Source organism: Amycolatopsis sp. NPDC004625 (assembly GCF_040609695.1).
Classification (GTDB): domain Bacteria; phylum Actinomycetota; class Actinomycetes; order Mycobacteriales; family Pseudonocardiaceae; genus Amycolatopsis.
The window spans coordinates 57,672-112,935 of sequence record NZ_JBEXKX010000032.1 but is presented as its reverse complement, the minus strand read 5'-3'; the positions used below and the strand labels follow the sequence as shown (position 1 = coordinate 112,935).

Sequence of the window (55,264 nt, the reverse complement as noted above, 5' to 3'; positions counted from 1 at the left end):
GCTCTTCGACGTCATCCCGGCGCGCAACATCCTCTTCGCGTCGGAGATGATCGGCGCGGTCCGCAGCGTCGACCCGCAAACCGGGCACCCCTTCGACGACACCCGCCGGTACGCCGAGGCCGCGAACCTGTCCGAAGAGGACTGGGCCGCCATTCGGGAGCACAACGCCCGCGCCGTCTACCCCCGCCTGGACGCGCTCCTGAAGGGACAGGGCCGGTGACCGCGCCGAAGACACCAGGCTGGCTGGACTGGTGCGCCGCACCGTCCACACCGGACTTCCGGGTGCCGCCCGGCACGGTCGACGCGCACTGTCACGTGTTCGGCCCGCAGGCGGAGTTCCCGTTCGCGCCCGGACGCAAGTACACCCCGTGCGACGCGAGCAAGGAGCAGCTCTTCGCCCTGCGCGATCACCTCGGCGTCTCCCGGAGCGTGATCGTGCAGGCCACCTGCCACGGCGCGGACAACTCCGCGATGGTCGACGCGGTCCGGGCGGCGGGTGGCCGGGCGCGCGGGGTCGCGACCGTCCGGCCCGACATCGGCGACGCCGAACTGCGGGAGCTGCACGCAGCCGGGGTCCGGGGCGTGCGGTTCACCTTCGTCAAGCGGCTGGCCGACGCCTCACCGCACGAAGACCTGAGCGCCATCGCGAAGAAGATCGCGCCGCTCGGCTGGCACGTCGTGCTGTACTTCGAGGCCGCCGACCTGCCTGGGCTGGAAGGCTTCTTCGGCACGCTGCCCGTGCCGCTGGTGATCGACCACATGGGACGGCCGGACGTCACGAAGCCGGTGGACGGCCCGGAATTCCGCCGGTTCCTGGAGTTCGCCGGCCGCCACGACGTCTGGGTGAAGGTGAGCTGCCCCGAGCGGCTGACCGTCACCGGGCCCCCGGCCTACGCCGACGTCGTCCCGTTCGCCCGCCGCGTCGTCGCCGACTTCCCGGACCGGGTGCTGTGGGGGACCGACTGGCCGCACCCGAACCTGAAGCACCACATGCCCGACGACGGCCTGCTCGTCGACCACGTCCGGCACGTCGCGGACACCTCCGAAGCGCGGCGGAAGCTGCTCGTCGACAACCCGATGCGCCTCTACTGGCCCGGCGAAACCACCTGAACCCCGAACTCCCGGAGACACCGAAGGGCATGCAATGCAGCACGCCAATGCGCTCAACCGGCTGAACCGCCTGCCGATCGCCCGGTTCCACAAGGTCACCCTGTTCGCCGTCTCGTTCGCCTACTTCTTCGAGTTCGCCGACATCAACAGCTTCGCCACCACCGCACCCCAGCTGATCAAACTCTGGGGCGTGACGGTGAACCAGGTCGCGTACGTGACGTCGCTGTCGTTCGTCGGCATGTTCTTCGGCTCGATCATCGCGAGCACCATCGCCGACCGCTGGGGCCGGAAGAACGCGCTCGTCCTGACGACCGTCTGGTTCGGCGTCTTTTCGTTCGCGGCGGTGTTCTCGTGGGACATCGTGTCCCTCGGCGTGTTCCGGGTCCTGACCTCGGCGGGCCTGTCGGCGATGACCGTGGTCGCGGTGATCTACGTCAACGAGCTGTACCCGGCGGCGAACCGCGGCAAGTACCAGGCGTACGCGATCGTGATCGGCATCTGCGGCACGCCGGTGACGAACCTGATCGCCAGCGTCGTGGTCCCGCTCGGCGACTGGGCGTGGCGGCTGGTCTACCTGTGGGGCGCGCTCGGTGTCCTGCTCGTGCTGTTCACCCGGCGGCTCAAGGAATCGCCCCGCTGGTACGAAAGCCGCGGCGAGCACGGACGGGCGGACGCGGTCCTGCGTGAGATCGAGGCGCAGGTCGCGGAGGAGAAGGGCCCGCTGCCGGAGCCGGCGCCGCCGATCGCGGAGGCCCCGGTGGCCAAGGCCCCGCTGTGGTTGTTGCTGCGCAAGAAGTACCTGCTGCCGACGCTGCTGCTCACCGTCCTGTGGGTGACGCAGACGATCGGGTTCTTCGGCTGTTCGAGCTGGGCGCCGACGCTGCTGGCCAAAGAAGGGTTCAGCGTCGAGAAGTCGGTGTTCTACGTGGCTCTCACGACGGTCGGCGCGCCGCTCGGCTCGTACCTGGCCGCCCTGGTCACCGACCGCTTCGAGCGCAAGTGGTGCCTGGTCGCGTTCGGCACCGTGATCGCGTTGTGCGGGCTGCTCTACGGGCTGACGTTCAACCCGGTGCTGATCGTGGTGTTCGGGTTCCTGGTCAACATGTTCGAGCGCGGCTACACGGCCCTCGGGTACGCGTACTCGCCGGAGTTGTTCGACACACGCGGCCGGTCATTGGGCACGGGCGTGTCGTACGGCCTCGGGCGGCTCTCGAACGCGGCCGGTCCGCTGATCGTGGCCGGGCTGTACACCGGCAGTGGCTACCGGAGCGTGTTCTTCTTCATCGCCGGCACGTGGCTGGCCGGCGCGGTGGTGCTGGCGCTCTTCGGCCCGCGGACCCGGCAGGCACGGCTCGCGCACACGGCAACGGCGCCGGCCGGCGTCTAGAAGGCGTCCCCTCTTCCGTGAGGGGTTCACCTGCGCAGTTCCGGGGCGTCCGTGTCCACCCGCGGGGCGGCCGGGGTGACCTGGGCCGGGCGTCGCACCAGCGCGACCATCGCCGCGCCGAGGAGCCTGGCGACGGCGAACACGCCGAAGCCCAGTGTGGACAGTCCACTCGCGACCAGGACACCGCCCAGCCAGGGACCGAACACCGCGCCGAAGCGGCCGACCCCGGACACCCAGCCGAGCGCGGTGGCGCGGCTCGCGGCGGGGTAGTGGGCGCCCACCGCCGCGTAGATCAGGGTCTGGGCGCTGAACAGCCACGCGCCGGTGAGGAACACGACGACGTAGGTGAGCGGGAGCGGCATCCGGACGGCCAGCAGGCCGACGCCGGCCGCGGTGAGCGTGAACCAGACGACGGCGACCGGCCGGGCGCCGAAGCGGTCGGCCAGGCGGCCCGCGACGAGCATGCCCGCGATGCCGCTGAGGTTGATCACCAGCAGGAAGCTGATCGCGGAGCCGAGGTTGTAGCCGCTGCCGCTGCCGCGCATCATCGTCGGCAGCCAGGTGTTGACGCCGTAGACCAGCAGCAGCCCGGCGAAGGAGGCGATCCAGAACAGGACGGTCGTCAGCCGGACCGAGGGCGTGAACAGGCCGCGCAGGCCGCCGGTGTCCTTGGCGGGTTCCGGGGCGAACGGCGCCGTCGGCACGCCGAACCGGTGCGCGATCGCCTGCGCGCGGCCGGTCCGGCCCTTGGCCAGCAGGAACGTGAGCGATTCCGGCAGGAGGAAGGCGACGGCCGGCAGGACCGGCACGAGCAGGAGCGCGCCCAGCCAGTACACCGACCGCCAGCCCAGCGACTGCACGAGCGTCATCCCGAGGGCGCCGGCCAATGCGCCGCCGGCCTGGTGCGCCGTCATGACGGTGGTGACGGCGAGGTTCCGGCGCCACGCGGGGGCGTACTCCATGACCATCGCGATGGCCGAGGGCAGCAGCCCGCCGAGGCCGAGGCCGGCGGCGAACCGGGCCGCGCCGAACCACCCCGGCGTCGGGGCGGCGGCGCAGGCGGCGGCCGCCAGCGAGAAGAGGGTGACGTCGGTGAGGATGAGCTTCCGGCGGCCGATGCGGTCGGTGAGGAGGCCGGCGGAGAGGGCGCCGAGCAGCATCCCGAACGTCGTCAGGCTGCCGATCTCGCCGCCGGTGACGGGCGTGAGGCCGAAGCTCCGGTCCGCCAGGACGCCCGGCAGGGTCGCGCCGTAGACGAACAGGTCGAGGCCGTCGAGCAGGACCAGGACCCAGCACAGCGCGGTGACCCGGACGGCGAGGCGGTTCTCCGGTGCGGACATCTTCGGTCCCTTCGTCCCGGCCGGCGACGAGGTCCGAAGCTACATCGTGTGAGATATTGAACACAAGAGTCACCTCAAGATTGTCAACAATCTTGAGCAAGATTTCGGAGCTGATCACGGGCCGCGATGGCGACGTCGGCCCGCACGCCGAGTTCGGCGAGCATTTCGGCGGCGGCCGTCATTTCGGCGGTGCGGCGGACGGCGTGCCGGTGGGAGCCGTCGACCAGCCGGTCGACGGTGGCGGCGTCCGCGGCGGTGAGCTCGCCGACGACGATCTTGTGCAGCCAGTCTTCGCAGCCGGCGGCCCGCGCGGCGCTCAGGGCCTCGACCACGGCGGCGGACATGCCCTTGAAGAAGACGCTGCGCAGCAGCTTGCGCTCGGCGGCGAGGCCGGCTTCGCCCGCCAGCACCTCGACAGCCGCGCCCAGGGGGTTCAGGAGCTCGGCGACCGTGTCGGCGGCGGTTCCGGTGGCCAGCATCGGGACCCGCAGCCCGCGGCCGGGGACCGGGGCCATGATCGCGACGTCGGCGAAGGGAACGCCGCGCCCGGCGGCGAGGGCGGCCAGCTGCCGCTTGGTGCCGGGGGAGGCGGTGTTCAGGTCGGCCCAGGTCGCGCCGGGTCCGACCCCGGCGAGACCGGCCTGCAGTGCCTCGATGGCGGCGCTCGAGCTGTTGACGCTGAGCACGAGGTCGGCGCCTCGGGCGGCTTCGGCCTCGGAGCCGGTGGCCACCACGCCGCCGGTGGCCGCGACGGCCGGGTCGTACCCGCGGACGGTGACCCCGGCGGCCACCAGATCGCGGGCGAACGCGCCGCCCGCTTCGCCGAGTCCGAGTACCGCGACGGTTCCAGGCATAGCAGAATCCTCCCAGGCAGCTACGATCGAGTACACGATGTGCTCGACAAAATTGTCAACAAAAACGGAGCCGAGGCTATGACCGAGAGTGCTGCGGACCGGCAGCCGGGGGAGCGTTCCGTGGTGGCGGCCGTCCGCGACGCCATCGTCCGCGGCGAGTTCGTGCCCAACCAGCGGCTGGTCGAAGCCGATCTGTCCGCGCAATTTGGGGCGAGCCGGGCGACCGTGCGGGCGGCGCTGATCGAGCTGACGAACGAAGGGCTCGTCGAGCGGGTGCAGAACCGCGGCGCCCGGGTGCGCGCGGTGTCGCTGGAGGAGGCCGTCGAGATCTCCGAAGTCCGCATGATGCTGGAGTCGCTGTGCGCGGCGAAGGCCGCGGAGCGCATTTCGGACGCCGAGGTGGGCGAGCTCCGCGAGCTGGGCGAGCGCATGCAGATGGCGGTGGCGGGCGGCGACGTGGTCGGGTATTCGGGCCTGAACCAGCGCCTGCACCGCCGGATCCGCGAGATCAGCGCCCAGCACACGGCGGCGCAGGTGCTGGAGCGGCTGCGCGGGCAGAGCGTGCGGCACCAGTTCCGCCTGGCGATGCGCCCCGGCCGCCCCCAGGTTTCGCTGCCGGAGCATCTGGCGATCATCGACGCGATCTGCGCGAACCGTCCGGAGGAGGCGGCCGAGGCCGCGCGGATCCACCTGGCCAGCGTGATCGAGGCCCTGAAAGCAGCTGACGCCGAAGTCTCTCCCCTTCACCCCTGACCCCCTCCAGCCGCCTCGCGTACCGGGACGATCGGTTGGACGCCAAAATTGTTGACAATTTTGGCTACCGGATCGTACCGTGGCCTCATGAAGCCCGTCATCGTCACCGATCCGCCGCGGGCCGACCTCGGGCAGGTCGCCCGGCTGGCGGACTACGGCGTCGCCACGGTTCACGAGGCGCTCGGCCGCTCCGGGCTGCTCGAGGCCGGGCTCCGGCCGATCCAGGATGGCGTGCGGGTCGGCGGGACCGCCGTCACCGTGCTCTGCTGGCCCGGGGACAACCTGATGATCCACGCGGCCGTCGAGCAGTGCCGCGAAGGCGACCTCCTCGTCGTCACCACCACGTCGCCGAACCGGGACGGCCTCTTCGGCGAGCTCTTCGCCACCGCGCTGCGCCGCCGCGGGGTGCGGGGGCTCGTCACCACCACCGGGGTCCGGGACGTCGCCGATCTGCGGGCGCTCGGCTTTCCCGTCTGGTCGGCCGCCGTCAGTGCGCAGGGCACCGTCAAGGCGACCGCGGGGGCCGTGAACGTGCCCGTCGTCGTCGGCGGGCAGCTCGTCCGGCCCGGTGACGCCGTGCTGGCCGACGACGACGGCGTCCTCCTCGTCCGCCGGGAGGACGTCCAAAATGGACTCGAACAGGCGAAAGCCCGGCTGGAGAAGGAAGCCGAGGCGCGCGAAGCGTTCGCGAACGGCCAGCTCGGCCTCGACCGCTACGGCCTGCGCGAGAAGCTCGAAACCCTCGGCGTCCGCTACCTGACCGCCGAGGAGTACGAAAAGGAGCAGGCATGACCGGCGTGCGCTGCATGCTCATGCGCGGCGGCACCTCGAAGGGCGCCTACTTCCTCGCCGGGGACCTTCCCGCCGAGCCCGCCGCCCGCGACGACCTGCTGCTGCGGATCATGGGCACCCCCGACCCGCGCCAGCTCGACGGCCTCGGCGGCGCGCAGCCGGTCACCAGCAAGGTCGCGATCGTCTCGGGAGCCACCGATCCCGGCCACGACGTCGACTACCTCTTCCTGCAGGTCGGCGTGGAGGAGCCCACCGTCTCCGACCGTCAGACGTGCGGCAACCTGCTCGCCGGCGTCGGGCAGTTCGCCGTCGAACGGGGGCTCGTGCCCGCCGGGCCGCAACGCACCACCGTCCGCGTGCGGCTGCTCAACACCGGTTCGATCGCCGTCGCGTCCTTCGCCACGCCCGGCGGCGAAGTCGACTACCGCGGCGGCACCGCCATCTCCGGCGTTCCCGGCACCGCGGCCCCGGTCGAGCTCGACTTCACCGAGACCGAAGGATCCGTCTGCGGCAGCCTCCTGCCCACCGGCCACGTCCGGGACGACGTCGGTGGCGTCGAAGTGTCCTGTGTGGACAACGGGATGCCGGTCGTCGTTGCACGCGCCGAAGACCTCGGCGTCACCGGGTACGAGCCGGTCGAGGAGCTCGCCGGCCCCCGGCTCGCCGAACGCATCGACGCCCTGCGTATCGAAGCCGGGAAGCTGATGGGCCTCGGCGACGTCCGCGGCAGCTCGATCCCGAAGACCACGCTCGTCGCCGCGCCGCGCGACGGCGGCGCCATCTGCACCCGGACGTTCATCCCGGTCAAGCCGCACCCGTCGATCGGCGTGCTCGGGGGCGTCAGCGTCGTCACGGCCTTGCTGCTCGACGGCGCCGTCGGCCACGAGCTGCTCGAAACGAGCGGCGGACCCGTGCAGCTCGAGCACCCGAGCGGCAAGCTCGCCGTGGCGATCGAATTCGACGGGGCCCGCGTCCGCCGGTCGACCGTGCTCCGCACCGCGCGGAAGCTGTTCGACGGCACCGTTTTCCCCCGATCCTGAGGAGGCAGCCGTGCCCGGCCCCGCGCCCCGCCACGAGATCGCGCACCTCGGTCACGTCGAGCTGTTCACCCCCGAGCCGGAACGGAGCCTCGACTTCTTCGTCCGCGTCCTCGGGCTGACCGAGAACGGCACCGATGGCGACTCGGTGTACCTGCGCACCTGGGACGACTACGAGCACCACAGCCTCAAGCTCACCGCGGCGAGGACGTCCGGCGTCGGCCGGACGGCGCTGCGGGCGGCGAGCGCGGACGCCCTCGACCGGCGGGTGGCCGCGCTGGCGGAGCGCGGGCTCGGCGTCGGCTGGGTCGACGGCGACACCGGTGTCGGGGCCACGTACCTGTTCCGCGACCCGGACGGCCACGAATTCGAGCTCTATTGGGAAACCGAGCGCTACCGGCCGCCGGCGCACCTGCGGCCGGCCCTGAAGAACCAGGCCCAGGCGTACCCGGGCCGCGGGGTCGGCGTCCGCCGCCTCGACCACGTCAACTACCTGGCCCGGGAGGCGGAAGCCAACGGCCGGTTCGTCTGCGACGTGCTCGGCGGCCGGGTGACCGAGCAGATCCGGCTCGACAGCGGCGTCGTTTCCGGGCAGTGGACGTACTTCGCGCAGAAGTCCTACGACCTGGTCTATACCAATGACTGGACGGGCTCGAACGGGCGGCTGCACCACATCGCGTTCGCCACCGACACCCGCGAAGACATCCTGCGCGCCGCCGACATCGCGCTCGACAACGGCGTCCACATCGAGACCGGGCCGCACAAGCACGCGATCCAGCAGACGTTCTTCCTCTACGTCTACGAACCCGGCGGCAACCGGATCGAACTGTGCAACCCCACGGGACGCCTGATCTTCGCGCCGGACTGGGAGCCGGTCACCTGGACCGAGGCCGAACGGGCCAGGGGACAGGCGTGGGGCCTGAAGACGATCGAGTCGTTCCACACCCACGGCACCCCGCCGATCGCCTGAGCACGGTGGTGGCCGGCGCCCCCAGGCGCTACCGTGAGCTTCTCGGTCTGCGCACAGCGTGACGGCCTGGGGGTGGGGATGAGCAGGACGTGGTCCGCGTTCGCGGTACCCGGGTTCCGGGTGGTCTGGCTGGCGGGCCTGCTGTCCGTGGCCGGGGACCAGCTCGCCCGCGTCGCCTTGTCGATACTCGTCTTCCAGCGCACCGGTTCCGCGGCGCTGAGCGCGGCGACGTACGCGCTGTCGATGCTGCCCGCGCTCGTGTCCGGCGCGCTGCTGTCGTGGCTGGCCGACCGGTTTCCCCGCCGCCGCGTGCTGGTGACGTGTGACGTCGTCCGGGCGGCGCTGGTGGCCGTCATGGCCGTGCCCGTGGTGCCGTTGCCGCTGATGGCCGGGCTGCTCGTGCTGGTGCAGCTGGCCGAGGCGCCGTTCTCGGCGGCTCAGGGTGCCGTCCTGCCGGAGCTGCTGGGCTCCCGCTACGAAGCCGGGCAGGCGGTGCAGCAGGTCACCACGCAACTGTGCCTGGTGCTGGGGTTCGTCGCGGCCGCGTTCGTGGTCACGGCGGTCGGCGCGCACGCCGCGCTGGCCGTCGACGCCGCCACCTTCGCCGTGTCCGCCGTGCTGATCCGCGCCGGTCTCGGCCGCCACCCGCCGCCGGACGGCGACGGCGAGAGCGGGACCACGTGGTGGCGGCGGTCCTGGCGCCGGATCGCCGCGGGCGCGGTGACCGTGGGCCGGGACCGCACCCTGGGCACGTTGGTGTGGCTGGGCTGGCTGGCGCTGTTCACGGTCGTCCCCGAAGGGCTCGCCGTGCCGTTCGCGCAGCAGGTCGGCGCGGGCGGTGGCTGGATCGGGGTGCTGCTCGCCGCGGAACCCGCGGGCGCGGTCGCCGGCGCGCTGCTGCTGCGGCGGGTCGCCCGGCCGGTGCGCGTGCGCGCGCTGGGCGTGCTCGCGGTCGGGACGTCGGCGCCGCTCGTGGCCTTCTGGGGCCGGCCCACCCTGGGCGCGGCGCTGGCCCTGCTCTTCGTGTCCGGCCTGTGTTCGGCGTACCAGGTCACCGCCGGGGCGACGTTCGTCCAGCTGTCCCCGCCGCGGGTGCGCGGGCGGACCCTGGGGTTCGCCCGGACCGGCATGATCGCCGGGCAGGGCCTCGGGATCGTGGCCGGCGGGGTGCTGGCGCAGCTGGCCGGGCCGTCGACGGCGATCGCCTGGGCGGGGACCGCGGGAGCGCTGGTCGCGCTCGCCGCGGCCGCGGCCTGGGCGCGTCGCCGTCCGGACACCGTGTCCGCCGCGCTCCCGGCCGAAACCTGAGTGTCACCAGCCTTTGTCGCTCATGGCGTTGCTCCTTCCGGTGCGGGGACGGGGTTCGGTCGCGGGGTTCACCAGCCCTTGTCGCTCATCGGCTCGCCCTTTCCGTGCGGTTCGTCCGGTGCCGGATACCCGGAATCGTCCCAGCCGCCCGGTCGGGTCGCCTCCGCGGGAAGCGGCTGACATCCGGCCGTGACGCGACTACCCTGGGCAATCAGGTGACCACCGGCGCGGGGGAGGCGCTGCGGATGAGGGGAAACTCGGTCACCGGCGGAGATCGATCGCCGTCGGGCTGGAAACTGTGGTCGTTGCCGGGACGGGTGCTGGTCCTCGTCCTGGGCGTGGATCTCCTGGCGGTGGGCGTGACGGCGCTCGCCGCGCGGGCGGCGCCGACGTCCACGCAGTGGGTGACGGCCGCCTGGCTGGCCGCGGCGGCGCTGCCGCACCTGCACGCATCTCACCTGATCGAGCGAAGGCGCCGAGACCGGTCGGGGACGCCGTACGTCGACCTCTGCAGCGTCTGGATCTTCGCCGGCGTGCTCGCCCTGCCGCTGGTGCTGGAACTGGCGCTGGTGGCGGTGATCTACGCGCACCGCTGGCTGCTGGTCAACCGGTACGACCCGGTCCGCCCGCCGCACCGGACCGTGTTCACCGCCGCCACGCTCGCGCTGGCCGCCGCGGCCGCGAGCGCCGTGCTGCAGTTGACCGGCGTCCACGAGCACCTGGCCGGCGGCGCCCGGCCCGGCTGGGCCGAACTGGCCGCCGTCGTCGCCGCGGCCGCGGTGCAGTGGGGGATCAACACCGCGCTCGTCGGCACGGTCATCGCGTGGACGGTCACCGTCGAGCACCCCCGCCGGCTGCTCGGCAGCGCCTCGGACAACCTGCTGGAGCTCAGCCAGCTGGCGCTCGGCGTGTTCGTGGCCGCCGCGCTGCTGTGGTGGCCGCCGGCGGCGCTGCTGATGATCATCCCGACGTTCGCGCTGCACCAGTGCGTCCAGCTCGACCAGCTCAAGCTCGCCGCCCGCACCGACCAGCGCACCGGGCTGCTCAACGCGATCGCCTGGCACGAGCAGGCCGAGCTCGCGCTCGGCCGCACCCGCGGCCGGACCGGGGTGCTGATGATCGACCTCGACTGGTTCAAGCGCATCAACGACACCCACGGCCACCCGGTCGGCGACGACGTCCTCGCCGAAGTGGCCACGGTGCTGACCAGGACCGTCCGGCGCGGTGACACGGTCGGCCGGTACGGCGGCGAGGAGTTCGCGGTCCTGCTGCCCGACGTCGACGAAGCCGAGATCCGCGCGATCGCCGAACGGATCCGCGTCCGGATCAGGGGGTTGCGCATCACGACACCCGCGGGGGAGCCGGTGACGCTGTCGGCGACGATCGGCGCGGCGCTGCACCCGGTCGTGCCCGAAGCCGGTCTCGACGAGGTGATCCGGGCCGCCGACGACGCGCTGTACGCGGGCAAGAAGGCCGGCCGCGACCGGGTGGCGGTCGCCGGCTTCTGACCCGCGGCGGTGCGGGCGCTCAGCTCGTCTCGCGCACTTCCAGGTGGTGCGGCGCGACGATCGACCGCGGCGCCGCCGGCTCGGGCCGGGCCAGGCGGTCGAGGGCGAGTTCGGCGATCCGGTCCTTGTCCGGCGACACCGTCGTCAGGGCCGGCACGCTGTAGCGGCCGTCTTCGATGTCGTCGAACCCCACCAGGGCCAGCGCCTCCGGCACCGCGACGCCGCGGTCGGCGGCGGCCCGCAAGGCCCCCAGCGCGAGCTCGTCGGTGAAGCAGAAGACGGCGTCGGGCGGGTGGTCCGCGTCCAGCAGCCGCAGCATCGCCCGGTGGCCGTCGGCCCGGTGCAGCCGTCCGACCGGCACCTCGAGCGCCGGATCGGCGGGCAGCCCGGCTTCGGCCAGCGCCTGCCGGTAGCCCGCGAGCCGCTGGCGGGCGGTCGCGTTCAGCGAGCGCGGCTGGATGCCCAGCGCCGCGACGCGCCGGCGGCCCGACGCCAGCAGGTGCGCGGTGGCCTCGCGCGCGGCCACGACGTTGTCGATGGCGACGTGGTCGACGCCGGCGGTGCCGTCGTGCTCGCCGAGCAGCACCAGCGGGACCGGGTCGGTGCGCGCGGCCAGCTCCGCCGGCGCCACCGCCCACGGGCTGAACAGGACCCCGTCGACGAGCTGGCTGCGCTTGCCGTGCAGCAGTTCCTTCTCGCGCTCGGCGTCGCCGTCGGTCTGGTCGATGAGCACCGTCAGGCCGCGGGCCCCGGCGACGCGCACGGTCCGCGCGGCGAGCTCGGCGAAGTACGGCGAGTCGATCTCCGGGATCACCAGCGCGACCAGCCCGGTCCGGCCCTGGCGCAGCGTCCGGGCGGCCAGGTTGGGCCGGTAGCCGAGCACGTCGATGCTCGCCTGGACCCGTTCGCGGGTCGCCGGGGCGACGTAGCGGAACCCGTTGACCACGTTGGACACCGTGCGGACCGACACGCCGGCGTGCTCGGCGACGTCACGCAGTTTCGGGTTCACCGCCGCATCGTACCTCTTGCAACGTGGCATGCCACGTTGCAAACTGACCTCGCCACGCCGTCGTGCCCCGTTGGAGGCCGGAATGACCGAGACCGTCCCCGCCCCGCTGCCCGCGGCCGAAGTCGGGGCGCTGACCGCACGCTTGTACACCGACGGCATCATCGGCCTGCCCCGCGCGTTCACCCGCGACTGGGTGGGGCGGCTCGGCGAGGACATCGGCACGGCGTTCGCCGAGGCCCGCACGCGGCCGGGCGGCGCCGTCGGCCGCGGCCCGAACCGCTTCTACGTCGAGATCCACCCGGAGCAACTGCGCGGGTTCGCCGACCTCGTCACCCACCCGTGGATCACCGCCGTCGCCGAGTCGGTGCTGGGCCCGGACTACCGGATCGTCGAGGTCGGCTTCGACGTCCCGCTCGCGGGTGCGGTCGACCAGCCGTGGCACCGGGACTTCCCGATGCCCGCCGAAACCGCGCGCGAGCGCCGGCTGACGTCGCTGGCCGTCAACGTGACCGCGGTCGACACCGAGCCGGACATGGGGCCGTTCGAAATCGCGCCGGGCACGCACTGGGACGACGGCGCCGCGTTCGAGCACGGCATGTTCCCGCCGCGGGAGGCATACCCGCGCTACCGCGGGCTCGCCACCCGCAAGTTCCCGAAGCGGGGGGACATCTCGATCCGGTCGGCGCTGACGGTCCACCGCGGCACCGCCAACCACTCGGCCAAGGCGCGCCCGGTCCTGGTGCTGGGCCTCGACGCGCCCGGCGCGGGCAACGACGCCCACCACGACACGGCGGTGACCCACGGGTTTTGGGCGTCCCTGCCGGAATCGGTGCGCGCGCACCTGGCCTGCCCGGTCGTCGACGTCCTGCGGCCGATCACCCAGAAGCACACGATCGAGGGCCTGGTGATGGGTGAATCGGGCGACGACGCCTGATCCCGATGTTTGCCCCGCGCGGACGAGGGCATCACGAGGCCATGGCTGAAGCGGGAATCACCGAGATGTCAGGCCGGGCCGGGGTCGTCGCGGCCCTGCGCCGTGTACTGCTCGCCTTCGGGGTCGGGGGTGCGCTGGCGTGCCTCGCCTGGATGGCGTTGTGGCTGGCCATGCACGTCTAGCCGCCCGCCCCGGGGTTCGGGCTCCGGCCACGTGGGTGCACGCCGTGGCCGGAGCCTGGTTCATTGGCAGGCTTCGCAGTCCGGGTCGTCGATGCGGCAGGCCGCACCGTCGGTGAGCGGGAAGTCGAAGTCCTCCAGCACGGGTACCGCGGTGGACTCTTCCGGAGTGGTGGTGGCGGACATGGCCCTCCCTTGTGGACGAACGGCTTACTCCTGTGTGTAGCGCCGAAGATCGCCGGGCATTCCGTGACGCGCGCCACACCGGTCGGGCGCGACGGCGATGGCCCATCGTGCGGCTTAGCAGCTCGGCCAGGTGATCTTCGGAACCGCCGTCGGCGGGGCCGCCGCGGCTGCGTTACCGTCGCGGTCGGTGCGTCGGGGGAAGGCGGCAGATGACGATCGACCACGCGGGCGGCCCGGTGCGCAAGCGGGGCCGGCGCGCCCACCGGCCCGATCCGGGTGACGGCCCGGTCGCGGGGTTCGCCCACGCGCTGCTCCTGCTCAAGGAAGCGGCGGGCGATCCGTCCTACGACCGGATGCGCAGCGAATTCGGGGCGGTGGCATCGAAGTCGGCGCTGGCGGCCGCCGCCCGCGGGCTGCAGCTGCCCAGCTGGGAAACGACCTGGGAGTTCGTGCGGCCGCTGGCCGTCACCGTGCTCGGCGGCGACGAAGACCGGATCCGGCGCGAATGGCGGGACCGGTGGAGCGCGGCCGGGCGGGACGGCCGTGCGCCGGGCGGCGCACCGAAGCACGGGTGGCTGCTGGTCGCCGCCGTGGTGGCCGTGGTGGTGGCGGGCGCCGTGTTCGCCGTGAGCCGGCCGCGGTCCGGCGGCGGGGAACCGTCGCTGCCGATCGAGGGCGACGCCTCCAGCCTGGTCGCCGACGTCACCTACCCGGACGGCAGCCGCGTCCGGGTGAACGAGCGGTTCGTCAAAACGTGGCGGCTGCGCAACGCCGGCACGGTCGCGTGGCACGGCCGGTTCCTGCAGCGCCAGCCCCCGCTCGACGGCCTGGACGTCTGCCACACCGATCCGCGCGTGCCGCTGCCCGACGCCGGACCCGGCGCGGACGTGACGGTCAGCGTGCCGGTGCAGGCCCGCGGCACGCCGGGGCCGTGCCAGGTGTTCTGGAAGATGGTCGACTCCGGCGGCCGGCTCTACCTGCCGCAGGCGAGCGGCATCTACTTCCAGGTGGAAGCGACCGGCTGAGCCCGGCGACCGGGCCCAGCCGGACCGGCGTCAGAGGAAGTAGTCGACGTTGGCGACGAGGCTGGTGCCCATGCCCTTCACCCGGACCTCGAGGTTCGAGGCGGTGTTGGCGGGCCACTTGACGGTGCCGACCCCGGACTGCCCGCAGCCGATGCCCTGCCACGCGTCGGGGTGGGCCGCCTTGCCCATCCGGGCCTCCACGCAGGCGGCCTGGTTGGTGCCGGACTGGGTGTTCCACTCGACCCGCAGCTTCCCGCGCCAGCCGCTCGCCGGGCTGGTGTACGAGCAGTGCCTGGACACCGGGCCCCACTTGGCCACCGCGCCGGTGGCGGTGCCGGAGCACAGGGCGGACGTGCTGAGCGGGCCGGCGCCGGCGGGCGCGGCGGTCAGGGTGGCCAGCGCGACGGCCGTCCCGACGACGGCGGCCGCGCGGCCGCGGGCCGGTTTGCTGCTCTGGGTGCGCATGGGAATGTCCGTTTCCTTTCTCGACGACCGGCGGTTCGGTGCCGGTGTCACCGAGCGTCGCAAGGCGGCCGGAAGCGGGACAAGAAGGCGAATGTCCGGGGAATGTCCTCGCACATCAGGACAATGTCCGGCGGCGGAGCGGGGTCATCGGGCACGCCGGCCGAGCGCGACCGCGACCACGACGCCGGCCGCGGTGAACAACGCCGTGGCCACCGGGCTCAGGTACTTCGAGAGGCTCGGCGCCGTGCTCGGGCCGGCCAGCCACAGCGTCAGCGCCGCGGCGTAGCCCGCGGCGAGGGCGGCGGCCCACCAGCGGTGCGCCCGGCGGCGCAGCGAACCGAACAGCACGACGGCGATGGGCACACCGGAGAGCAGGGCGAACTGGCCGGCGACCAGGACCGGGACGGACCAGGCCGCGACGAGCACGGCCTTCGGGGCGCGGGGCGGGGCGGTGACCGTCATCGTGGCTCCTCAGCGTGCTTCGGCGGTGGTCTTGAGGTCGGCCAGCCAGGCGTCGAGCCCGGGGGCCAGGTAGCGGATCGCGGTGGCGGGGTCGGCCTCGATCTGCGCGCCCGTCCAGCTCTCTTCGGTGCGGACGAGCACCCCGCCGCGCACCGGTGTGAACGTCCAGACGTGCACGCCGCGGTCGATGCGCAGTCCGTCGCCGATCGCCGGCCCGGTCCAGCGCACGCACCGGCCGGGCTGCAGCTGCCCGACCGTCGAGGTGATCACCAGCGTGGTCGCGGGCGTGGCCGGGGTGGCCGGGGCCGGCGTCGTCCACCGGAACCGCGAGCCCGGCCGCAGTGGTCCGGGGTCGAGCCGTTCCGCGCCGGTGACGGCGGACTGCCACGCGGGCCAGCCGGCCACGTCGGTGTGCAGCCGCCAGGCGGTGCGCGCCGGTGCCTCGACCAGCGTCTCGGTCCGGTGGTGGAGCCGGGCTGCCGGGTCGATGCCGGCGCCCTTGGCAGGTCAGGGACGTCGTCGCGTCGGCGGGGGTGGCGGTGCTCAGGAGGCCCGCGGTCAGGGGCAGCAGGAGCAGGGCGGAACGCAGCCGGTGGGTGGTCAAGGTGGTCTCCCTGGTTGTTAGCGCCTGTCGAGATAGTTAGAAGCTATAACCCACCTGTCGTGAGTGTCAATAGGAAAAGTGATAGCCTCTAACGGTGACGGAGAACGTGAGTTCGCGGGAGCGCTACCGGGCCCAGGTGCGCGCGGACATCAAGCGCCACGCGTGGGCGCAGATCGCCGCGGCCGGCGTGCCCGCGCTGTCGCTCAACGCGATCGCCAAACAGGTGGGCATGAGCGGCCCCGCCCTGTACCGGTACTTCGCGAGCCGCGACGAGCTGATCACCGCCCTGATCCGCGACGCCTACCGCAGCCTCGCCGACACCGTGCGGGCCGCGCGTGACGCCGGGGCCGGGGTGGGCGGGCTGGCGCACGCCATCCGAGACTGGGCCCGCGCCGATCCGCAGCGGTACTTCCTCATCTACGGCACGCCGGTGCCCGGCTACCACGCGCCAGAGGACACCACGGCGATCTCGTTCGAGGTCATGGCGGTGCTGATCGAGGCCTGCGCGGAGACCGGCGACGGGCCGCCGACCCCGTTCGGCGCCCACCTGGAGACCCACCGCGACTGGGCGGGCGGGCATCCCGCGCCGCCCGCCGTCCTGCACCGCGCGCTGTCCTTCTGGACCCGCCTGCACGGCGTGCTCTCGCTCGAGCTGGCCGGCCACTTCGCCGGCATGGGGTTCGACCCGGACCTGCTGATCACCGAAGAGCTGGCCGGCCTGCGCTGATCACCCGGTCTGGGCGCGGATCCAGTCCGCCACCACGTCGACCCGGGCGATCGTCTCGGCCCCCGGCTGGGGGCACGGCGGCCCGGTGTTGACGATGGCCACCAGGGTCGCCCTGCGGTCGTCGTCCGACACGAAGAACGGGCCGCCGGAGTCCTCCGGGCACGGCCCGTTCTCCACGGTGCGGGTGCCGACCGGCTGGGCCTCCAGGGTGGCCTGGCCGATGCCGGACACCCGGAACCGCCCGCGTTTGAGGTGGTCCGACGGGCCGAGCACGGTCGCCGAATGGGACCCCCAGCCGGCGAACTGCAGCTGCTGGCCGACCGCGGGCCGCCGCTCGGCCAGCGTCGCCGGGGCGATGTCCGCGATCGGGTGGCCGAGCTTGGCCACGGCCAGGTCGTTCACCGGCGACTGCCGGACGTCGACGACCTCGGTCGTGTACCCGCCGGGATCGGTGTCCTTCAGCCGGCCGACGGTCACCCTCATCGTGTACGGCGGTTTGCCGCCGATCCGGGTGTCCGCCAGGTCGTGGAAGCAGTGCCCGGCGGTGACGATCCACTGCGGCGCGACCAGCGAGCCGCTGCAGGCACCGCTGCGCACGCCCCCGCCCGGGACGGGGATGTCGTCGGACGTCAGCTTCGCGTTGAAGGGCAGCACCGGGTTCGGCGCCGGCGGCGGCGGTGTGGTGGTCACCGGCGCGGCCGTGCCGCCCACGCCGTACCCGCCGGTCGCCGCGGCCAGGACGGGCCCCGTGGCCGGGACGCCGGTCACGGTGTGGGCGAACGCGAGCCCGGCCCCGGCCAGCAGCCCGGTCGTCATGGCCCGCGCGCGGAAGAGCCGCCGTCGATCCGAAGGTGTCCTCACACCTGGATGCACGGATGGGAGCGCGGAACGGTTGAGTGCCCGGCGGCCGGGATCCGCCCGCCGGGCACTCGACCGGCCGTTACGGGCGCTGCCCCACCTCGTCCACGAACGTCTTCACCGTCACGGCCGTTTCGGGCGTGCCCAGGAACTGGTAAGTGGTGGCGTCGAAGACGAGCACGACTGGCGACGCCTTCGGGCTCGAGCCGGCGGGCACCGGCCACGTGATCCCGACGCCGGGGCGGCCGGCGCCGTCGGTGACGTGGTCGAGCGCCGTCAGGCCCGGCACCCTCGCCGCCGCCTCGAACAACGCCGCGTAGGACGCCGGCGGGAGGACCTGCTCGTAGGCCAGGCTGTAGACGTCCTTGCCCATGGAGTTGACGTCGCCCTTCCGGTCGCCGGCCTCGGCTTCGAGGTAGGCGAGCATCGCGTCGGCGGTCGTCGGCAGGTCCGTCCGGTAGACCGGCCGGGGGGTGCAGTCCTGGAGCATTCCTTCCTTGCGCGGATCGTTCGTGCCGTACATCGGCGCCTTGCCGTTGCGGCAGCCCCCTTCCTTGAAGCCGGCGATCAGGCTGTCGCGGGTGCCGTCGACCGAAAACCAGACCTCGCGGATGTGGTGTTCCGGCTCTTCCGTCCGCACGTACAGGAACTGGTCGGGGCGCGGCGGCTTGGCCGGCTCCTTCAGCGCCGTGCTCGCCGCCTCGGTCAGCACCTTGACCGGGTCGGCGTGCGCCACGCCGGGTCCGATGCCGACCTGCTCGGCGGGGGCGAGGGTGACGACGGCGGTGATCGCGGCGGCCAGGCCGATCGACGCGCCGGCGGCCCAGAACCAGCGGCCCGGGCGGCGGCGCCGTCCGCCGCGGGCCGCGGCCAGCAGCCGGTCCCGGGCCGGGGCGAGGTGCTCCGGCGACGCGAAGCCGACGGTCTCCGCGCGCTCGCGGATCAGGTCCAGGTCATCCATGAGCGGAGGTCTCCTTCACGAGGTCGAGGCGGCCGAGCTCGGCGCGGACGCGGCCGCGGGCCCGGTTGAGGCGGGATTTGACGGTGCCGACGGGAATGGCCAGCGCCTCGGCGACTTCCTGGTAGCCGAGCCCCTCCGCGGCGACGAGCAGCAGCACGTCCCGCTCCCGGGGCCGCAGCGCGGCCAGCGCCCGGTCGAGCCGCTGCCCGAGGGCCTGCGCGCTGACCTGGTCGGCGACCCGGTCGGCGTGCCCTTCTTCGGCCGGCGGCGGTCCGACGGCCAGGCGGAGCTTCAGCTCGCGCACCTCGGTCCGCCGCTGCCTCGCGACGAGGTTGGTGGCGATGCCGTAGAGCCACGGCCGGGCGTCGGACCGGGCCGGGTCGAACTTCGCCCGCTTGTCGAACGCGATCAGGAAGGTGTCCGCGAGGACGTCGTCCGCGGTCGTGGGGCCGAGCCGCCGCGCCAGGTAGCGGTGGATGTGCCGCGAGTGCCGGTCGAAGATGACCGCGAACAGGCTCGGCTGCTGCCGCGACCGCGCGATCACGCTCGCGTCGTCGTCGGCATCGGTGTCTTCCGGGGTCATCGCCCGCCTTTCGGTCCGGCCAGTGTCATCGGCTCTTCACGGGCCGGGCACTGCGGGTTCCGGGATCACGGGGATTTCGGGCTATGAGTGACGCAGGTCACGCGCCCGCTGCTCAGGGGCAGGGATCGGTGTCGGCGAGCATGCGGCGGTTCGCCTCGCCGAGCCCGTCGGCCAGCGCGGCCAGCTGGGCCGGGGTGAGGACGTCGATCAGCAGCTCGCGGACCAGGGCGACGTGCCCGGGCGCGGCTCGTTCCAGCCGGGCCGCGCCCTCGTCGGTGAGCACGGCGTAGACGGCCCGGACGTCGCTCTCGCAGGCGCGGCGGCGGACCAGGCCGGCCTGTTCCAGCTGCCCGATCTGGTAGGTGAGCCCGCTCTTGGAGTTCGACACCGCGCAGGCGAGTTCGGCCATCCGCAGCTCGTGGCCGGGGGCGCCGCCGAGCCGGGCCAGGATCTCGTACTGCAGGTGCGACAGCCCGGCGTCCCGCTTGAGCTGCTGGTCCATCCGCTGGTGGAGCAGGGTGTAGGTGGTGCGGAACGCGGTCCAGGCGCGCTGTTCGCCGTCGCTCAGCCACCGTGGACGACCCATGCCACCACGGTACCGGGTGTTCAAATTCGAACGGGTCCTAACGCCGGGCCGCGGCCGCCGCCAGCTGCTCGGTGAGCTCGGCGAGCAGCTCGCTCGCCGCCTTGTCCAGCGCGGCCAGGTCGGCCAGGGTCGTTTCCGCGGTCGTCACGGGCACAGTTCCTCCTCCACGGCGTCGTGGCGGGCGATGACGGCGGCGGCGAAGGCGGCGTGCACGCGGAGGTACTCCTCGAGGCCCACCGCGGTGTCCGCCCAGGTGTGCCAGCGGAGGTGGGCCTCGGCGACGTCGATCTTCGCGGCCGCGGCCACCGCGGTGGCGTCGGTGCCGGCGAGGACCGCCTGGTGCATGAGCGACGGCGAAACGGTGTGGGCGAGCTCGGCCAGCGCGGTCAGGCGGGCGAGCTCGGCGAGGGCGTCGTGGGAGACCGGACGGCGCCGCGGCCGGGGGACCGGGCGGGCGTTCTCGAGGCCGTCGGTCAGGACGCTGGTCATCAAACGACTCCTGAGGCGGAAACAGCTGAAGCAACCCGAACGGCGGATGTTTACCCCGGTCAAGCCGGGGTAAACATCCGCCGCTCGTGATCTCCGTCTCATCAGGTCGGGTGGCTCAGCTGAAGCGGACCGCCCCGCAGTGCCACGGGATCCGCTGCGGCCGCACGCTTTCCAGCGTCGGGACGACCGGGGCGATCGTGCCGTCGCGGCGGAAGGTCAGCTTGTCGATCGTCGTTTCGCGGTGGGTGCCGTCGCCGCCCGGGATGCCGAAGCGGTGGTACGCGAGGTACCAGTCGTCGGTTCCCGGGACCTGCAGCATCGAGCTGTGCCCGGTGCCGAGGACGCCCAGGTGGGTGTCCTTGCTCAGGATCACGCCGTGGTTGGTGAACGGCCCGGTCGGGCTCGGCGCGGTGGCGTAGCCGACGCGGTAGTCGGGGCTGCGGGTGTCGTCGATCGACCAGCTGAGGTAGTAGGTGCCCTTCCGCTCCACCATGAACAGGCCTTCGCGGAAGTCGTCGAGCCCGGTCAGGCGGGTGATCTTCGCCGGGTCGTAGGACACCATGTCGTCGTTCAGCGGGACGACGTAGGCGTTGCCGTTGCCCCAGTACAGGTACGGCTGCCCGGTGTGGTCGAGGAACACCGCGGGGTCGATCGCCTGGCCGCCGTCCGGGTTCTTCGCGATCAGCGGCTTGCCCGAGTCGACGAACGGCCCGGTCGGGGAGTCGCTCACCGCCACGCCGATCTTGGCCTCGGCGCAGTAGTAGAAGTAGTACTTCCCGTTGTGCTTAGCGATCGTCGGCGCCCAGGCGTTCTTGTCCGCCCAGCTGACGTCCTTGCCGAGGTCGAGGATGACGCCCTCGTCCTTCCAGTCGACCAGGTTCTTCGACGACCACGCCGAGAACTTCGTGCCGCTCCAGCCGTCGAAGCCGTCCGTGGTCGGGTACAGGTAGTAGGTGTCGCCGAACGCGACGATGTTCGGGTCGGCGTTGTAGCCCGGCAGCACCGGGCTGCGGGTCTCGTGCGCCTCGACCGTCCACACGCGACGGTCGCCGCCCGCGCCGGTCACCGTGAACTGCTTCGGCGAGCTCAGGTTCACCGGCTTTCCGTTGTCCGGCTTGATGGTCGAGCCCGGCGCCAGGCCGAACGCCGGCGTCAGCCGCCGCAGGTCGGTACCCGGCTTGACCGGCAGCACGACGGTGCCGGCTCCGGCGTCGATGACGGCCGGTGTCTTGAGCGACGCCAGGTCCACCGACCGGATCGCGGTGCTGTTCGACGGCAGCGACGCGACCTCGAGCCCGGACAGCGCGCGGTTGTAGAGCCGGACGTCCTTCATCTTGCCGGTCAGGGTCCTGTCGCTCGCGTAGACGGACCGGCCGAGGTAGTTCGCCGCCGTGACCCCGCCGCCGAGGTCCGACGGCTTGATCGTGGCGCCGGTGTTGCGGGCGACCTCGACGCCGTCCAGGTAGAGCACCTCGACGCCGTCGCCGACGGTCAGGGTCACGTTCTTCCAGACCCCGCGCGGCAGCCCGCCGGCCCCGGCGGCCTGTTCGGTGGTCCAGTTGCCGGTCGCGATCGCGCCGCGGAACCCGCCGCTCGCGGTGCCGCCGGTGGTGAACAGGTAGCCGTTGCCGGTGCCGTCCTTCGCCGTGTTGCCCAGGCCCCACAGGAAGTACGGCGTCTGCTGGTTCGGATCGACGAGCACGTCGGCCGACACGGTGGCCGCGGCGGCGCCGGTCAGCAGGTTGTTCGGCAGCTGGACGTGCCCGTTCTTGCCGCCGAAGGCGAGCGAGCCATCGCTCCAGCTGACGTCACCGGCGAGGGCGCCGTCGTAGCCGTGCCCGGTGGTGTCGGCCGCGACCGTGCCCGACTTCGCGTCGAGCGGCCAGTGCGCGACCAGGCCCTTGGCGTCGGCCTTCGCCGGCGCCGGGGGAGCGCTCAGCCGGTTCATCTCGGCCTGCGTGACCGGCAGGACGGTGCCGTGCCGCGGCGACGCGGGCAGGTGCGCGCCGGTGGACATGGTCCACTGGCCGGAGTTCAGGTCGGTGGTCTCGAACGGGACGTAGCCGCGGCCGCCGAACTCGTCGATGAACAGGTACCACTTGTTCTCGGTGTTGGACTTGAACCCGGTCGGCCCCTCGCCCGCGGAGAGGCCGGGGCTGGTCGCGGTGGCCTTGCCGATGCAGTCGGCGACGAAGCCGTAGTGCGGGTCGAGCAGGTCGGTGGCCTTCTGCTCGGTGATGAACTTGCTGCACGGCGTCGACGAGGTGTTGTTGCGCTCGTCCTTGGTGAAGCGGTAGTAGGTGTCCTGGTTCTTGATGACCGTCGAGTCGATCACCGAGTAGCCGGGGTCGATCCAGACCTGTGGCGCGCTGAAGGTGACGAAGTCGCGCGTGGTCGCGTACATCATCCGGTTATAGGTGTCACCGGTGTGGTTCGGGTCGTTCTCCGCGTAGAGCTTCGAGGCCCAGTAGACGACGTAGGTGCCGCGTTTGGCGTCCCAGAAGGCTTCCGGCGCCCAGGTGTTGCCGGCGGTCGGCGGCGAAACCTGCACGCTGCGCTGGCGCGACCAGTGCGCGAGATCGGTGGATTCCCAGACCATGATCGACCGGCTCCCGCTCCGCTGCGCGGCATCCCACCCGCGCCCGGCGTAGATCCGCAGGTCGGTGGCCAGCAGGTAGAACTTGTCGCCGTCGGGCGAGCGCAGGATGAACGGGTCGCGCACGCCCAGCTCGCCGAGGCTCGACTTGAGGACGGGCTGGCCGTTGTTGAGCTCGCTCCAGTTCAGCGGGTCGTTGCCCTTGCTGAGGGCCGAGTAGATCTGCTCGCCGTTGGAGGTGCCTTCCCCGGTGAAGTAGAAGAAGCTGTAGCCGGCCAGGGGTTCCTGCACCGGCTTGGGGACGACGGTGGCGGTGAACTTCCGCGTGGTGCTTTCCCGGCCTTGGCTGACTTTCGCGGTCAGGACGACCTTCGCGGGCGCGGCGCCGGTCCGCGGCCGGGTCACCTCACCGGTGGGCGTGATGACGGCGGGCGCGGACGAGGTCCAGGTGACGCTGGTGCCGTCCGGGCCGGCGGCCGGCAGGGTGAGGTTGCCGCGGACGTCGTCGACACCGGGCACGGAGAGGGCGCTAGCGGCGGCGCGGAGAGCGTCGCCGGAGCCCGCGGGCGGAGCGGCACCGGCACCGGTGCTGCCGAGGGGCAAGAGTGCGGCCACGACGGCCAGCACAACGCCGAAACGGCGCGGAGAGAACAACTTCATCGTTGTCGGTTCCTTCGGGGCGCGTCGGGGACCAGCGCATGTTAACGTTAACATGATCCGGGGTACGCTGACTCTAGGTCGGCGTGGGCCGGTGGTCAAGAGCCGGAAGACCGGTCGTGGGTGCGCTCGATTGATTCAGACTCGACCCGGGCTACCCGGCCTCGGCGAGCCGCCGGGTGATCTCCTCGCCCGGATAAGGCGTCTTCCGGCTTTCCCCGTGCAACGCCACGTAGAACTCGTTCACCACCGCGGCCACCGGCGTGTACCGGCTCAGCAGTTCCGCCTCAACCGGCCCCAGACCCGGCACCACCCGCCCCGCCGCGCACTCCCGGACGAACGCGTGCCGGGGGCGGTGATCCGGTCCCGCGACGAGCTTCCGGACGATCGTGTTGACCAGGTGCGTCAGCACGTACGCGCGGTCGTGGGTGGCGTGGCCGGCGAGGAACTCCGCCTCCGCCGGCGACAGCTCGAACGACGGGAACGCCGCCAGGCCGAAGTCGGTGAGGTACAGCCGTTCGCCGTCGGTGAGGGTGTTCGCGAAATGTGCGTCGAAGTGCTGGATGCCCCGGGCCGCCAGGAACTCCGTGATGGCGCGCAGGTCCCGGTGGGCCAGGGCGAGGTCGCCGGGGTGCTCGTCGAGGCGCTGCGCGAGGGTGCCCGGCAGGTGCTCCAGGAACAGCACCAGGTCCGCCGTCGCGGTGTCGAGTGCTTCGAGCCGGCGGCGGATGCCCGGGTCGTCGTGCCAGAACGCGATGTCCGGTGCGCGGTCCGGGCGGGGGCGGGGCAGGCCCGGCAGCACGCGCCAGTGGTGCAGCAGCGGGAAGTTCCCGCACTGTCCTGTTCGGACCCAGCCGTTCGCGGCGCGGTGGGCCGCCAGCTCGCGCCACGCCCCGCCGCCCGCCGAACCCACGCCGTAGTGGGACCACGGGGGCAGGCCGTACAGGTCGGCCGTCGAGCCTTCGTGCCGGCGCTCGAGGTCGGTCAGGGCGACGCGCTTGACGAAGACGGGCTCGCCGGCCACCTTTAGCTCCCAGTTCGACCCGCCGATCCCGGTGCCGAGCGGGCGGCCGGCGGTCAGGACGTCGTCCGGCGCCGCCGCGAGGGCGGCGGCGAGCCGGTCGTGGCGGGCCAGCCTGGTCATCCCCCGACCGTACTCACGGGCGGACCACCGTGAGGGCGAACCGCCGTTGCCCGCTCGCCGCGTGGTCGAGGGCGGCGGCGATGTCGGCGAGCGCGAACTCCGTGACGGCGAACTGGCCGAGGTCGAGCAGGCCCGCGCGGGCCAGGGCGACCAGGCTCGCGGGCGCCGTCCGCGGGTGCATCCACTGGCCGCGCAGCGTGATGCTGTTGCGCATCAGCCAGCGGTACGGCACGGCGAGGTCGTCGCCGACGCCGCCCATCAGCACGATCCGGCCCCGCTCGCGGACCGTCATCGCCGCCGCGAGCACCGGCGCCGCACCCGCCGACGGTGGCAGCAGGTCGAGGACGACGTCGATCGGGCCGGGTGCGCCCCGGCGCAGGCTGTCGTCGCCGGTCAGGTGCACCGTCCGGACGCGGCTGCCGAACCGGCGTTCCAGGTCCGCCAAGGCCGCCGCGTCGCGGCCGGGAGCCACCACGCACGCCGCGCCCATGGCCAGCGCGACCGCGACCGCCGCGCTGCCGAAGTGGCCCGTCGCGCCGCTCACCAGCACCGTCTCCCCGGCGCGGAGGTCCGCCGCCAGCAGGCCGCCGTAGGGGACCATGCACACCGTGAGTGCGGCCCAGCGGGCGGCTTCGGCCGGGTCGAGCGGCCCGAGCGGGACCGCGTTCTCCGTCGGGACGAGCACCTGCTCGGCGTACGCGCCGTGGCCGTAGTGCCGCTGCAGGAACCGGCCGCCTTCGCCGCGGCCGCTGAGGCCCTGGAGGGTGATGTCCGGGGTCAGCGCGTCGTCGCGGGAGCGGATCGCCGGATCGCAGAGCACCCAGTCGCCGGGGGTCAGGCGGGTCGCGTCCGGTCCGGTCGCGCGCACCCGGCCGATCGCGCCCGCGCCCGGCACGACCGGGAGCGTCAGCTGGTAGTTGCGCTCGCCGCGGAACACCTCCGCCGCATACGGCAGCACCGGTGCCGCCACGACGTCGACGAGCACCTCACCCGTGCCCAGCACCGGCGCGGGGACGGTCCGCAGCGCCAGCGGTTTGCCGAATTCGTCGAGGACAGCGGCCTTCATTGCGTTCATGACCCCGATCGTCGGACGAACCCGGCGCCGCAACCAGCCCTGGTATCATCCTGGGATTGCAGAGTGCCACGCGGAGGTCGTCATGCCGGACGCGGCCCGGGCCGGGCTGGGGGAGTTCCTGCGGTCCCGGCGCGAACGGCTGAGCCCGGCCGCGCTCGGGCTGCCGGCGCGGCGCCGGCGGCGGACGCCCGGGCTGCGCCGCGAAGAGGTCGCCGAACTGGCCGGCATCGGTGTCGACTGGTACATCCGGCTCGAACAGGGCCGCACGGTCAGCCCGTCGTCCGAGACGGTCGAGGCGTTGGCCACCGCCCTGCGTCTCGACGCGGCCGAGCGGGCCCACCTGCGCGAGCTGGCGCTGAACCCGGCCCGGACGCCGTTCGCCCTCGAGCGGGTCCCCGAGGCCACCCGGCGGCTCGTCGAAAGCCTGACCGAGCCCGCGTACGTCACGGGCCGCCGCTGGGACGTGCTGGCGTGGAACCGCGCGGCGGACGACCTGTTCGGCGACCTCGGCACCGGCCCGGAAGCCGACCGGAACATCCTGGTCTGGCTGCTGCTCGGCGAGCGGGCCCGGCGGGTGTTCGGCCCCGGCTGGGCCGCGCAGGCCCGGCACGTGGTGGCGCAGTTCCGCGCCGCGCACGACCTGTGGGCCGGCGACCCCGCGTTCACCGGGCTGGCGGCGCGGCTGCAGGCCGGCTGCCCGGAGTTCGCGGCCTGGTGGGGCCGGCACGACGTCGGCCACAGTGGACCGGGCCGGAAGACGCTGTACCTGCCCGAACCGCGGGAGTTCGGTTACGCGACCTTCCAGGCCGCCGAGGATCCGGCCCTGCGCCTGACGATCTACGCGCCCACCAGGGGCAAGTAGACCTCGTCGACGAGCTCGACGAGCACGGCGTCGTCCACTGTGGTCAGTCCTCGGGTGAGGAACTCGTTGCGCAGCAGGACGAGCGCCACGGTGGCGACACGGGGATGGCGGGCGCCGGGCCGCGCTTCGCCGCGCGCGACGGCTCGTTCGACGATCGCGAGCCAGGGTTTCGTCCCGCCTTCGGCGGCCTGCTGGTGCAGTTGTTCCCGAAGCTCCGGCTCGTCGCCGACGCCGGTCAGGAGCCCGCGCAGGACCCGGGCGGCGGGCGAGGTCTGGCCGCAGTTGATCGCGCGCAGCAGGGCCAGCGCGTCTTCGCGGAGGTTGCCGGTGTCGGGCGGCTCGAGGGTGTCCGCGGCCAGGTGGCGGTACGCGGCGACGCCGAGCGCGGCGCGGTTCGGCCACCGGCGGTAGATCGCGTTCTTGTTGGTGCCGGCGCGCTGGGCGACCCGTTCCATGGTCAGGCCGGGGTAGCCCGCTTCGGCGAGCTCGTCCGCGGCCGCGCGCAGGATCGCTTCCGCCAGTTCGGTGCCCCGGCGCCGGGTCTTCGCCATGGTGGCCAGTCTACGGTACGGTACGGACCGTACCTTAATGACTGGAGGACACATGCGAGCCAAGGGCATCGGCTACGACACCGGGCTGGCGCGCGGCGGCCGGTTCAACCGCCCGTTCGACCCGGACCTGGTCCGCCGCGAGCTGACGATCATCCGCGACGACCTGCACTGCACGGCCGTCCGGCTGATCGGCACCGACCTGGACCGCATCGAGTTCGCCGCCGTCGAGGCCGCGGCCCTCGGGCTGGAGGTGTGGTTCTCGCCGTTCCCGTGGGACCGCACACCGGAGGAGATCCTGGACCTCCTCGCCGACGGCGCGGCCCGGGCCGAACGCGTCCGCCGCACGGGCGCCGAGGTCGTCTTCGTCACCGGCGCCGAGCTGAGCCTGTTCAACCACGGTTTCCTGCCCGGTGACGACCTGCCCGCGCGGGTCGCGCACCTGCTGGCGTCCCCGGAGCTCCGCGACGGCCTTCCGCTGCGGGTCAACGAGTTCCTGGCCCGCGCGGTCGAGGCGGTGCGCGCCCGTTTCGGCGGCCGCGTCACGTACGCGGCGGTTCCGCCGGAACGCGTCGACTGGACGCCCTTCGACATCGTCTCGGTGGACGCCCACCGCTCGAAGGAGGTCGAACACGTCTACCGCGAGGGCGTGCGAAGCCTGGTCGCGGCGGGCAAACCGGTCGCGATCACGGAGTTCGGCGTTACGCCGTACCGCGGCGCGGCGGACCTGGGTGCCCGCTGCGGCGAAATCCTCGAGTACGAAGGCGACGTCCCGGTCCGGCTGAACGGCGACTACGTCCGAGACGAGGAAGAACAGGCGCGCTACCTGCGCGAACTCGTCGAAATCTTCACGGCGGAGGGCGTCGACGCGGCGTTCGCCTGCACGTTCGTGTGCTACGGGCTGGTGCACCGGGCCGATCCCCGGGCCGATCTGGACATGGCGAGCTGGGGTGTGGTGAAGGTGCTGGAGGACGGGACGGGGGAGACCTACCCGGGTGTTCCGTGGGAACCCAAGGCGGCCTTCGGCGCGCTGGCCGGCTGCTACGCCTGAGCCAGGAATTCCGCCATCGCCGCCGTCAGTTCGGGGCTCCTCATCGCCGTGTAGTGGGTGCCCGGCACCCGGGCGAACCGGCCGTTCGGGAGCGCCTCGGCGAGGGCGTCGGCGGTCGCGTGACCGTCGTCTTCGGCGCCGACGACGACCAGCGTGGGCGTGGTGATCCGGTGCAGGTCCGGCGTCGGCACGTGGGTGCCGAGGACGTGCCGCAGGGCCACCGGATCCCCGCCGCCCTGCCGGAGCCAGTACGCGGGCGAGCCGGGCTCGACGGGTTCGCCGTCGATCAGGGCGGTCAACGCGCGGTGGTAGGTGCCGGTGCGGGAGGTCGCGCGCTGCACGGCGTCGAGGCCCTGGCCCGCCACGATCGCGCGGCCGGGGCGGGCGCCGCGGGCCAGCAGGCGCAGCACCACCCGGCCGCCGTAGGAATACCCGCCGAGGTCGTACTCGTCGACGCCGAGGTGGGCCAGCAGCGCGAGGCCGTCGTCGGCCAGGACGTCGGGCGGGTAGGCCGCCGGGTCGGGCGGGGCGGCGCTCGCGCCGTGGCCGCGCAGGTCCGGGAGGATCACCCGGTGCCCGCGCTCCGCGAAGGCCGCCGCCGGGCCGAGCCAGTCGCGGCCGGAGCCGGTGAACCCGTGGAACAGCACCAGCGTCCGCCCGCTGCCCAGCTCGCGGTAGGCGAGCTCCCGGCCGTCGCCGGCGGGGAATTTCTCCATGCTGCCGAGCCTACAGCGGTCCGATGATTTCTTGGCGAACCACCGCGGCAACTGGGTCGGCGTTGACAATACGGGGGCGGCCTTCTAACTTCATAGCGCAAGACATCGGATGTCCAGCCCGGTTTGCCGGGTCCGTCCGCCGACCGATGTGCACCCCTGCCGAATGCTCGTCAGGAAGGACACACCGACGATGCCGGAATTCCCCCGCCGGACGGCCCTGCGCTCGCTCGCCGTCTCGGTCCTCGCCGTCCCGATCGTGCTGGGCGCGGCCGTCCCCGCCCACGCGGCCCCGCTGTGGCACCCCGACCCCGCGACCGACGGCCTGAAGGCCTTCGAAGGCATCGAGGCCGACCGCGGCAACCACCACCCCGACCGCAAGTACGTCGTCGTCGAAGGCGACCACTACCGGTTCAACATCTGGAAGGACGACCGCGACACCACCGGCGGCGGCGACCGCCAGCGCACCGAGTCGAAAGGCATGGTGCAGAACGGTTCCACGCTGAAGATGCACAACGGCGAGACGTGGACCATCTCCTACGAGATGTACATCCCGGCGTCGCTGCACGGCACCAGCAAGTTCACCCACATCTTCCAGACGAAGACGCCGTCGACCAACGGCGGCCCGTGGGTGACGCTGGACCTGACCCGCAGCGGCAGCAAGGAAATGCTCAACGCGCGCGCCTACGCCAACTCGGGTTCGCCGAGCATCGCGGCCACGGACCTGTCGCCCCTGCGGGACAAGTGGATCACGATCGAGTGGACGTTCACGCCGGGCTCGAAGGGCAAGGCGGCCTGCGTCATCCGCAATGGCACCGGATCGGGTGCGCCGGTCGCCGCGCAGGGCAGCATGAGCAACGTGAACATCCCCGACCAGGGTGACTACGTCCGCCCCAAGTGGGGGATCTACCGGTCGGTCGAGAGCGCGTCGTCCGACATCCTCGACACGTACCTGCTGTTCCGCAACTACACGGCGGCGCGCAAGTAGCCGTGGCGGAGGCCGCCCGTCCGGGGTGACACTGGCGGGATGAAGGTCGTCGACGGGCAGCGGGGCACCTACCGCCCGTCGACGGCCTCGCCGCCGCCCCTGCGCCGCGGTCCGCTGCTGGTCACGGCGGTTTTCGCCGCGCTCGGCGGCGCCCTTCTCCCGGCAGCCGCGGTGCCCGCGCTCTGGCGGGTCTGGCAGCTGTACGCGATGCTGTTCGGGGCCGTCGCGGCCGTCGAACTCGTCGCCGTCGTCGCGGTGACCGGGTGGCCGACGCGCAGAACAGCGCACTTCGCCGCCCTCACGGCGTTCGCCGGCCTCGCGCTCTGGGTGCTCAGCAGGCCGCTGGGGCTGCTGACGCGGTTCGACCCCTGGCAGCCCGCGGACACGGTGGCCGGGTTCACCGACTGGGTGGCCGCCGGGCTGCAGGTCGTCGCGGTGTCCGGGTTCCTGGTGGTGGCCCGGCGCGGGGCGCACCCCCGGCCGTCGGTGCTGCGGCGGGTGTCGGCGTGGATCGTGCTGTTCCCGGTGCTCGTGCTGGTGATCGTGACCGGCGCGGCGGGCACCGTCCTCGCCGGGGACGGCGTCACCGGCACCAGCGCTTCGACGCTGCTCGACAGCGGCCCGGGCACGGTCGAGTACTGCCGTCCCGACGGCATCCCGCTGGCGATGGACGTCTCGCGCCGGCCGGGCGGCCCGCCGGCTCCGGTGGTGCTCTTCCTGCACGGCGGCGGCCTGGTCTTCGGCAATCGCAAGCCCGCCGGCCCCGGCGCCCTGCTCGCCGGCCCGCGCGCCGGCCCGCTGCGCGCCGAACTGATGGCCCGCGGGTTCGCGGTCGCCACGATCGACGTCCGGCTCGCGCCCGCGGCCGCGTGGCCGGCCCCGCTCGCCGACGCCCGGTGCGCGGTCCGGTTCCTGAAGGCCAACGCGGCCGCGCTGGACGTCGACCCGGCCCGGATCGCGGTGTGGGGCACCGGCACGGGCGGCACCCTGGCGTCCCTGCTCGGCGTCGAGCGCGGGCCGGACACCGGCCAGTACGCGGGGCAGGACAGCACGGTCCGCGCGGTGGCCGCGGTCTCGGCCCCGGCGGACTTCGCCCTGACGGGCCTGGACGCGCTCACCCGCGCGTCGATCCTGCTGGCGCTCGGCCGGTCACCCGCGACGCAGCAGGCGGCGAGCCCGCTGGCGCACGCCGGCCCGGGCGCCCCGCCGTTCCTCCTCGACGGCGGCCGGAAGGCGGGCGAGTTCGCGGCCCGCCTGCGTGCGGCCGGGGTGCCGGTGACCGAAGGACCGGCGTCCGACCGGGACATCGCCGGGTTCTTCGCCGCGGCCCTGCGCTGAACCCTTGCGCTGGAGCGCACTCCAGGTCCTAGCGTGGGGGCACGCCGACCACGTCAGGAGCACGTTCCCATGGAACTCGGTTTCCACCTCCCCATCTTCGACATCGACGGCGGGACCACCGCCATCGCCGGTGAGCTCGCCCGCGTGGGCGCCGCGGCGGAGGAGGCCGGGGCGACCTGGCTGTCCTTCATGGACCACTACTTCCAGATCGAGCCCACCGGCCTGCCGGCCGAGGCGCACATGCTGGAGGGTTACACCACGCTCGGCTACCTCGCCGCGCACACGTCCCGGATCGACCTCGGGCTGCTCGTCACCGGCGTGACCTACCGGCACCCGGGGCTGCTCGCGAAGATCGTCACCACGCTCGACGTCCTCTCGGGCGGCCGGGCCACCCTCGGCATCGGGGCCGCCTGGTTCGAGCGCGAGCACCAGGGGATGGGCGTGCCGTTCCCGCCGGTCGCCGAGCGGTTCGAGCGGCTGGAGGAGACGCTGCGCATCTGCCGGCAGATGTGGGACCCGGCGGACAACGGCCCGTTCGAGGGCAAGCATTACCGGCTGGCGGAGACGCTCTGCTCGCCGCAGCCGATCAACCGGCCCAAGGTGCTCATCGGCGGCGCCGGCGAACGCAAGACGCTGCGCCTGGTCGCCCGGTACGGCGACGCGTGCAACCTCTTCGGCAGCTCGCCGGCCGACGTCGAGCACAAGCTGGACGTGCTGCGCCGCCACTGCGACGACGCCGGCCGCGACTACGACACCATCCGCAAGACGATCCTCGCGAACAACCCGCGTCCGACACCGGAAACCCGCGACGACTTCGTCCGCTCGATGGCCGGCTACGCGAAGCTCGGCGTGCAGACGGTGATCATCACCCCGACGACCGGCTCGCCCGCCGCGTGGATCGAGGGCATGGCGCCGGCGGTGCCGCAGCTGGCCGAACTCGGCTAGCCGGCGAGGATCCGCGCGGTGCCCGGCTCCGGTCGTCGCCCAGGGCGTGCCGGACGGATCCCGGCTGCCCCTGTCTGTCCATAATGGACTCTTTGCCGTCCGGTGAACCGCCCGGCGTGCCGAGCCGTGTGACTGGGTGAGGTGGCGACCGAAAGGAGGGGCTGATGCCCCACACGCGCACGGCAGGACGACACCGCAAACCCGCGACGATCGGGCTGGCGGCGCTGCTGGGAGTCGCGGGCGCAACCGCGACGGCCATCGCCTTGACCAGCCCGGCGGGCAACGCGGCGACGGAGAACTGCGGTGGTCTGGACACGGCGCTGCAGAACAACCTGAGTTTCATCGCGGGCCAGCAGGCGGCCCCGGACGCCCAGTCGGCGGCCCGCATCGCCAACCGCCAGGCGGTGGTGGCCCAGATCCAGCAACGGCGCCAGGCGGCGGGCTGCGCGGGCCAGGTGCAGGCGAACGAAGTGGTGGCCCAGTGCGCGGCCATCGCCGGAGCAGCCGAGAACGCGGCGGCCGGCGACGAGCAGAACGCGGACGGCACCATGGCGGCCGGGAAGGGCGCGGCCGGCCGGAAGTCGGGCGCCGGCAAGAGTCAGCAGAAGGGCATGGCCGGGGAGAACGGCATGGCGGCCGGGAACGGCGCGGCCGACGAGAACGGCATGGCGGCCGGGAATGGTGCGGCTGACGAGAACGGTATGGGTGCCGGGAACGGTGCGGCTGACCAGAACGGCATGGCGGCCGGGAACGGTGCGGCCGACGAGAACGGCATGGCGGCGGAGAACGGTGCGGCGGCCAAGAAGGGTGCCGCCGACGGGAACGGCAACGCCGGTCAGCAGAACGCGGCCGACCAGAACGCCGCGGCCGCCTGCGCGGTGGTCCAGAAGTGCGTGGCCCAGGCCGCCGGCATGGCCGACCAGAACGGTATGGCGAACCAGAACGGGATGGCCGACCAGAACGGTATGGCGAACCAGAACGGGATGGCGAACCAGAACGGCATGGCCAATCAGAACAGCATGGCCGACCAGAACGGTGCCGCCGACGAGAACGGCATGGGTGGCAAGAACAACGCTGCCGATCAGAACGGCATGGCCGCCAAGAACAAGGCCGCCGGTAAGGCCGGCCAGAAGGCAGCCGCCGATCAGAACGGTATGGCCGACCAGAACGGCATGGCCGGCCAGCAGAACGCGGCCGAGCTCTCCGCGCAGGACTGCGCGGCCCTCCTGAACTGCGTCTCCCAGGCCGCCGATCCCGCGGCCGCGGCGCAGCAGCAGGGCATGGCCTCCGCCGACAACAAGAAGGCCGACGACAAGAAGGCCGACAGCAAGAAGGCTGACGACAAGAAGGCCAAGAACAAGAAGTCCGGCGTGGATGCCGGTGCCGTCGCCGCCCAGTGTGTCGCCGCCGCCGGAACCGCGCCCGCCGAAACCGCCCCCGCGGGGCGCTGACCAGCCTCCCGGCCCGGACCGGCGCCCCCGGTCCGGGCCGGGAACGCGACCCGATCCGGTGACCGGCGGGAACTCCGGCCCGTCGCCGTTCGTTGACCACACAGAGCGCAGTACTCTGGCGCTCGGAAAACGACCGACGACAGCACGAGGCTTCAGTGACCACCGACCCGGCGGCCGAGGACGCTTCCCTGCGCGAGGTGGCCGACGAGCTCGCCGTCGCCGGGCAGCTCCCGCGGTTCCTCCTGATGTACAAGTTCGCCATCGAAGAGCTGATGACGAAGCTGCGGATCCTCAGCGAGGAGTTCGACTTCGTCCACCAGCACGACCCGATCGAGCACATCACGAGCCGGGTGAAGCGGCCCGAGGCGATCAAGGAAAAGGTGCACCGCCGCGGCCTCGGCGCCGACTGGGTCTCCGCCGCCCACGTCCTCGACGACATCGCCGGGATCCGGGTCGTCTGCCCGTTCGTCTCCGACGTGCACGAGGTCGCCCGCATGCTCACCGCGCAGGACGACGTCGAGCTGCTGCGGACCAAGGACTACATCGCGCGGCCGAAGGCCAACGGCTACCGCAGCCTGCACCTCATCGTCCGCATCCCGGTGTTCCTCTCCGACCGCGTCGAAAAGGTCAAGGTGGAGGTGCAGCTGCGCACGATCGCCATGGACTTCTGGGCGGCGGTCGAGCACAAGCTGTCGTACAAGTACCGCGACAGCGTGCCGCCGGACTTCGCGGGCGAGCTCGCGGCGGCGGCCAGGACCGCCGCCGACCTCGACGCCCGGATGGCCGCCCTGCACGAGCGGATCCGCTAAGGCTCGAGGGCGTCGAGCAGGATCCCCAGCCCGAACGCGAACTCCGCTTCGTGGTCGCACACGGCCAGGAACGGCGCCGCCGCCGCGACGGCCGGCAATCCGGAGCCTTCGAGCTCGGCGAGCCGGTGCGCGCCGCTGAACGTTGGCGCCGCCTCGACCTCGCGCATCAACGTGCCGATGAGGAACGCCAGCACCGCGCGCAGCCCGTGCACCGCGCGGTCCGGCGGGAACCCCGCCGCGAGCAGCGGCGCGAGCACCGCCTCCACCGGCGCCAGCGCCGTCATCGACGCGAGGCGCCGGCTGAGCACGAGCGGCGCGGCGCGCGGGTGGCCGAGCATCGCGGCGCGGAAGGAGTGGGCCAGCGCGGACATCGTCTCCCGCAGACCCGCGTCCGGCGGCGGCGCCGGGATCGCGGCGAGCAGCACCTCGGCGATCCCGTCCAGCAATGCGTCTTTGCCGTCGACGTGGTTGTACAGGCTCATCGGGTCGACGCCGAGCCGGCGCGCGAGCTTGCGCATGCTCACCGCGCCCAAGCCCTCCTCGTCGACCAGGGCGAGCCCGGCGAGCAGGATCCGTTCGCGCGACAGGACGTTCCGGGGTGGCCGTCCGCGCCGGGTCGTCACGGCGCGAGGACGGCCGGCAGGCTCTCGTACCCCCGCAGGATCCGCGTCGACCGGCGGCGGCCGCCGGGCAGCACGCGCAGGCCGGGGAACCGGTCGAAGAGGGTGCGCAGCCCGATCTCGCCTTCCATCCGCGCCAGCGACGCACCCAGGCAGTGGTGGCGGCCGGCGCCGAACGACACGTGGTCGCGCGCGCCGGCCCGGGTGACGTCGAAGACGGCCGGGGCGGCGAACACCCCGGGGTCGCGGTTGGCGCCGGCCAGCACCGTGGTGACCAGCGCGCCGCGCGGCAGCGGAACCCCGGCGACCTCGGTGGCGCGGGTGGCCAGGCGCCCGGTCAGCAGAACCGGCGGGTCGTACCGGAGCACCTCCTCGACGGCGTTGCCCCACAGTTCGGGCCGCTCGCGCAGCACGGCGAGCTGCCCGGGGTCGCCGGCGAGCAGGGCGATGCCGCTGCCGAGCAGGTTGACGGTCGTTTCGAAGCCGGCCGCCAGCACCAGGCCGGCGGTGGACTTGAGCTCGGTTTCGGTGAGCCCGACCCCGCCGTCGCGAGCGGCGACGAGCTTGCTGAACAGGTCGTCACCGGGGTGCCGGCGCAGGTGGTCGAGGTGCTCGCCGAGCCAGGTGTCGAACTCGGCGAGCGCGGTTTCGACGTCGCGGAAGGTCCGCCAGCCCAGCCCGAGGTCGAGACTGGGCGCGGCGGCCGCGCCGAGGGACAGCACCTTGCCCAGCTCGGAGGGCGGCACGCCGAGGATCTGGCTGATGACCGTCACGGGCAGCAGGCCGCAGTAGGACTCGACGAGGTCGAGCGGGCGCGCGGGATCGAGCCCGTCGAGCAGGCTGTCGGCGATCTCCTGCACCCGGCCACGCAGCTGTTCGACGGCGCGCACGGTGAAAACGCCGGTGACGAGCTTGCGGTACCGCGTGTGTTCGGGCGGGTTGACGGCGAGCAGCGACGGCGGCCGCACGGGGTGCAGGTGCTCCCCGGCCGACCATTCGACGAGCCGCCCGAGCGCGGAACCGTCGGACCCGATGACCCCGACCCGGAAGTCATCACTGGAAAGCACCTCCCGCACGGCGGCGTGCGTGGTGGTCATCCACCCGAACCTCGTACGCGCCAGCGGCCCGGCGGCCCGGATCTCCTCGAAGAGCTCGCCGAGGTCCAGTCCCTCGGCAGCCGCGACGACCATGCGTCCCTGCAGGTCACCGCGCCGGGCTTCGCGCCGCAGGACGGTCCGGGGGAGCGCGTGCCCGAGGCTCCACCGCAAGACGGGCTTGGTCCAGGCCAGGGCTCCGGTCATGACAGTCCCTCCGGTCGGCGTACCTACAGTGTAGGTTAATGCCGGTCAGGCGGGTTTGCGGATGAGCCCGGTGTACCCGGCGAGGGCCAGGGTGGCGAGCCCCCAGACGGCGGCCTGGATGAGCCAGATCAGCAGGGTGAGCCACTGGCCGGCGGTGGTTTCGGTGTTGAGGTCGCACCGGCTGCGGACACCGGTGGGGGAGAGCGGGAGACCGCGGTCGAGACCGACGCCGACGAGTTCGACGGTGGTGCAGGGGTGCCCGGCCGGTTCGGCGAAGCTGCTCACGCGTTCGGCGGCGTGGTGGGTGCCGTCGGTGAGGTGCCCGGCAACCAGGCCGACGCCGATGGCGGCGATGAGGGCGATGACGAGGGCGGCGGCGGTGCGACGCGCCCGGTAGCCGTAGCCGGCGAGGATGCCCCAGGAGCGGTGGAAGACGCGGGTGAGGCGGCCGCCGAGGGCGGCTGAGTCGCGGCGTTGGAGGTCTTGCTGCTGGGTGATGAGGATGTGGCGGGCATTGCCGTCGTGGCCGGCGGCGCGCTCGGCGGCGGCGAGCTTCTGGTAGGGCGAGGGGGCGTACCACTTCGTGTGGAAGCGGATGAGGTGCAGCCACTCCCGCCAGGAAAGGTCAGCCAAGGACCCGAAGGTGAAGTCATCCACGGCGATACTGGTGGGCCAGAGACAAGAACGGCCTGTCGGCTGCGGGCAGACGATGCGGCGGGGCAGGAAGATCGAGCCGTCGGCGCGGGCATCGTTGAGGTTGATCGCGACACCCCGGGTGTTGCGAATCCATCGGGCGGTCAAATCAAGCTGGCCGATGATCTTCGCGGATGGCAGACGCAGGGCGCCGCGATTGCCGTCGCCGGTGATTCGCGCTCCTTCCAAGGAGAAGTTGCCACCGACGGTGAGCCGGTCCGCACCGATCCCCGGGCCTGAATTGTTCGTGATCTGCAGGTCGGTGCCGTCGAGCTGGCTGTCGAGCCGGGCGTTGAGCAAGCGGACCGCACCGAGCGGTCCGTCCCCCGAAATCCGGGTGTCGTTGAGGAAGAAGTCGTTTCCGACCTTGATACCGTCGGCATTGAGTCCCGGGCCGGATTTGTTGACGATCCAGGCATTGTCGGCGATGAACTGACCGCCGATGCTCGCAGCCAAAAGGCGAAGCGTACCGCGAATGTGGGCGCCGGTGAGCCGGGCGTTGCTCAAGTACAGCTCCTTGCCCACGCTCATCCCATCGGCCATGATGGCCGGCCCGGAGTTATTGGTGACCGTGAGGTCATGGCCTTGCAGCTGGCCCCTGACGTGCGCTCCTGAGATGCGGAAGGCCGCCGCCGCACCGGTGCCGGCGATCCGGGCGGTTCTGAGCACGAGGTTCTTGCCGACGTGGATGTTGTCCGCGATAACGGCCGGTCCGGAGCCATTGCCGATCACCGTTCCGGCCAAGTTGATTTGGTCGCCGACTTCCACGGCCGGCAACGACACCGCGCCGCCGTCGCTCGTGCCGGTGATCCGCGCGTTCGTCAGGAACAGGTCGCCGCCCACGTGCATGCCGCCGGCTTGGACGGCCGGCCCCCGGCTGTTGATGACGTGTGCATCCATCCCGACCAGCTGACCTCCGATGCGGGCGTTCGGCAGCCGGAGCGCACCGACTCCATCGACGCTGCGGATGTGAACACGCCGAAGGAGAAAGTTGCCGTCGACGTGCAGGCGGTCGGCAACGACGCCGGCACCGGAGTCGCTGCGCACCTCGAGATCGGTGCAATCGAGTGCGCCGATACGGGCGTCGTAGAGCCGTAACGGGCTGTAGGCACCGTTGCTGACAGCCTTTGTCCTGGCCAGGTTCAGTACGCCCGCGATGCGAATCCGGTCGGCGTGGAGGTGGTCGATCCGGCATTCCGTGCAGGTCAGGTTCTCGATATGGGCATCGGCGGCGCGGAACCGGCCTTCGAGCGTGCAACGAGTCAAGTACAGCCCGGACACCGCCTTGACGTGCGACAGGTCCAGGTCGCCGCTGATCCGCGCCCCGACCAGCCGCACTCCCCGTGGATCCAGCTCCCCGTGCCGCCCCAGCAGCAGCTCGCGGATGAAACGTCCCCGGACCTCCGGCCCGGCAACCACCACCAGATGCACCGGCAGCTCGCTGACCTGCGCCGTCACCCCGCGCCGGGCACAGTCGAGCAGCTCCTGCTCGGGCGCGGTCAAATCGGTCAGAACCGGCAGTCCGTCTCCGCTCACTCCCGGCTAGTCGTCAACCGCTCCTCCCCGGTTACGCCGGGCGTCAGCAGCACCGCCAGCGCGACCAGTTCCGTCAACGCCATCCCGCGCTCCACCAGCCCGAGCGGGATCAACGTCCACCACCGCCCGCCCTCGGTGGCGGCCACCACCACCGCGCCCAGGATCACCGCGAACCAGCCCAGCGACGCCACCGCCAGCACGCGTGCGACCCAGCGGCGTCCGGGCGACGACGGGAACGCCGCCCGCGCGGCAACCAGCACCGCCAGCGGCAACGCCACGAATGCCACCACGCTCGCGATCCGGTGCAGCGTGCCGCCGAAGTCCGCGCGGGAGACCGTGGCCCAGTCCGGTTTGGGGAACGCCACGATCACCAGCAAGCCGACCGTCCACAGTGTCCCGAGGATCGCCGCCGCCGGCGGGAGGCGGCCCTGGCGGTGCAGCACCGCCAGGCCCGCCGCCGAACCGAGGGCGACCAGGACCACCGCCAGGTCGAACACCCACTTGTGGTCGCTCAGGCCGTACTCGCTGATCGTGCGGCGGGTGGCGCTGATCTCGTCCGTCGGCGGGATGACCTGCAGCAGCAGCACCAGGCCCGCGCCCACCACCAGGGCCGCGATGCCGGCGAAGGAGACCGCTCGTCGCGCAGGGATCGTGACCATGGACCGACCGTAGCCGACCGGTGGTTGAACTCCCCGTGAAAAGCCTGGTCAACGTGTACGACTTACGGCGGTTACCCCGGCCGGATTTCCTCCATTATGGTCCCTCGCTACCGGTAGGTCCGTCCTGCCGGCCTCGGTCAAGGAGGTCGCTTCCTGTGGGGAATTCACCAAGACGGCTGGTGATGCTGGCTTCGGCCGTCGCACTGGCCGGAACGTTCGTCGCGTTGCCGGTCGGGACCGCCGGCGCCGCGCAGAACGTCCTGCGTGCCGACAAGTCCGTCGCCCGCTCGTGCTTCGCGAAGGTGCTGCCCAAGGGCACCTCGGGCACCGATCGCCGCGAGGTCACGTCCACCGTGGACGGTCTCGTCCAGGCGCGGCTCAAGCCGGCCCAGGGCACCGAAGGCGACTGGGACGTCGCCGTGTTCGACAAGGCCACCGGTGCGGTGGTCGCCGCCTCGGCGGCGTTGCGCACCCACGAACTCGCCGAAAGCTTCGTGAAGAAGGGGCAGGAACTCGTCGTCCAGGGCTGCCGGTACGGTGGCCCGGCCGACCGGGCCCAGCTCGGGATCGACTTCCTGGCGCTGACGCCGCAGGGCACCCCGACGGGCACCCAGCGCGCGGAACTCGTCCGCGTCGAGACGCCCACCCGCGCCGACAAGAACAAGCTGACCGCCCTCGGCCTCGACGTCACCGAAAAGGGCGATGCGACCGGGGTCGAGGTCGTGCTCGCCGGGGACGCCGACCGCAAGACGCTGAAGGACAGCGGCTTCAAGTCGAAGGTCATCGAGGCGGACCTGTCGGCCAAGTCCGTCCAGGACGCCAAGACGGACCGCGTGTACGCCGCGTCGACCGCCGCGTCGGCGCTGCCGTCCGGGCGGACCAGCTACCGGCACCTCTACGAGTACAACTTCGAGATGAAGGAACTCGCCCGCAAGAACCCGAACCTGGTTTCGGCGTTCACCATGCCGGAATCGACGTGGGAGGGCCGGGACGTCGTCGGCGTCGAAATCGCCACCGACGTCAAGAACGTCACCGACGGCAAGCCGGTGAACTTCACCATGGGCGTGCACCACGCCCGGGAGTGGCCGGCCGGCGAGCACGTCATGGAGTGGGCGTACGAGCTGGTCAACGGCTACTCGCGCGACACCGCCATCCGGTCGCTGGTCAGCAAGACGCGCAACATCATCGTGCCGATCATCAACCCGGACGGCTTCGAGATCTCCCGCGAGGCCGAGCCCAAGGGCGACTTCACCCGCTTCGACTACGAGATGAAGCGCAAGAACTGCAACGTCAACGACTCGCCGCCGCAGTTCGCGACCGGCGTGTGCAAGGCGAACCCGGGCGGCCGCCTGCGCGGCACCGACCCGAACCGCAACTACGCGGGTTTCTGGGGCGGCAACGGCGCCGAGGTGGCCTGGAGCGGTGACACCTTCCGCGGGTCCGCGCCGTTCAGCGAGCCCGAGGTGCGGAACGTGCGCTCGATCGTGGCCTCGCGCCAGGTGACCAACCTGCTGACGATGCACACCGTCGCCGCGCTGGTGCTGCGCCCGCCGGGCGTGGCGGACGTCCGCGCGCCGCTCGAGGAGCCGGCCTACAAGGCCCTCGGCGACAAGCTGGCTTCGCGCAACGGCTACACGAGCGAGCCGAGCTGGGCGCTCTACGACACGACCGGCACCACCGAGGACTGGTCGTACTGGGCCACCGGCGGCTGGGGCTTCACCATCGAGGTCGGCGGCAACGGCTTCCACGGGCCGTACGCCGACAGCGTCGTGGCCGAGTACGAGGGCCTCGCGCCCGCGGCCGGCGCCGGCAAGGGCGGCAACCGGCAGGCGTTCCTGGACATGCTGGGCAACACGGCCGACCCGCAGCAGCACTCGACGCTGATCGGCTCGGCGCCGAAGGGCTACCAGCTCAAGCTGCACAAGACGTTCCAGACGCCGACGTCGCCGGTGATCCAGCCGGACGGCTCCACCAAGCCGCCGATCTACTACACCGACGACCTGAACTCGAAGTTCACCGCCACCGGCGGCCGCTTCGCGTGGTCGGTCAACCCGTCGACGCGGCCGTACGTGGCCGGCCGGTACGGGCGTGACCCGCAGGGCCCGGCGCAGCAGGGCTTCGGGGTCGTCAACCCGGCGGGCGTGCCGCCGATCAACCAGAACTACCCGGCCGACCCCACGGGTGACTCGTTCACCTTCCACGTCGACGGCCTGCCCAAGGTCGACAACGGGAAGTTCAGCGTCAACATCAACTGGAAGAGCACCCAGACCGACTGGGACCTGTTCGTCTACGACTCGGCGGGCAACCTGGTCAGCTCGTCGGCGAACGGGGGCACGACGTCCGAGCACGCCGTGCTGTTCGACCCGCCCGCCGGCGACTACCGGGCCGTGGCGGTCAACTTCGACCAGGCCGACCCGAACGCCGTCGACGACTGGACCGGTGACGTGTCGTTCTCGTCGCCGATCCCGCCGACGTACGGCACGAAGGAGGCCTACCAGCTGACCTGCTCGTCGCCGAGCGGCAAGCTCGTCGGCGTGGCGGACGTGTTCGCCGACCGCGGCCAGACGGTCGACGTCGGCGAGGTCTGCACCCGGTCCGCGCACGCGCAGAAGCAGCGCGCGTCGGGCGGCACCCGGTAGTTCCGCGATCGCCCGTGAAGGCCTCCTCGTTCGCGCGAGGGGGCCTTCACGGCGTTATGGCGAGGGTGACACCCAAGGCGAGGAGAATCGTGCCCACAACGCGGTTCAGGGCCGGTTTCGCGCGGGCGTACCAGCGCTGGGTCGAGGGGGAGGAGAACAGCAGGGCGACGCTGAGGTGCCACGCGGCCGAGGCGGCGACGATCAGCGCGACCGCGGCGGCCTTGACGGCGGCCGGTTCGGTGGGCGGGAGCGCCGCGGTGAGGACGCTGCCGAAGAACGCCGCGGCCTTGGGGTTCGTGAGGTTGCTGAGCACGCCGCGGCGGAACGCGTTGCCGCGGGCGGCGGGCGGCGCGGATTCGGGGCGGTTCGCGGTCAGCCACAGGCGGACGCCGAGCCAGGCCAGGTAGGCACCGCAGACGATCCGCAGGCCGACGGCGAGCCACGGTTCGCGCGCGAGCAGCGCCCCCAGCCCGAAGACGGCGACGGCGGCCAGCAGCCCACCCGCGGCGACGACACCGAGCGCGACGGCGACCGCGGCCCGCCGGGAGCCCGCGGCGGCGGTGTGGGCGATGAGGACGAAGTTGGGCCCGGGGGAGATCGCGGCCGGGAGGTAGGCCAGCAGGACGGTGCCGAGGGCGGCGGCGGGGGTCATCGGGTCAGGGCTTCGCCGGCCTGCGGAGGGACGCGATCGGCCTGGGCGCGCGGGGCTCCGGTCTGCGGACGCACGCCGCTGCCTTGGGGACGCGAGCCGCTCGCCTGGCGACGCACGCGGCCGGGCTGGGGATGGCCGCCGCGCCTGTGGATGGCCGCCACGCGGCGTCCCGGAACCGTCGGTGCCTTCCGGTAGCGTGGAAAACGGGGGCTGCTCACGCGGCCCGGCCGCCGCCGACGACCTGGTCGCGCAGGGTCCGCAGCGTCTCGTGGTCCACTGTGGACGGATCCGCGGCCAGCCATTCGCCGATCTCGTGCAGGAACTCCTCCGCCGTCATCGGCGCCACGGGCAGGTCGCCGGGGTCGGCCGTGGTCAGGTCGCCGCTGCGGCTCGGGTACACGATCATCGCCCCGCGCAGCGCCACCCCCGGCAGCAGCTCGCGGTACGCCGCCAGGCTCTCGGCGAGCCGGCTGCCGCCGCCGCGGAAGGGCCGTCCGTTGCGCAGGAGCCGGCCGTCCTCCGCCGTCTCGTAGTGCCCGGGCAGCCACAGCTTCGACTCGATCAGCACCAGCCGCTTGCCGCACAGCACCGCGTGGTCGACGTCGGCGAACACCGAGCCGGGCCAGGCGAGGCCGTGGAAGATCCGGGCGCCCGGCAGCCGGGTCAGGTAGTCCTCGAGCAGGTCGGCCGTGAGCCGCTCGGCCGGCTCGTCGGTGCCCGGCGCGCCGAAGACGGTGCGGCCGCCGAACTCCTCGGCGTACGCCTCGCGGGCTTTCGCAGCCCGCAGGTACCCGCGCGCCAGGCGCTGGACCAGCAGCGCCGTGCCGGCGGTGAGCAGCAGCCAGACGATCAGCACCGGCGTGCTGAACCCGACGCCGGTGACCAGCGGCAGCAGCACCAGCACCATCCCGGCCACCGCGACGACCACCGGCGTGTGCCCGGGCCCGCGGCGGCGGCCGTGCCGCATGCGGGTGTCCTCGACGGCGAAGTGCCACCAGCTCAGATCTTCGGCGTCGAGGTCGGGCAGGCCGGGGACGAACCCGGGCTCGTCGCCGAACCGCCGCCGGGGGCGCGGCCGCACCGGCACCGGCACCACGGTTGCGCCGCCGTCGTACCGCGCGCGGGCCACCGGGTCGGTCAGGACGTCGTAGGCCTCGCGCAGCAGCCGGAACGTGCCGACCGTGCCGCCGCCGTCCGGGTGCATGGTCTTGGCCAGCCGGCGGTAGGCCGTCTTGACGTCGGCCGCCGTGGCGTCCCGGCGGACGCCGAGCACCTCGTAGTAGTCGACCTCGGGCACGCGGGCGTTCACCTCCGGATGGCTGCGCGAAGACTTTATGGGGTCGGGTTTCGGCGTCTGTCACCGCCTCGGCGGCGCGCCCGGGTGATGGTCCCGCGGTGCAGGTCAGGGCGGTGTCAGGAGTTTGCCGTCGGCGGCGGAGAACCGGGAATGTCCACTGTGGACTGAGTGTCACCCGGAAGTGTTGCCGCGCGGGCGAAAGCGGGCCTTGCGGTGACGGTTCGTAGTCGAGCTCCACCCGAATGGCCGTGAACAGGTGTTCGAATGTTCGGCTAGGCTGGGGGCATGTCCTCGACCTCCCTCAGACGTGACGGGCCCACCGCCACCCCACCTCGGCAGCGGGCCCGTCACCCCCGTCAGCGCTCGCGCAGCAGGTACCGCTGCAGCTTGCCGCTGGCGTTGCGCGGCAGCGCGTCGAGGAAGCGCACCCGGCGCGGGTACTTGTACGGCGCGGCAACGGCTTTGGCGTGCTCCTGCAGGGCGTGCACGACGTCCGGGCCCGGGGCGACGCCGGGGCGCAGCACGACGAAGGCGGTGACGACGGCGCCCCGGTCCGGGTCGGGCGTGCCGACCACCGCGCATTCGTCGACGTCCGGGTGGGTCAGCAGCACCTCTTCGACCTCGGGAGCCGCGATGTTGTAACCGGAAGAGACGATCATGTCGTCGCTGCGCGCCACGAACCGGAAGTACCCGCCGGGCTCGCGGACGTAGGTGTCGCCCGTGATGTTCCAGCCGTCGCGGACATAGCCGGTCTGCCGCGGGTCGCCCAGGTAGCGGCAGCCGGTGGGGCCCTGGACCGCGAGCAGGCCCGGCGTGCCGTCCGGCGCGGGACGGCCGTCGAGGTCCAGGACGGCGGCGCGGAAGCCGGGCACCGCCTTGCCGGTCCGGCCGGGGCGCACGTCGTCGTCGGCGGCGGAGATGAACACGTGCAGCATCTCCGTGCTGCCGATGCCGTCGATGAGCGGCCGTCCGACGACTTCGCGGTACCGCTCGGCCACGGCGGCGGGCAGCGCCTCCCCGGCGGAGACGGCGCGGCGGACCCCGGCCAGGAGGGGGCCGTCGCCGGCGCCGAGGATCGCGCGGTAGGCGGTGGGGGCGGTGAACAGCACCGTCACCGCGTGCTCGGCGACGGCCGACGCCAGCTCCTGGGGGGTCGCGCGTTCCAGGAGCAGCACCGACGCGCCCGCGTGCAGCGGGAACACCAGCAGGCCGCCCAGGCCGAAGGTGAACGCCAGCGGCGGTGTACCGCAGAAGACGTCGTCGGCGGTGGGGCGCAGCACGTGCCGGGAGAAGGTGTCGGCGATGGCGAGCAGGTCGCGGTGGAAGTGCATGGTGGCCTTCGGTGTCCCGGTGGTGCCGGAGGTGAAGGCGAGCAGGGCGACGTCGTCGGCGGCGGTCGGCACGTCGGCGAAGGTCGCCGGGTGGCGGGCGCAGCGTTCGGCCAGCTCGGTGCCGTAGGACACCGCGGGCAGGCCGGGTGGCAGCTCGTCGAGGAGGTGCTCGTCGCACAGGGCGACCGTGGGCTGCGCGCGCTCGGTGATCTTGTCGAGCTCGCCGCGGCGCAGCATCGGCATCGTCGTGACGGCGACGGCCCCGGCCTTGAGCACGCCGAGCCAGCACGCCGCGAGCCACGGTGTGTTGGTGCCGCGCAGCAGCACGCGGTTGCCGGGCACGACCCCGAGGTCGGTGCACAGGACGTGTGCGATCCGGTTGGCGCGCGCCAGGACGTCGGCGTAGGTCCACGTCTCGTGCGGCGAGCGCAGGCAGGGCCGGTCCGGGCCGAGGCGGGCGGCGGTTTCGTCGAGCAGCACGGTGGCGGCGTTGAGCCGGTCGGGGTAGCGCAGCTCCGGCAGGTCGAACACGAGCCGCGGCCACTGCTCGGCCGGCGGCAGCCGGTCGCGGCAGAACGAGTCGGTGTGAGCGCTGGGAGTAAGCCTCATCGCAGCCCCTTCGCCCTCTCGGCCGCAGGATCGCCCTGCCCTGGGCAATGTAACACCGGTTGCGACCGTCGAGAAGGCGCAATGGCGCGCTCCTGACGGTGACAACCGGGGGACGATGAGTGCTCAGCCGGCGGTCAGCGCGTCGAGTTCGGCGACGATGGCCGGGTAGGCCTCCGGGCAGCGATCGGTCAGCTCCTCGACGACGTAGGCCCAGTCGCCCTCGGTCAGCTGCTTGAGCAGCGCTTCCCCGGGAGGCAGGCCGTGGGTGCGGGGCCCGAAGAAGGGGGTGGGAACCGCGGAGGTGGCCGTGTCGTACCGCCGTTCTCCCAGGAACGCCCCGGTGCCGGAGGTTTCCTGGCTGACCTCGGTCAGGCTCCGGATCCGGGTGGAGCACAGCTTCAGCACCCGTCGTGCCTGCCCGGCCAGCAGCCTGGCTTCGGCCTTGAGGTCTTCCTCGGGCGGCGGGGCGACAGCCGCCAGGCGGCCGATCAGGTCGCGCGTGCGGACGCGGTCGCCCCAGCCCGCCGTGACCGCGATCATCCCGAGTAGGCCGCGCATCACGTCGAGGGGATCGGCGAAGGCCTCGACGAGCTGCCCGGCCTCGTCCAGCAGATCGCCGTCACGCGTGTCGCGGGCCACCAGCAGGAGCGCGCCCGCGCGGTCCCGGAGGTCGGCCGGCTGCCGGGCGATCGCCCGCGCCCGTTCCGGGAGCTTCGCGGCCAAGGCGGCTCGGATCAGGTCCAGGCGTGGCCGCCACTCCAGGGCCGGGTCGGCCACGCGGGTCAACGCCCGCTCGGCGCGGTCGAGCTCACCCGCCGCCACCGCTCCTTCGGCGATGGCGGCCCAGGCGGACGCTCGGGCCGGGGAATCGGTCAGCAGGGCGGCTTGGCTTTCTGCCCGGCCGAAATCGCCGTGGTCGGCCATGGTCCTGATCCAGAGCACGGAAATGCGCTGGTCGTTCTCGCCGACCAGCCCGCGGGCCACCCGCTCGGTCAGCCGGAGGACTTCGGCGCCTTCGTCCGGCTTGCGGTTGCGGAGGAGGGCGGCCGCCACGGCGAAAACCGCGTTCGCGTCCCGGCCCTGCTCGGCGTACTCGCGGGCGATCGTCACCGCACGCTCGGCGTCTCCGGTTTCCGCGATCGCCGAAGCGATCGTGATCAGGGCTTCCCGGCGTGCGGGCTCGGCCGCCGCCTGGGCGATGTCCATGGCCTCGGCCGTCAGGCGGGTCGCGGTGGCCGGATCGGCTTTTCCGATGGACCAGGCGATCTCGGCCAACCGGACGCTGAGCACCAGCGGATCCGGCGTCCGCCGGGCGATGGTTTCGGTGTGGCGGCTGTCCCGGCGGGCCGTGATCCGGAGGACCGAGGTCAGCCACTCCTCGCGCTTCTCCGCGTCCTCGATCGTGTCCAGGAGCCGCAGGGCCCGCTCGTCGTCCCCGGCTTTCGCGGCGGCGGCCGCCACCGGGCCGGGGCGCGTGTGCCGCCCGGCGAGGCGGTCCGCCGAAAGCGCGGTCTCCGCGTTCTCCAGCCATGTCCTGGTGTCGGCCGGCCGGTCCAGTCCGGCAGCCGCCACGGCCATCGCGCCGAACGCCTGAGCCCGGTCGTGTGCGTCGGTGCCGTCCAGCAGCTGCCCGGCCTCGGCCAGAAGCGAGTTCGCCCGGTCCGGCGCCGCCGCGACGGCCAGCTGCGCGAGGGCTTCCGCGCGCTCGGCGGGGTGCTGGACGAGCGCGGCCACGCGGCGTGCCCGGTCGTGATCGCCGTGCCGGGCGAAGGCCCAGGCGAGCGAAACGACCGGGCCACCGCCGAAGAACTGGTTGAACGCCGCCGCTTGTTCCTCCGCGCGGTCCAGCGCGCTTGCCGCGTGGCCGGGGTGTCCTTCGCCGCGGCAGACGTCCGCGACGGCGATCAGGGCCCGGATGCGGTCGTACGGCAGCCGGATGGCGTCGATCATGGCGTCCGCGTGGTCCAGCCGGCCGAGGAAAGCCCAGCCCGACGGCAATCCCGGTGGCAGCCGGCCGTTGTTCCGGAGCAGGTGCACCCGGTGGACCGCGAGGCGGGCCAAAGCGATCAAGTCCGGCTCCGCCGACGCCAGGACCAGGTGCTGTGTCGCACGGATCTCGCCCAGCGCGGCACCGTCACCACCCACACGAACCAGCGCGAGACGCTGGCGGCGCGGATCGGTCGCGCACGCCAGCATGCGCGGCACGTCCTGTTCCACCAGCAGCACCGCGAAATACCCCCGGACGAGGTACTCGGGCGTCTCGGGAGGCCACCCTCGGGCCGCGTAGCCGTCGGCCCAGTCGTGCAGACGCCGGCGGTAGCCCGCCAGCCGCGCGCCCAGCATCGCCCGGGCCGTGACCAGGAGCTGCTCGTGGGCCAGGACGAGGACGTCCGCGAGCCCGGGGCGCTCCGGCGGGCGGCGGGCGAAGCTGCGGCCCGTCGCCGTGCTCAGGCAGTCGTCGATCGCCCACTCCGAACTGCCGGTCAGCTCGGCCAGGTCCGCCGTCGTGAGGCCGCCCGTTGCCGCGGTGAGGAGGCCGAGCATGTCCTGCTCGGCCGCCGACCCGCGCAGGAGGCGTTTCAAGTCGCGTTCCTTCGCGTCTCGCACGGCGTGGGCCTTCGCGGACGCGGCGAGCGGGCGGATGATCGCCGGGTCTCGCAGGGGGTGGTGGTCGGGGACGTCGGCCGGGAGCGGGGGGCTGCCGCGGCCGGACACGATCACGCGCATCCCGGCCGGCGGCCGGACCGGGAGCAGAGCCGCGATGCTGTGGGCGTCCGGGCTGCCGTCGCGGCCCAGGTCTTCGTCCAGGCCGTCCACGACGAGCGCGAACCGCTCCCCGCGGCGGCGGCAGTCCTGTGCCACCTCGGCGAGCAGGCCGTGCAGCTGGGCTTCGCGGGTCGCCTCCGTCGACGGCGGGAGCGGGGTGCCGCGGACCGCGCAGAGCTGCTCGAGCACGTTGTCGACGAACGCGCGGCGATCGCTCTGGCCGGGCTGGCCGCCGGTGACGAAGAACGCGACCAGCCGGACACCCGGCGGCGGGTGCAGCACGAACGTGGTTAGCAGCGCGGACTTCCCCGACCACGCGTCGGCCTGCCACCAGGCGTACGCCCCCTCGGTGGCCGGGTCGGTGCAGAACCGGGCCAGTTCGGCGAGTTCGTCCCCGCGCTCGAGCAGGCTCGGGGGCGCCAGGGACTCGACGCGGAGCAGGTAGTGGCTGCGCACCGGGCCGGACGCGCCGACGTGCACGTCGCCCCGCACCGATCCGACCTGGAGCACCGGCCCGGTGAAACGGCCGGAAGCGGAGTTCGTCACCCGGCCATCATCCCGGGCCGGGGACCGGCGGACGGCGTTGTCCGGGAACTGTCACGTCCGGCGCGGACGGAGTACCCGGGGTTTCGGCGGCCCGGCTCGCCGAGGCGCTGGTCGGGCCGCCGCCACCGCCGCCACCGCCGCCACCGCCGCCGACCCCGGCCGAGGACATGGTGCGCGAGCCGTTCCCGTGCGGACCAGGACGCGTTCTTCGAAGCTTGGCGCACGCAGGTGCTGCCGCGGCTGTCCTGAGCCGATCACCCCGGCGTGGCGCGCGTCGGGGTCCGGCGCCCAGTAGCTTTTCGATCATGGTCGAGACGCCCGAACCGCCGCCCACCCTGGCCGATCCGCGTGCCTTGCTGCTGGGCTACCTCGACCACAACGCCGCCGCCGTGCTGCGCAAGCTCGACGGCCTTTCCGACCACGACGTCCGCCGCAGCGTGCTGCCGTCGGGGTGGACGCCGCTGGGCATGGTCAAGCACCTCGCCTGCACCGAACGCTTCTGGGTGCGGTACCTGTTCGCGGGGGAGGACATCGACTTCACCTGGCCCGCGACCGCCGCGCAGGAGTGGTTCGTCGCCCCGGCGGAATCCGCCGCGGACATCACGGCCTTCTTCCGCGCCGAGCGCGAAAACTGCGCCCGGCTGGCCGCGGTGACGCCCCTGGAAGGCCGGGCCGCCCGCACGGTCCGCCGCGGCGGCGCCGAAGAGCACCCGACGTTCGCGTGGGTCCTGTTCCACCTGGTGCAGAACTTCGCCCGGCACGCCGGCCACCTGGACGTCGGGCGCGAGCTGATCGACGGGACGACCGGCCGCTGACCTCAGGCCGGGGGCGCGACCGTGGTGTCCGGCCGGCCCGCGCGGCGCAGCGCGTCGGCGACGAACCCGCTCGCCTTCAGCTCTTCGACCAGCTCGCGCAGGAACGCGAGCGTCTCCGGACGGCGATCCGGGGTGGTGGCGACGGCCTGCCGGATTTCCATGAACCGCTCGGGGAGCACCCGGGTGCCCGGGTGGGCGGCGGTGTAGGCGGTCATCGGCTGCCGGATCCCGGCCGCGACCTCCAGGCCCTGCGCCTCGAACGCCGTGACGCCGTCCTCGCCGCGCACGATCGTCGCGTGCCGCAGCGTCCGCGTCAGGTACAGGTCGTAGGCCGAACCCTGCTTCACGCCGATCCGGACCTCCGGCCGGTCGACGTCGGCGGGCGACCCGAACGGCGAGTCCTGCGCCACGACGTACACGCCTTCGATGACGACGTAGGGCGCCGTGAACGCCACCTCGGCCGCCCGGGCCGGTTCGATCGCCAGGAAGCCGAGGTCGGCCGCCCCCGAGGTGAGGGCCTCGAACGCCTTGCGGGCCGCGTCGAAGCAGACGAGCTCGACCGGCACGTCCAGCCGCGCGGCCACTTCGCGCGCGATGTCGACGGTGACCCCGCCCGGCTGCCCGGGCGTGCCGTGGGCGAGCACCGGGTTGCCGAGGTTGATGGTGGCGCGCAGGGTGCCGGTGGGCGCGAGGTCGGCGGCGACGGCGGAACGGTCTCCCATGATCGGCGAGCGTAGCGCGGGGCCGCTCAGGCCTCCGGTGGCGCGTCCACCGTGGTCAGCGTGAACACCGTCTCCTGCCGGTAGACCTCGCCCGGCCGGAGCACCGCGGCGGGGAAGTCGGGGCGGTTCGGGGAGTCCGGGAAGTGCTGCGCCTCCAGCGCGAAGCCGGCGCCGCGGTGGTAGGGGCGCCCGCCCGTGCCGGGCAGGTCCGCCGTCAGGTGGTTGCCGGAGTAGAACTGCAGGCCCGGCTCGGTCGTCCGCATCGTGAGCAGGCGGCCGGACGCCGGGTCCCACGCGCGGGCGGCGAACGGCGCACCGTCGTCGAGCACCCAGTTGTGGTCGTAGCCGTGGCCGATGACCAGCTGCGGGTCGGGCTCGCCGAGCCGGGCGCCGATCGGCGTCGCGCGGCGGAAGTCGAACGGCGTGCCCTCGACCGGGACCGGGGCGCCGGCCGGGATGAGGTCGTCGCCGGTGGGGCAGTACCGGCTCGCGGCGAGCTCCAGCCAGTGCTCGTGGACGTCGCCGGTGCCTTCGCCGGCCAGGTTCCAGTAGGTGTGGTTGGTCAGGTTGACGACCGTCGGCGCGTCGGTGGTCGCGCGGTAGGTGATGCGCAGCCGGTCGCGCGCGTCGAGGCGGTAGGTGACCTCGGTGTCGAGCCGGCCGGGGTAGCCCTGGTCGCCGTCCGGGCTGACCAGGGTGAGCCGCAGCGCCACGCCGTCGGCGTCGCGGACCTCCGCCGCCGCCCAGACCCGCGTGTCGAACCCGGCGGGGCCGCCGTGCAGGCTGTTCTTGCCGTTGTTCTGGGGCACCCGGTACTGGACGCCGTCGAGGGTGAAGGTGCCGCCGGCGATCCGGTTGGCGAACCGGCCGATCACCGCGCCCAGGAACACCCGGTCCGCCTCGGGGCGGTTGTTGGCGACGTACCCGGCGAGGTCCGGGAACCCGAGGACGACGTTGGCCGGCCGGCCGTCGCGGTCCGGTGCGTCCAGCGACTGGACGACGCCGCCGTAGTCGAGGACGCGCACGGTCAGCCCGCCGGGACGGCCCAGCGTGTGCCGGTGGACGTCGGTGCCGTCGGCGCGGCCGAAGAACTCCCGGGTGAGTTCGAGTGCGGGCATCGGCAGGTCCTCCAACCGGCTGTTAGCGCTAACAGCATCGGGAAACCCTAGGCTCGGGTGTCCCGCGCGGTCAAGCGCGCTCGGCCGGGGTGCCCAGCAGCCGGTGGGCGGTGAGCGCCATCTGGATCTCCAGCCGTTTCGCCGGGTCCGCGAGCCGGTCGCCGAACAGCTCGCCCAGCTGGCTCACCCGGTAGCGGACCGTCTGCGGGTGGATCCCCAGCGCCTGGGCGATCTCCGGGGTGCTCCCGTTGTGCTCCAGCCAGCACAGCAGCGTCGCGGCCAGCCGGGTCCGCTGCTTCACCGTCAGCTCCGCCAGGGGCGCGAGCGCTTTCGCCGAAAGCTCGTCCAGCAGGAACCGATCGGCGAGCAGCCAGTGCGTCGCCAGGTGGTCGGCCGTGTGCGTGACCGGGTGGTCGCCGGCCAGGCCGCGGCGGACCAGGTCGAGCGTCCGGCGGGCCCACCGCAGCGACGTCGCCGCGTCGGCCGGGCGGACCCGGGGGCCGACGGCCGCACGCCAGCCCGGCAGGCGCCCTTCGAGGCCGCGCAGGTCGCGGTCCGGGTTCGGGGTGAGCAGGCACGGCTCGGGACCTTCGAGGTCCAGCAGCACGTCGCCGGCGACCTGCGGCGTCGGCGGCGGCTGCCGGCCGGTCCGCGGGTCGAGCGCGACGACCACCACCCGGTCCGGGATCGGCCACCGCGCCGCCTCGGCCATCGTCGCCACCGTGGCCGGGGACGACGGTGGGGTGGCGAGCAGCAGTTCGAACAACCGGCGGCGGCGGCGCTCGAGCGTGCCCGTCGCCATCGCCTGCGCCAAGGTGTACCCCTCCACCGAGTACGAGGAAATCTCTTCCACGTAAGCGAAAATGGCTTCGGCGCCGACGCACAGCACCGCCGCCGGGAACCGGTGAGCCTGGCCCAGCTCGGCCACGTACCGCCAGGCCGCGCGCCCGCCCGCGCGGTAGGCCGCCTGCAGGGAATTGAGGCTGCCGCCGTCGTGGTGGACGCGTTTCCCGATCTCCACGAACAACTTCGGCCAGGTGTCCGGTGTGGACACCGGATCGCCGATGCTGTCGATGCAGCTGAGCACGGCCTGCTCGATGGCCAGCACGATCATCTTGCCGAATTCGCCTTCGAGCGGCTTGGCGTATTCCGGCACGGCGTGCTGGACCTCGTCGAGGATCCGGCGGGCGAGCGGGTCGGCGTGCGGCCGGAACCGCCGCGCGAGTTCCGTCGGCAGCGAGCACCACAGCTGGCGCGCCCGGCCGGTGCCCCGCGGGTGCGGGATCGCCGCCTGCGTGATCGTCCCGGTCATGGCGCACACCCCGCAGCTCATGGGAAGTTCGCGCCACCGTTGGCGCAACGCCATGTACTCACACGGGAACGGGATTGGCAACCGCCGCCCCTGCCTCCGGATCGGGTTCTGTCACCGCGGGACCAACGGCCGCGCCGGGAATTGTCACCTGCCCGACAAAGGCCGGAACACTCATCGCGGCAAAGGTTTCCGCGATCCGATTTGTGAACCGGGACGGTATCTTCGCGCCCCCGCCGGTTGTTAGCGTGATCAACCGGCACGCGGGAGGAGAACACCGATGACGGCGCTCGTTTCCTGGTGCTTCCGCCGGGCCGGCGTCGTCGCCGTGCTCTGGCTGGTGGCACTCGGCGGGCTCGCGGCCGCCGCGGTGCACACCGGCGCGGCCTTCCGCGACACGGTGGAGCTGCCGGCCGCGGACAGTACCGCGGCGGCGCACCTGCTCGGCGGGACCGGTGCCGCGGAACGGGTCGTGGTCCGCGCGCCGGACGGGCCGGTCGACCGCGGCCCGGGCCGCGCCCGGCTCGACGCGCTCGCCGCCCGGCTGGCCGCGCTGCCGCACGTCGTGTCCGTCGCCCCGCCGCCCGGCGAGGTGTCCGCCGACCGGCGGACCGCGGTGCTCACCGTGCGGTTCGACGCACCGGCCGCGGACCTCGGGCAGCCGGTGGCCGACGCGTTCGCCGCCGTCGTCCGCGGCGCCGCGGGCCTGACCGCCGGGGCGTCCGGCGAGCTCGCCGCGATGACGGCTGCCGCGCCGGACCTGGGCAACGCCGGGATCGGCCTGCTCGCCGCGGCGCTGGTGCTGCTGCTGACCTTCCGCTCGGTGAGCGGCGTCCTGCTGCCGATCCTGACCGCGTCGGTCTCGGTCGGCTGCGCCCTGGCCGCGGTGACGCTGGTGTCGCACGTCATGACCGTCCCGAAGATCAGCACCGAGATCGCCGCGCTGCTCGGGCTCGGCGTCGGCGTCGACTACGCGCTGTTCGTGCTCACCCGGTTCGGGCAGAGCCGCCGCGAAGGCGCCGAGCCGGCCGCGGCCCTCGCCGTGGCGGCGGCGACCTCCGGCCGCAGCGTCGTCTTCGCCGGGGTCACGGTGTGCGTCTCGCTGGCCGGGATGTTCACCGTCGGCCTGCCGTTCCTGGCCGGGATCGCGGTGGCCGCCGCGGTTTCGGTGCTGCTGACCGCGTTCGCCGCGCTCACCCTGCTGCCCGCGCTGCTGCGGCCCGCCGCCCGCCGGATGCGCCCGCGCCCGGACGCCGCCGACGGGCGCTGGGCGCGCACGGCCCGTTCGGTGACCGCGCGGCCCGGCCCGTACACCCTGGCCGCGCTGCTGGTCGTGGCCGTCCTCGCGCTGCCGGCGGTCGGCCTGCGGCTCGGCGTCCCGGACGCCGCGCTCGACCCGCCCGGCAGCATCACGCGGACCGCCGCCACCCTGCTGGCGGACGGTTTCGGGCCGGGCGCGGACGCGCCGCTGCTGGTGACCGGCACCGACGGCGCTTCCGTCGGCATGCTGCGGGAAGCGCTGCTCGCGAGCGCCGATGTCGGCCCGCCCAGCGCCCTGCCGAACGGCGGCTGGCTGCTCACGGTCGTCCCGCGGACGGCACCGGACGACCCGGCCACCGGGGCGCTGCTGGCCTCGACGCGGGTGGTGGCCGACGTCATCGCCGGGCCCGGCACGCACGTCGGCGGCGTCGTCGCGGCCCGGGCCGACTTCTCCGCGGCGATCACCGGGCGGCTGCCGCTGTTCCTCGCCTCGGTCGTCGGGATCTCGGTGCTGCTGCTCGCCTGGGTGTTCCGCAGCGTGCTGATCCCGCTGACGGCGGCGGTGATGAACCTGCTGACGGCGGCCGCCACGACGGGCGCGGTGGTGTTCGCCTTCGGCGGCCCGATCGAGCCCTACCTGCCGGTGTTCCTGTTCGCCGGGCTGTTCGGGCTGTCGATGGACTACGAGGTCTTCCTCATCGCCCGCATCCAGGAAGCGTGGCGCCGCCACGGCGACACGCGGGCGAGCTGTAACAGCCGAGGCTTCGCCCCGGGCCGGGGGCTTCGCCACCCGGACCCCCTGAAAGCGGCCATCGTCGACGGCGTCGCCGCGACCGGCCGGACCATCACCGCGGCCGCGCTGATCATGGCGCTGGTGTTCGTGTCGTTCGCCTTCGTGGACGCCCGGGTGGTGCGCGAGGCGGGCGTCGGGCTGACGGTCGCCGTGCTGCTGGACGCCGTCGTGGTCCGGTGCGTGCTCGTCCCGGCGGTGATGAGCCGGCTGGGCGCGGCGAACTGGTGGTTCCCGGGACGGCGGCCGGTGGCCGTCCGCGAGCCGGTGGGGAGCCTGCGGTGACGCGGCGGACGG

51 protein-coding genes and 1 pseudogene (2 of these 52 only partly in view) are annotated in these 55,264 nt (G+C 73.0%); 24 read left to right on the top strand and 28 right to left on the bottom strand.

Annotation, left to right across the window (positions count from 1 at the left end; all coding sequences use genetic code 11):
- The 3 genes in view from ABZW17_RS31285 to ABZW17_RS31275 are tightly spaced (at most 34 nt apart) and all read left to right on the top strand, a layout consistent with a single transcriptional unit that may run on beyond the window.
- Nucleotides 1-220 carry the final stretch of an amidohydrolase family protein gene (locus tag ABZW17_RS31285; protein ID WP_354822291.1) on the top strand. It extends 806 nt beyond the left edge of the window, so the window shows 220 of its 1,026 coding nt (coding positions 807-1,026); the start codon falls outside the window, past its left edge; the stop codon is at nt 218-220.
- A complete protein-coding gene (locus ABZW17_RS31280) occupies nt 217-1,110 on the top strand; it encodes an amidohydrolase family protein (protein WP_354822289.1) in 894 nt (297 codons plus the stop codon). Before ABZW17_RS31285 ends, ABZW17_RS31280 begins: the two co-directional genes overlap by 4 nt.
- Nucleotides 1,111-1,144: 34 nt before the next feature.
- Nucleotides 1,145-2,497: an MFS transporter gene (locus tag ABZW17_RS31275; protein ID WP_354822287.1), complete on the top strand. Its 1,353-nt coding sequence runs from the start codon at nt 1,145-1,147 to the stop codon at nt 2,495-2,497.
- 26 nt (nt 2,498-2,523) lie between these two features.
- On the opposite strand, the gene ABZW17_RS31270 is transcribed toward ABZW17_RS31275, so the two are convergent.
- The gene (locus ABZW17_RS31270; protein WP_354822285.1) at nt 2,524-3,837 is read right to left on the bottom strand and encodes an MFS transporter; all 1,314 of its coding nucleotides are present in this window, start codon (nt 3,835-3,837) and stop codon (nt 2,524-2,526) included.
- A gap of 83 nt (nt 3,838-3,920) precedes the next feature.
- Nucleotides 3,921-4,691 carry a DUF1932 domain-containing protein gene (locus ABZW17_RS31265; protein WP_354822283.1) on the bottom strand — a complete coding sequence of 257 codons (771 nt, stop codon included), beginning with the start codon at nt 4,689-4,691 and terminating at the stop codon, nt 3,921-3,923.
- 78 nt (nt 4,692-4,769) lie between these two features.
- Here ABZW17_RS31265 and ABZW17_RS31260 point away from each other — a divergent pair, with 78 nt between their 5' ends.
- The 6 genes from ABZW17_RS31260 to ABZW17_RS31235 all read left to right on the top strand — a co-directional run bounded on the left by ABZW17_RS31260 (nt 4,770) and on the right by ABZW17_RS31235 (nt 11,059).
- Nucleotides 4,770-5,444, top strand: a complete 675-nt coding sequence (locus ABZW17_RS31260) for a GntR family transcriptional regulator (protein WP_354822281.1) — start codon at nt 4,770-4,772, stop codon at nt 5,442-5,444.
- Nucleotides 5,445-5,531: 87 nt separating this feature from the next.
- Nucleotides 5,532-6,236, top strand: coding sequence for a 4-carboxy-4-hydroxy-2-oxoadipate aldolase/oxaloacetate decarboxylase (locus ABZW17_RS31255; RefSeq protein WP_354822279.1), 705 nt, complete (start codon nt 5,532-5,534; stop codon nt 6,234-6,236).
- Nucleotides 6,233-7,276 carry a 4-oxalomesaconate tautomerase gene (locus tag ABZW17_RS31250; protein WP_354822277.1) on the top strand — a complete coding sequence of 348 codons (1,044 nt, stop codon included), beginning with the start codon at nt 6,233-6,235 and terminating at the stop codon, nt 7,274-7,276. Before ABZW17_RS31255 ends, ABZW17_RS31250 begins: the two co-directional genes overlap by 4 nt.
- Nucleotides 7,277-7,286: 10 nt before the next feature.
- Complete coding sequence (locus tag ABZW17_RS31245) at nt 7,287-8,243, top strand: catechol 2,3-dioxygenase (protein WP_354822275.1); 957 nt, start codon at nt 7,287-7,289, stop codon at nt 8,241-8,243.
- Between the two features lie 78 nt (nt 8,244-8,321).
- Nucleotides 8,322-9,551 (top strand): MFS transporter, encoded by a 1,230-nt coding sequence (locus tag ABZW17_RS31240; protein ID WP_354822273.1) that lies wholly within the window; start codon nt 8,322-8,324, stop codon nt 9,549-9,551.
- 245 nt (nt 9,552-9,796) lie between these two features.
- On the top strand, nt 9,797-11,059 hold the full coding sequence (locus ABZW17_RS31235; RefSeq protein WP_354822271.1) for a GGDEF domain-containing protein: 1,263 nt from the start codon (nt 9,797-9,799) through the stop codon (nt 11,057-11,059).
- 19 nt (nt 11,060-11,078) lie between these two features.
- Here the strand turns inward: ABZW17_RS31235 and ABZW17_RS31230 are convergent, their stop codons facing one another.
- On the bottom strand, nt 11,079-12,068 hold the full coding sequence (locus ABZW17_RS31230; protein WP_354822269.1) for a LacI family DNA-binding transcriptional regulator: 990 nt from the start codon (nt 12,066-12,068) through the stop codon (nt 11,079-11,081).
- An 82-nt stretch (nt 12,069-12,150) separates the two neighbouring features.
- Here ABZW17_RS31230 and ABZW17_RS31225 point away from each other — a divergent pair, with 82 nt between their 5' ends.
- Together ABZW17_RS31225 and ABZW17_RS31220 are read left to right on the top strand one after the other, a co-directional pair.
- Entirely contained in the window at nt 12,151-13,002 is an 852-nt protein-coding gene (locus ABZW17_RS31225; RefSeq protein WP_354822267.1) for a phytanoyl-CoA dioxygenase family protein, read from the top strand.
- Between the two features lie 41 nt (nt 13,003-13,043).
- The gene (locus ABZW17_RS31220; RefSeq protein ID WP_004558692.1) at nt 13,044-13,184 is read left to right on the top strand and encodes a hypothetical protein; all 141 of its coding nucleotides are present in this window, start codon (nt 13,044-13,046) and stop codon (nt 13,182-13,184) included.
- Nucleotides 13,185-13,244: 60 nt separating this feature from the next.
- Here ABZW17_RS31220 and ABZW17_RS31215 read toward each other — a convergent pair whose 3' ends face one another.
- Entirely contained in the window at nt 13,245-13,367 is a 123-nt protein-coding gene (locus tag ABZW17_RS31215; protein WP_354822265.1) for a hypothetical protein, read from the bottom strand.
- Nucleotides 13,368-13,576: 209 nt separating this feature from the next.
- On the opposite strand from ABZW17_RS31215, the gene ABZW17_RS31210 reads away from it, so the two are divergent.
- Nucleotides 13,577-14,392, top strand: coding sequence for an NBR1-Ig-like domain-containing protein (locus tag ABZW17_RS31210; protein ID WP_354822263.1), 816 nt, complete (start codon nt 13,577-13,579; stop codon nt 14,390-14,392).
- Between the two features lie 30 nt (nt 14,393-14,422).
- Here the strand turns inward: ABZW17_RS31210 and ABZW17_RS31205 are convergent, their stop codons facing one another.
- The 3 genes and pseudogenes from ABZW17_RS31205 to ABZW17_RS31195 form a co-directional block, all read right to left on the bottom strand.
- Nucleotides 14,423-14,857, bottom strand: a complete 435-nt coding sequence (locus ABZW17_RS31205) for a hypothetical protein (RefSeq protein WP_354822261.1) — start codon at nt 14,855-14,857, stop codon at nt 14,423-14,425.
- 144 nt (nt 14,858-15,001) lie between these two features.
- Nucleotides 15,002-15,319 carry a hypothetical protein gene (locus ABZW17_RS31200; protein ID WP_354822259.1) on the bottom strand — a complete coding sequence of 106 codons (318 nt, stop codon included), beginning with the start codon at nt 15,317-15,319 and terminating at the stop codon, nt 15,002-15,004.
- A gap of 9 nt (nt 15,320-15,328) precedes the next feature.
- Nucleotides 15,329-15,923: pseudogene (locus tag ABZW17_RS31195) on the bottom strand (SRPBCC family protein).
- Between the two features lie 94 nt (nt 15,924-16,017).
- Between ABZW17_RS31195 and ABZW17_RS31190 the strand changes: the two are divergent.
- Nucleotides 16,018-16,650: a TetR/AcrR family transcriptional regulator gene (locus ABZW17_RS31190; protein ID WP_354822257.1), complete on the top strand. Its 633-nt coding sequence runs from the start codon at nt 16,018-16,020 to the stop codon at nt 16,648-16,650.
- Here the strand turns inward: ABZW17_RS31190 and ABZW17_RS31185 are convergent, their stop codons facing one another.
- From ABZW17_RS31185 to ABZW17_RS31150, 8 genes are all read right to left on the bottom strand, one after another.
- The gene (locus ABZW17_RS31185; protein ID WP_354822255.1) at nt 16,651-17,511 is read right to left on the bottom strand and encodes a trypsin-like serine protease; all 861 of its coding nucleotides are present in this window, start codon (nt 17,509-17,511) and stop codon (nt 16,651-16,653) included.
- A 79-nt stretch (nt 17,512-17,590) separates the two neighbouring features.
- Nucleotides 17,591-18,469: a CU044_5270 family protein gene (locus ABZW17_RS31180; RefSeq protein WP_354822253.1), complete on the bottom strand. Its 879-nt coding sequence runs from the start codon at nt 18,467-18,469 to the stop codon at nt 17,591-17,593.
- Nucleotides 18,462-19,052 (bottom strand): RNA polymerase sigma factor, encoded by a 591-nt coding sequence (locus ABZW17_RS31175; protein ID WP_354822252.1) that lies wholly within the window; start codon nt 19,050-19,052, stop codon nt 18,462-18,464. The genes ABZW17_RS31180 and ABZW17_RS31175 overlap by 8 nt, the downstream gene beginning before the upstream one ends.
- Nucleotides 19,053-19,164: 112 nt before the next feature.
- Nucleotides 19,165-19,638, bottom strand: coding sequence for a MarR family transcriptional regulator (locus tag ABZW17_RS31170; RefSeq protein ID WP_354822250.1), 474 nt, complete (start codon nt 19,636-19,638; stop codon nt 19,165-19,167).
- Between the two features lie 144 nt (nt 19,639-19,782).
- Nucleotides 19,783-20,127 carry a hypothetical protein gene (locus tag ABZW17_RS31165; protein ID WP_354822248.1) on the bottom strand — a complete coding sequence of 115 codons (345 nt, stop codon included), beginning with the start codon at nt 20,125-20,127 and terminating at the stop codon, nt 19,783-19,785.
- 115 nt (nt 20,128-20,242) lie between these two features.
- Nucleotides 20,243-23,383 carry a family 43 glycosylhydrolase gene (locus ABZW17_RS31160; protein WP_354822246.1) on the bottom strand — a complete coding sequence of 1,047 codons (3,141 nt, stop codon included), beginning with the start codon at nt 23,381-23,383 and terminating at the stop codon, nt 20,243-20,245.
- A gap of 151 nt (nt 23,384-23,534) precedes the next feature.
- On the bottom strand, nt 23,535-24,524 hold the full coding sequence (locus ABZW17_RS31155) for a hypothetical protein (RefSeq protein WP_354822244.1): 990 nt from the start codon (nt 24,522-24,524) through the stop codon (nt 23,535-23,537).
- Between the two features lie 13 nt (nt 24,525-24,537).
- A complete protein-coding gene (locus ABZW17_RS31150; protein WP_354822242.1) occupies nt 24,538-25,599 on the bottom strand; it encodes a zinc-binding alcohol dehydrogenase family protein in 1,062 nt (353 codons plus the stop codon).
- An 82-nt stretch (nt 25,600-25,681) separates the two neighbouring features.
- On the opposite strand from ABZW17_RS31150, the gene ABZW17_RS31145 reads away from it, so the two are divergent.
- Nucleotides 25,682-26,461, top strand: coding sequence for a helix-turn-helix transcriptional regulator (locus ABZW17_RS31145; protein WP_354822240.1), 780 nt, complete (start codon nt 25,682-25,684; stop codon nt 26,459-26,461).
- Here the strand turns inward: ABZW17_RS31145 and ABZW17_RS31140 are convergent.
- Nucleotides 26,437-27,021: a TetR/AcrR family transcriptional regulator gene (locus ABZW17_RS31140; RefSeq protein WP_354822303.1), complete on the bottom strand. Its 585-nt coding sequence runs from the start codon at nt 27,019-27,021 to the stop codon at nt 26,437-26,439. The genes ABZW17_RS31145 and ABZW17_RS31140 overlap by 25 nt on opposite strands.
- Before the next feature lie 43 nt (nt 27,022-27,064).
- On the opposite strand from ABZW17_RS31140, the gene ABZW17_RS31135 reads away from it, so the two are divergent.
- Nucleotides 27,065-28,060: a hypothetical protein gene (locus ABZW17_RS31135; protein ID WP_354822238.1), complete on the top strand. Its 996-nt coding sequence runs from the start codon at nt 27,065-27,067 to the stop codon at nt 28,058-28,060.
- Here ABZW17_RS31135 and ABZW17_RS31130 read toward each other — a convergent pair.
- Entirely contained in the window at nt 28,051-28,776 is a 726-nt protein-coding gene (locus tag ABZW17_RS31130; protein WP_354822236.1) for an alpha/beta fold hydrolase, read from the bottom strand. The genes ABZW17_RS31135 and ABZW17_RS31130 overlap by 10 nt on opposite strands.
- Nucleotides 28,777-28,966: 190 nt before the next feature.
- Between ABZW17_RS31130 and ABZW17_RS31125 the strand changes: the two genes are divergently transcribed.
- From ABZW17_RS31125 to ABZW17_RS31105, 5 genes are all read left to right on the top strand, one after another.
- Entirely contained in the window at nt 28,967-29,761 is a 795-nt protein-coding gene (locus ABZW17_RS31125) for a hypothetical protein (protein WP_354822234.1), read from the top strand.
- A gap of 39 nt (nt 29,762-29,800) precedes the next feature.
- Complete coding sequence (locus ABZW17_RS31120; protein ID WP_354822232.1) at nt 29,801-31,099, top strand: alpha/beta hydrolase; 1,299 nt, start codon at nt 29,801-29,803, stop codon at nt 31,097-31,099.
- A 69-nt stretch (nt 31,100-31,168) separates the two neighbouring features.
- Complete coding sequence (locus ABZW17_RS31115) at nt 31,169-32,044, top strand: LLM class F420-dependent oxidoreductase (RefSeq protein ID WP_354822229.1); 876 nt, start codon at nt 31,169-31,171, stop codon at nt 32,042-32,044.
- Nucleotides 32,045-32,208: 164 nt separating this feature from the next.
- Nucleotides 32,209-33,495 (top strand): hypothetical protein, encoded by a 1,287-nt coding sequence (locus ABZW17_RS31110; protein ID WP_354822226.1) that lies wholly within the window; start codon nt 32,209-32,211, stop codon nt 33,493-33,495.
- A gap of 155 nt (nt 33,496-33,650) precedes the next feature.
- Entirely contained in the window at nt 33,651-34,304 is a 654-nt protein-coding gene (locus ABZW17_RS31105) for a GTP pyrophosphokinase family protein (protein WP_354822223.1), read from the top strand.
- On the opposite strand, the gene ABZW17_RS31100 is transcribed toward ABZW17_RS31105, so the two are convergent.
- From ABZW17_RS31100 to ABZW17_RS31085, 4 genes are read right to left on the bottom strand one after another with little or no spacing between them, the layout of a single operon-like run.
- Entirely contained in the window at nt 34,301-34,927 is a 627-nt protein-coding gene (locus tag ABZW17_RS31100) for a TetR/AcrR family transcriptional regulator C-terminal domain-containing protein (RefSeq protein ID WP_354822220.1), read from the bottom strand. The two genes, ABZW17_RS31105 and ABZW17_RS31100, sit on opposite strands and share 4 nt — an antisense overlap.
- A complete protein-coding gene (locus ABZW17_RS31095) occupies nt 34,924-36,225 on the bottom strand; it encodes a cytochrome P450 (protein WP_354822217.1) in 1,302 nt (433 codons plus the stop codon). Before ABZW17_RS31095 ends, ABZW17_RS31100 begins: the two co-directional genes overlap by 4 nt.
- 45 nt (nt 36,226-36,270) lie before the next feature.
- Nucleotides 36,271-38,454, bottom strand: a complete 2,184-nt coding sequence (locus ABZW17_RS31090; RefSeq protein ID WP_354822214.1) for a hypothetical protein — start codon at nt 38,452-38,454, stop codon at nt 36,271-36,273.
- Nucleotides 38,451-39,113 carry a DUF998 domain-containing protein gene (locus ABZW17_RS31085; RefSeq protein WP_354822211.1) on the bottom strand — a complete coding sequence of 221 codons (663 nt, stop codon included), beginning with the start codon at nt 39,111-39,113 and terminating at the stop codon, nt 38,451-38,453. The genes ABZW17_RS31090 and ABZW17_RS31085 overlap by 4 nt, the downstream gene beginning before the upstream one ends.
- A gap of 182 nt (nt 39,114-39,295) precedes the next feature.
- On the opposite strand from ABZW17_RS31085, the gene ABZW17_RS31080 reads away from it, so the two are divergent.
- Complete coding sequence (locus ABZW17_RS31080; RefSeq protein ID WP_354822301.1) at nt 39,296-41,752, top strand: M14 family zinc carboxypeptidase; 2,457 nt, start codon at nt 39,296-39,298, stop codon at nt 41,750-41,752.
- A gap of 46 nt (nt 41,753-41,798) precedes the next feature.
- On the opposite strand, the gene ABZW17_RS31075 is transcribed toward ABZW17_RS31080, so the two are convergent.
- From ABZW17_RS31075 to ABZW17_RS31060, 4 genes are all read right to left on the bottom strand, one after another.
- Nucleotides 41,799-42,404: a LysE family transporter gene (locus tag ABZW17_RS31075; RefSeq protein ID WP_354822208.1), complete on the bottom strand. Its 606-nt coding sequence runs from the start codon at nt 42,402-42,404 to the stop codon at nt 41,799-41,801.
- 214 nt (nt 42,405-42,618) lie between these two features.
- The gene (locus tag ABZW17_RS31070) at nt 42,619-43,701 is read right to left on the bottom strand and encodes a DnaJ domain-containing protein (RefSeq protein WP_354822205.1); all 1,083 of its coding nucleotides are present in this window, start codon (nt 43,699-43,701) and stop codon (nt 42,619-42,621) included.
- Between the two features lie 356 nt (nt 43,702-44,057).
- The gene (locus ABZW17_RS31065) at nt 44,058-45,641 is read right to left on the bottom strand and encodes an AMP-binding protein (RefSeq protein ID WP_354822202.1); all 1,584 of its coding nucleotides are present in this window, start codon (nt 45,639-45,641) and stop codon (nt 44,058-44,060) included.
- A gap of 123 nt (nt 45,642-45,764) precedes the next feature.
- Nucleotides 45,765-48,953, bottom strand: coding sequence for a hypothetical protein (locus ABZW17_RS31060; protein WP_354822199.1), 3,189 nt, complete (start codon nt 48,951-48,953; stop codon nt 45,765-45,767).
- 305 nt (nt 48,954-49,258) lie between these two features.
- Between ABZW17_RS31060 and ABZW17_RS31055 the strand changes: the two genes are divergently transcribed.
- Nucleotides 49,259-49,768 (top strand): DinB family protein, encoded by a 510-nt coding sequence (locus ABZW17_RS31055; protein WP_354822196.1) that lies wholly within the window; start codon nt 49,259-49,261, stop codon nt 49,766-49,768.
- A gap of 2 nt (nt 49,769-49,770) precedes the next feature.
- Here ABZW17_RS31055 and ABZW17_RS31050 read toward each other — a convergent pair whose 3' ends face one another.
- The 3 genes from ABZW17_RS31050 to ABZW17_RS31040 form a co-directional block, all read right to left on the bottom strand.
- The gene (locus ABZW17_RS31050; protein ID WP_354822193.1) at nt 49,771-50,490 is read right to left on the bottom strand and encodes a transporter substrate-binding domain-containing protein; all 720 of its coding nucleotides are present in this window, start codon (nt 50,488-50,490) and stop codon (nt 49,771-49,773) included.
- A 26-nt stretch (nt 50,491-50,516) separates the two neighbouring features.
- Entirely contained in the window at nt 50,517-51,608 is a 1,092-nt protein-coding gene (locus ABZW17_RS31045; protein ID WP_354822190.1) for an aldose epimerase family protein, read from the bottom strand.
- A gap of 70 nt (nt 51,609-51,678) precedes the next feature.
- Nucleotides 51,679-52,920, bottom strand: coding sequence for a helix-turn-helix domain-containing protein (locus tag ABZW17_RS31040; protein ID WP_354822187.1), 1,242 nt, complete (start codon nt 52,918-52,920; stop codon nt 51,679-51,681).
- A gap of 277 nt (nt 52,921-53,197) precedes the next feature.
- Here ABZW17_RS31040 and ABZW17_RS31035 point away from each other — a divergent pair, with 277 nt between their 5' ends.
- A complete protein-coding gene (locus ABZW17_RS31035; RefSeq protein WP_354822184.1) occupies nt 53,198-55,252 on the top strand; it encodes an MMPL family transporter in 2,055 nt (684 codons plus the stop codon).
- Nucleotides 55,249-55,264, top strand: partial view of an MFS transporter gene (locus ABZW17_RS31030; RefSeq protein ID WP_354822181.1) — the beginning only. 1,370 nt of this gene lie beyond the right edge of the window; 16 of the gene's 1,386 nt are visible here — the first part of the coding sequence; its start codon is at nt 55,249-55,251; its stop codon lies beyond the right edge, outside the window. The genes ABZW17_RS31035 and ABZW17_RS31030 overlap by 4 nt, the downstream gene beginning before the upstream one ends.

What these genes read in the sequence shown, in the direction of transcription:
- ABZW17_RS31085 (WP_354822211.1), bottom strand. Translation starts at nt 39,113, where the DNA reads ATGGTCACGATCCCTGCGCGACGAGCGGTCTCCTTCGCCGGCATCGCG.
- ABZW17_RS31080 (WP_354822301.1), top strand. Translation starts at nt 39,296, where the DNA reads ATGCTGGCTTCGGCCGTCGCACTGGCCGGAACGTTCGTCGCGTTGCCG.
- ABZW17_RS31155 (WP_354822244.1), bottom strand. Translation starts at nt 24,524, where the DNA reads ATGACCAGGCTGGCCCGCCACGACCGGCTCGCCGCCGCCCTCGCGGCG.
- ABZW17_RS31160 (WP_354822246.1), bottom strand. Translation starts at nt 23,383, where the DNA reads ATGAAGTTGTTCTCTCCGCGCCGTTTCGGCGTTGTGCTGGCCGTCGTG.
- ABZW17_RS31120 (WP_354822232.1), top strand. Translation starts at nt 29,801, where the DNA reads ATGAAGGTCGTCGACGGGCAGCGGGGCACCTACCGCCCGTCGACGGCC.
- ABZW17_RS31170 (WP_354822250.1), bottom strand. Translation starts at nt 19,638, where the DNA reads ATGGGTCGTCCACGGTGGCTGAGCGACGGCGAACAGCGCGCCTGGACC.
- ABZW17_RS31225 (WP_354822267.1), top strand. Translation starts at nt 12,151, where the DNA reads ATGACCGAGACCGTCCCCGCCCCGCTGCCCGCGGCCGAAGTCGGGGCG.
- ABZW17_RS31115 (WP_354822229.1), top strand. Translation starts at nt 31,169, where the DNA reads ATGGAACTCGGTTTCCACCTCCCCATCTTCGACATCGACGGCGGGACC.
- ABZW17_RS31035 (WP_354822184.1), top strand. Translation starts at nt 53,198, where the DNA reads ATGACGGCGCTCGTTTCCTGGTGCTTCCGCCGGGCCGGCGTCGTCGCC.
- ABZW17_RS31255 (WP_354822279.1), top strand. Translation starts at nt 5,532, where the DNA reads ATGAAGCCCGTCATCGTCACCGATCCGCCGCGGGCCGACCTCGGGCAG.
- ABZW17_RS31125 (WP_354822234.1), top strand. Translation starts at nt 28,967, where the DNA reads ATGCCGGAATTCCCCCGCCGGACGGCCCTGCGCTCGCTCGCCGTCTCG.
- ABZW17_RS31110 (WP_354822226.1), top strand. Translation starts at nt 32,209, where the DNA reads ATGCCCCACACGCGCACGGCAGGACGACACCGCAAACCCGCGACGATC.
- ABZW17_RS31240 (WP_354822273.1), top strand. Translation starts at nt 8,322, where the DNA reads ATGAGCAGGACGTGGTCCGCGTTCGCGGTACCCGGGTTCCGGGTGGTC.
- ABZW17_RS31145 (WP_354822240.1), top strand. Translation starts at nt 25,682, where the DNA reads ATGCCGGACGCGGCCCGGGCCGGGCTGGGGGAGTTCCTGCGGTCCCGG.
- ABZW17_RS31275 (WP_354822287.1), top strand. Translation starts at nt 1,145, where the DNA reads ATGCAGCACGCCAATGCGCTCAACCGGCTGAACCGCCTGCCGATCGCC.
- ABZW17_RS31220 (WP_004558692.1), top strand. Translation starts at nt 13,044, where the DNA reads ATGGCTGAAGCGGGAATCACCGAGATGTCAGGCCGGGCCGGGGTCGTC.
- ABZW17_RS31265 (WP_354822283.1), bottom strand. Translation starts at nt 4,691, where the DNA reads ATGCCTGGAACCGTCGCGGTACTCGGACTCGGCGAAGCGGGCGGCGCG.
- ABZW17_RS31040 (WP_354822187.1), bottom strand. Translation starts at nt 52,920, where the DNA reads ATGACCGGGACGATCACGCAGGCGGCGATCCCGCACCCGCGGGGCACC.
- ABZW17_RS31075 (WP_354822208.1), bottom strand. Translation starts at nt 42,404, where the DNA reads ATGACCCCCGCCGCCGCCCTCGGCACCGTCCTGCTGGCCTACCTCCCG.
- ABZW17_RS31150 (WP_354822242.1), bottom strand. Translation starts at nt 25,599, where the DNA reads ATGAACGCAATGAAGGCCGCTGTCCTCGACGAATTCGGCAAACCGCTG.
- ABZW17_RS31065 (WP_354822202.1), bottom strand. Translation starts at nt 45,641, where the DNA reads ATGAGGCTTACTCCCAGCGCTCACACCGACTCGTTCTGCCGCGACCGG.
- ABZW17_RS31210 (WP_354822263.1), top strand. Translation starts at nt 13,577, where the DNA reads ATGACGATCGACCACGCGGGCGGCCCGGTGCGCAAGCGGGGCCGGCGC.
- ABZW17_RS31165 (WP_354822248.1), bottom strand. Translation starts at nt 20,127, where the DNA reads ATGACCAGCGTCCTGACCGACGGCCTCGAGAACGCCCGCCCGGTCCCC.
- ABZW17_RS31270 (WP_354822285.1), bottom strand. Translation starts at nt 3,837, where the DNA reads ATGTCCGCACCGGAGAACCGCCTCGCCGTCCGGGTCACCGCGCTGTGC.
- ABZW17_RS31205 (WP_354822261.1), bottom strand. Translation starts at nt 14,857, where the DNA reads ATGCGCACCCAGAGCAGCAAACCGGCCCGCGGCCGCGCGGCCGCCGTC.
- ABZW17_RS31235 (WP_354822271.1), top strand. Translation starts at nt 9,797, where the DNA reads ATGAGGGGAAACTCGGTCACCGGCGGAGATCGATCGCCGTCGGGCTGG.
- ABZW17_RS31250 (WP_354822277.1), top strand. Translation starts at nt 6,233, where the DNA reads ATGACCGGCGTGCGCTGCATGCTCATGCGCGGCGGCACCTCGAAGGGC.
- ABZW17_RS31135 (WP_354822238.1), top strand. Translation starts at nt 27,065, where the DNA reads ATGCGAGCCAAGGGCATCGGCTACGACACCGGGCTGGCGCGCGGCGGC.
- ABZW17_RS31055 (WP_354822196.1), top strand. Translation starts at nt 49,259, where the DNA reads ATGGTCGAGACGCCCGAACCGCCGCCCACCCTGGCCGATCCGCGTGCC.
- ABZW17_RS31045 (WP_354822190.1), bottom strand. Translation starts at nt 51,608, where the DNA reads ATGCCCGCACTCGAACTCACCCGGGAGTTCTTCGGCCGCGCCGACGGC.
- ABZW17_RS31050 (WP_354822193.1), bottom strand. Translation starts at nt 50,490, where the DNA reads ATGGGAGACCGTTCCGCCGTCGCCGCCGACCTCGCGCCCACCGGCACC.
- ABZW17_RS31130 (WP_354822236.1), bottom strand. Translation starts at nt 28,776, where the DNA reads ATGGAGAAATTCCCCGCCGGCGACGGCCGGGAGCTCGCCTACCGCGAG.
- ABZW17_RS31260 (WP_354822281.1), top strand. Translation starts at nt 4,770, where the DNA reads ATGACCGAGAGTGCTGCGGACCGGCAGCCGGGGGAGCGTTCCGTGGTG.
- ABZW17_RS31215 (WP_354822265.1), bottom strand. Translation starts at nt 13,367, where the DNA reads ATGTCCGCCACCACCACTCCGGAAGAGTCCACCGCGGTACCCGTGCTG.
- ABZW17_RS31200 (WP_354822259.1), bottom strand. Translation starts at nt 15,319, where the DNA reads ATGACGGTCACCGCCCCGCCCCGCGCCCCGAAGGCCGTGCTCGTCGCG.
- ABZW17_RS31175 (WP_354822252.1), bottom strand. Translation starts at nt 19,052, where the DNA reads ATGACCCCGGAAGACACCGATGCCGACGACGACGCGAGCGTGATCGCG.
- ABZW17_RS31180 (WP_354822253.1), bottom strand. Translation starts at nt 18,469, where the DNA reads ATGGATGACCTGGACCTGATCCGCGAGCGCGCGGAGACCGTCGGCTTC.
- ABZW17_RS31095 (WP_354822217.1), bottom strand. Translation starts at nt 36,225, where the DNA reads ATGACCGGAGCCCTGGCCTGGACCAAGCCCGTCTTGCGGTGGAGCCTC.